This is a genomic window from Sphingomonas epibiotica, from assembly GCF_039615155.1.
Classification (GTDB): domain Bacteria; phylum Pseudomonadota; class Alphaproteobacteria; order Sphingomonadales; family Sphingomonadaceae; genus Sphingomonas.
Genome location: NZ_JBDGHY010000007.1, coordinates 1 through 57,671 on the forward strand (window position 1 = coordinate 1; position 57,671 = coordinate 57,671).

A 57,671-nucleotide genomic window follows, 5' to 3' on the forward strand; every position below is an offset into this window, starting at 1 on the left:
GCAGCAGCGCACAATGCCCAACCCAGACGATGTCGGAAAACGCCTTGCCGCTCCGCGCATCGGCCCACTCGTCCGGATCAGCACCGCAGCACAGGGGCAAAGCACAGCATCACGTCCGCACCCCACCACCCCATAGCGAACTCGTCGCAACGCGTCTCGAGCACAAACATCGCAACGCAGCGCAGCGTTTCGGCAGCCGAACAGCGACCGCATCAGGCCTCACCGCGATTGTCGATGCTCTCAGCGGGTAGGTTCACCCGGCCGAACGACGACATCGCCACCCTTCATGACGAACGCGACATGCTCAAGGGTCCGCACGTCGGTCAGGGGGTCGCCATCCACGGCAATCAGATCGCCATACCGGCCCACTGCGATAGCGCCGACGTCGGTGGTGCGATCTAGCGCTTGCGCAGCGCTACTGGTCGACGATTGGATCGCTTCCATCGGGGTCATACCCCATTCGACCATCTTGGCGAATTGCAGCGCGTTGTTGCCATTGGGGTAGACGCCCGCGTCGGTCCCGAACAGCATCTTCACGCCCGCAGCATGCGCAGCGCGGAAGGTTTCGCGTTGCTTGCGACCGATCTGGCGTTCCTTTTCGAGGCTTTCGGCAAAGACGCCGTTCTTGGCCCCTTCGGCGAGGATATAATCGTCGTCGTAAATATCCATGACGAACCACGCGCCATGGTCCTTGGCGAGCTTGAACGAGGTCGCATCGGCGAGGCTGGCATGCTCGACCGTGTCGACGCCAGCGCGCAGGCCGGTATTGATACCCTCGGTACCGTGTGCGTGGATCGCGACCCGCATGCCCAGCATATGCGCTTCGTCGACGATCGCCTTGATCTCGTCATAGCGGAGCTGCTGCGCGCCGACCGAGTCGGTCTTCGACAGCACGCCCCCGGTCATGCACACTTTGATGACCTCAGCGCCATATTTGCGGACGGTCCGCACGGCCGCGCGGAAGCCGTCGGGCGAATTGGCGATCTGCGGCTGCGGGACGCTGACGGATGGCGGGAACTCGGTCGCGTCGCAATGGCCACCAGTCACGCCGAGCGCGTAGGTTGCAGGTACGATGCGGGGTCCGGGTATCTCGCCGCGATCGATCCCCTGTTTCAACCCGACATCGGCATAGTCGCTCGATCCGACGTTGCGCACGGTGGTGAACCCGGCATTCAGGGTCCGGCGGGCGTTGGCAACCCCGACGACCGTCCAGTAGCTGTCGGTGAATTCCAGCACCTTGTACCCGCTGAGGGTCGGGTCGCTGGTCAGATGGACGTGCATGTCGATCAACCCGGGCAGCAAGGTGCGCGCACCGAGATCGATCCGCTCCGCCCCCGCCGGAACCGGATCGCCGCGGCGGCCGACGGTGCGGATGCGACCGTCGACGATCGTCACCTGCGGATCGTCGACGCGCTTTCCCGACAGGACGTCGACCATATGCGCCGCGGTGACCACCACCGTTTTCGCTTCCGCGGGCGCTGCAATCAGAGCGAAAACCAGCGAAAGACAGGCTAGGGTGCGCATCAACGTTCTTTCGAAAGCGGTCAGAAGCGAGCGCCGGCGCGGATGCCGATCGTCCGGGGGGTGTTCGTCACGATGTAAGGCCGCTGATAGCAACTGCCGCACTGCTGAAAGCGCGACAATTGCGCGCGTTCGTCGAAGGCGTTCTGAAGATAAATTTCGAACGTATAGGTCTTCAGATCGAGCCCGACCGAGAAATTGGCGGTCGTGAATGCGGCCAGCCGGCCGGTAAGCAACGCCGGATTGACGATATCGCCGGTCCCGGTTTCGACGACGGCGGTGCGGATGTCGGACGACGCCGAACTTTGATGCGTTACCAACGCTTGCACATAGCCTTTGGCACTACCGATCGGGACCGTGTAGCGCGCATTCCCGCTGATCTTGAAACGCGGTGTGATCGGCAACCGGGTGCCGGTCGGCGCGGCGATGAAATTACCCTCACCGGCGCAGGTGAAGGTCGGATCGTCGATCGCGCAGAGGTTCCGCTTCGTCTTCGCATCGGTGTACGACCCCGCGGCAGTCAGCGCCAGCCCGCCGAGATAGGCGCTGATATCGCTTTCGATGCCACGGATACGGGCGTCGGGACCATTATGGATTTCGGTAAAACTGTTGGCGCCGAGGAACGAGAATTGGAATGCGTCCCAATTCTGCTGATAGACCGCACCATTCCAGCGCAACCGACCGTCGAGCAACGTCGTCTTCCACCCCGCCTCGTAATTGGTCAAGAAATCGGGTGCGTAGGGTGCAACCGTCGCGCGACGATTGATACCGCCGGGTCGGAAGCCTTTGGACCAGGTACCGTAGAATAACAGCCCGTCAGCCGGCTTCCAGCTTAGATTCAGACGATAGGTGACGCCCTGCCCATCGACGCTTCGCGGCGACAGCGAACGCCCATCGAACTGGGCGAGGTTCGTACAGGGGCTGCCGCTGACGGCGGCGGGAAACAATGTTCCGCCGGGGTTGTCACGCAACAGCGCGCCGGTCGTCGTATAGCATCCGGCGACGCCCGTCCGCGAACTACCCGCCGCATTATAGGGCGGACCGTCGAGGTCGCGACCGAAGCCGAAGAAGCCGATCAGCGAATTGTCGAAGATATAGGCACGCGCACCGGCGGTCAGTGTCAGCTTCGGCAACAGGTCGTAGCTGGCTTCTCCGAAAACGGCATAATCCTTGTCGACGCGATATTGCTCGGTCAGCCACAGCGTGCCGGGACGACCATTCACCGACAGATTGTCGGCAAGGCCGGCGACGCGATAATCTTGCCCGATGCGGTTGCTCTGCCTTTGATAAAAGGCACCCGCCACCAGCCGGAGCCGTTCGTCCTGCGGCGAAGCGATGCGAAGCTCCTGGCTCATCTTCCTGAAGTGGTCGGTGCCGATGATCCGCTGACGCGAATCGATCTGTTGCCCGGCATTGTTGAGGAAGTAGAAATAGCCCGCGATGCCGCCTACCGACGCGTAGAGCGAATCATACGCTTCGGCATAATCGGTATAGTCCGACGACTGCAGCGCGCGCCGATCGAAATAGGCGCCGGCATAGGTTAGGTCCCAATTGCCCAGCTTGCCTTCGATCGTCAGTGCCGCCTGCGCAAAACGGTCGCGGCGATATTCCGGGAAGAAATGCTGGACCTGAAGATCGCCGACCTTCGGATCATAGCCGAAGCTGCCGTGATTGCGCTGTTCCTGATAGAGAATGGTCGGCGTTACCGTCCAGCTATCGTCGAGATCGATCTTCAGCGCCGCGCGACCGCCCCAGATGTCGGCGTCGTTATAGTTCTTCTCGACGAACTCGGCATTGTCGACGGTGATGTCGCCGGTGAAGCTGCGGGTGCCGGGGACGTTGTCGATGAAGCCCGCGTCATGCTGATAGAAACCGACCACGCGCAGGGCCGCACTCTGTGACAGGGGAATGTTGAGCATCCCCTCCAGCCGGCCGCCCTGACCGCCCGATTTCACGGTGTTCGCCTCGCCATCGATCCGGCCGTAGAAGCCGCTGGTATCGGGCTTGTTGGTGATGATGCGGATCGTACCGGCTTCGGACGATGCGCCGTACAACGTCCCCTGCGGTCCGGCGAGGCTCTCGATACGGGCGACGTCGTAGATATGGATGTCGGGGGTGCCGCCGATCGTCGTCACCGGCTGTTCGTCGAGATAGACGCCGACGGAAGGGAGCGAGCCCGAATGATTGCCGTCGCCGCCACTGGCGACACCGCGCATATAGACGGTGGTGACCCCCGGCTGCGAACTCTGGAACGCGACCGACGGTAGCAGTTGCGAATAATCGGCGAAGCTGGTGACGTTCAGCTGATCGAGCCGGCGCGTCCCGATCGCCTGGATGCTGAGCGGTACCGTCTGGATGCTTTCGTCGCGCTTCTGCGCGGTGACGATGATCTCATCCTGCTCTGGTTCGCCAGCTGCCGCGTCTGCGGTCGGTGTCGAGGCCGGGCTGTCGGTTGACTGGGCAAGGGCCGCTGCGGACGTCAGCGCCGACGAAACAAGCAAAGCCGTTGCAAGCGTTCCACGACAGATCGACCGCATCAAAGCCCCCGTTGTAACATAAAGTTACGCAACGCTAACAAGCGGCTTCCGGACGTCAATATCACGCCATTTCCCACCATCATTTCGCAGGTGCAGCGTGACAGTTTTACCACGCTCGCGCGTACCGCTCAGTCGAACGGCGGTATCGCCGGGTAGGTGGTCAGCACCGGGCCGAGGCTGTCGCGCAGCGGCTCCAGCCAACGATCGAAGGGTTTCCACGCCTCCGTCCCGTCGCGATAGATCGGTCGGCGCACCTGTTCGGAACTGGCCGTGCGCACGGCGCGGCGCGTTTCGTGAAAGGCGAGGCAGGCCGGGTCCCAGTCGAGCCCACAGGCCGCAAGCAGGCGCCGCACCTCCCCCTCGGTATCGTCCACCATCTGCTCGTAAAAAACGCGGTGGACGCGTCCGGGAGCGACCCGGTCAACATGCGCCATCAACCGCACATAGTCGCGGTAGTAACGCCCCATATCGACAAGGTCGTAGCTGAAGGCCTGACCACGCGCGAAATGCTGTTTGTAGTTGGAGAAGCAGCAGCCGAGCGGATGGCGACGGGCATCGATGACACGCGCATTGGGCAGCATCAGCAAGATCAGCGGCAGGTGCGCCCAGTTGTTGGGCAGTTTGTCGATGAAGAAGGGCCGGTCGGATCGACGTTGCACCGCAGCACGGCGGAGATAGTCGTCGCCCATCGCGCGCAATCGTTCGCCATCCAGCGCCGACAACCCTCGTGGATACTCGGTGACGCTCCGCGCAAGGGCGGGTACGTCGGGCAGTTCTGACGTACCCTCCACCAAAGGATGGCTCGACAATATCTGTTCGATCAGCGTCGATCCGGCACGAGGCATGCCGAGGATGAAGATCGGATCCGAGGCCATCGATCCCATCCCCGCGCGCGCCGCGATCAGGGCGGTGTCGAAGGTTGCGATGCTGTCGTCGACAAAGCGCTCCGTCTCGTCGGCGTCATAGACGATGCGGGTGCGCCGTAGCCGGTTGCCCGCTTCATAATGCGCGAACGCTGCCTCGGCCCGGCGGCGGTCCTCGAACGCCTTTCCGAGCGCGAAATCGAGGTGGAAGCGATCCTCCACGCTGACATCGTCGCGGGCCAGCGCATCGGTCATCGCGGTGATATCGGCGTCGTCGAACGCGACGGTTTTAAGGTTCGCGAGGCTCCACCATGCCTCCCCGAGCGACGGCGTGATCGCGACTGCGCGGCGATAGGCGGCGACGCCGTCTGCCTGCCGCCCGACGGTCTTGAGCATATGGCCATAGCTCATCCACACGCGCGGCTGCTGCGGCGCATCGCGCAGCACGGTTTCGTACAGCGAAATCGCCTCTTCGAACCCGCCGATCCGGCCGAGCGCCGCCGCCTTCAGATTGGCGTGGCCGACATGATCGGGTTCCTCCTCGAGCAGCAGATCGAGTTCGGCGATCGCGTCCATCGGGCGATTGAGGCGGTACAATACGATCGCGAGATTGGCCCGCGCCGCATGAAAGGTCGGCGACAATTCCAGCGCCCGCCGCAGCAGCGTCTCGGCATCCTTGTAGCGCCCGATCCGACCGGCGAGTTCGGCGAGCATCCGGATGGCGCGCGCGTCGAACGGGTTGGCCTTCAGATGCTGACGCAGCAGCGGCTCGGCTTCGTTCAGACGATTGTCGTGCAGTGCCAGCGCAGCATCGACCAGACGGGGATGCCATCGGGGGTAGGGGGGCAATGGCTGCTGCGGCGTCATGCGTCGTAGAAACCATCATGCAACCTCTAGATCAAGGCGAGCGGTTCGGCGGAACCATATCGGCAGCCCGCTTCCGGACAATGCGACGATCCGGTCGTGCGCGCGTTCAGCGGCTGACAGGTCGCCAAAGGATGCCATTTGCCCCAATATCTTATCGCGCAGAGCGAATTACCGGACGAGCGCGAGGCGCGTCGACGCAGGACGGGGAAAAGCGCAGGCGAAACCTATGCGGCCACGCTTCGGCAGATGGCGCCGGATGCCGATGTGACCATCGTCGCACCCGCCGATGACGACGCGCCGATATTCTCGGAAGACGACTTCCGGACATTCGAAGGCGTGTTCCTCACCGGCTCGCCGATGCATGTTTATGACGAGACGCCCGAGGTTGCGCGGCAATTGGCGTTCATGCGCGCGGTGTTCGGGGCGGGCGTGCCGTCGTTCGGGTCGTGCGCCGGGCTGCAGATCGCGGTGGCGGCGGCGGGCGGGAAGGTCCGTCGGATGCCGCGGCGCATGGAGGCAGGCGTCGCCCGTAGCATCCTCGCGACCGAGGCCGGGCGGCACCATCCGCTTCTGGCCGGACGGGGGAGGGTTTGGGAGGCTGGGGCGATTCATGGCGATGAGGTTGAAGTCCTGCCGCCGGATGCTGTTCTGTTAGCGGGAAATTCTGTCACCGGCGTGCAGGCGGCGGAGATACGCTTTGCCGGTGGCGTGTTCTGGGGCGTGCAATATCACCCCGAATTGTCGCTGGAAGAGATTGCGGTCGCGCTGCGGGCGCAGGCGGAGGAACTGGTCGCGCAAGGGCTGGCGGCGGACGCGGGCGACGTCGCCGATCAGGCGGATCTGCTCGAACGGCTGCATGCCGATCCGGACCATGGCCCGACGCGGTGGAAGCTGGGCGTCGGCGACGAACTGGCAGTCGAGGCCAACCGGCGGCGCGAGATCGCCAATTTCCTTGCCCATCTCCCCATGCTGCGGAACAAGGTGGGATGAGATGCTTCTTCGACGATCGCCAGCTCGCCCATGCGCCCGGGCGGGAGTTCCACAATGGCGGTTGGGCGGTCCATGCCGAGACGCCGGGGCGCGCGCGGTCGATAGCGGGTGCGCTGGGACGATGGGAAGCGCCGCGCGACCATGGAGCGGAGCCGATCGCGGCGGTGCATGATGCACGCTATCTGGCGTTCCTGCGGACCGCGTGGGACGACTGGGTTCGGGAAGGGCGCGAGGGCGAGGCGATCGGCTATGCCTTTCCGGTGCGGCATCGGCGGGCGCTGGACCTCACGCGTATCGAAGCGCGGCTGGGCGCGTTCAGCATGGATGCCTCGACGCCGATCACCGCTGGAAGCTGGGACGCAGCCTATTGGGGTGCGCAATGCGCAGTCAGCGCCGTCGATGCGCTGGCGGAGGGGGCACGCAGCAGTTTCGCGCTGTGCCGGCCGCCGGGACATCACGCGGGTGCCGATTATCTGGGGGGCTATTGCTTCCTGAACAACGCCGCGATCGCGGCGCGGCGGGCGACGGCCAAAGGGCTAGGGCCAGTCGCGGTGCTGGACGTCGATTATCATCACGGCAATGGCACGCAGGACATTTTCCTCGGCGACGGCAGCGTGTTCTTCGCGTCGATCCATGCCGATCCGCGCACCGACTATCCCTTTTACTGGGGGCATGGCGACGAGCGGGGCGAGGGGGCCGGGGCGGGCGCTACGCTTAACCTGCCCTTGTCGCGAGGGACCGACTGGTCGGCATATCGCCCGGCATTGGCGCAGGCGCTGACGGCGATTGCGGAGTGGGGTGCCAAAACGCTGGTCGTGTCGTTCGGCGCCGATACCTATGCCCATGATCCGATTGCCGGTTTTGCGCTGGAGACCGGGGACTTCGCCGAAATGGGGCGGATGATCGGCGCGGCGGGGCTGCCGGCGGCGATCGTCATGGAGGGCGGCTATGCCGTCGAGGCGCTGGGGGCGAATGTCGCGGCGTTCCTGTCGGGCTTCGAAGGTGACGAAGGTGCCACGTAACGCCATTTGTCGGCAGTTCCGCAATCGATTGTTGTCAGCGCCGGCAAAGCTGGTATAGCGGGTGGCCAGGCTCGCGAAGACGGGCGTCAGCCATGAGGATGTCCGATGCGCGTACCCGCTTCCAAACCCCATTTGTCGCTCCCCCGCATCCTAGAGATGAATCTGGGCTTTCTCGGCCTGCAATTCTCGTTCGGGTTGCAGCAGGGGAATATGGCGCCGATCTACAGTTACCTCGGCGCGTCGGAGGCGACGATCCCGATGCTGCAACTGGCCGGACCGATGACCGGCCTGCTGGTACAGCCGTTGATTGGCGCGCTGAGCGACCGGACCGACAGTCGCTGGGGGCGGCGAACCCCCTATTTCCTGCTCGGCGCGGTGCTGTGCGCGCTGGGGCTGTTCTTCATGCCGCTCAGTTCATCGCTGTTGATGGCGGTGTCGCTGCTGTGGATCCTCGACGCCGGCAACAACATCACGATGGAGCCGTATCGTGCCTATGTCAGCGACCGGCTGAACGAGAACCAGCATCAGGTCGGGTTCCTGACGCAGAGCGCGTTTACCGGCGCGGCGCAGATGCTGGCGTTCCTGACCCCGTCGCTGCTGGTGTGGGCGGGGATGAACCAGGACTGGGTCGACGCCCACAACATCCCCTATACCGCGCGGATCGCGTTCATGGTTGGGGCGGTGCTGAGCTTCTCGACGATCCTGTGGTCGATCTGGCGCGTGCCCGAATTGCCGCTGGCCCCGGAAGAGCGCGCCCGCATTGCTGCCGAGCCGAAGGGGCTGGGCGCGATGTTGAAGGAGATCGGATCGGCGATCCGCGACATGCCGCTGGCGATGCGCAAGCTGGCGCTGATGAGCCTGTTCCAATGGTATGCGATGGCCGCCTATTGGGCGTACGTCATCTATTCGATCGGCCGGTCGGTCTATGGCACGGCCGAGGCAACATCGACGGGTTTCCATTCGGCGGTGCTGACCAATGGCGAGATGGCGGCATTCTATAACGGCGTCGCGTTCCTTGCCGCGTTCGCGATGGTGCCGCTGGCCAAGCGGATGGGCGCGGCCGGGCTGCACGCCATCTGCCTGATTCTCGCCGGGATCGGCATGGTCTGGCTGCCGCATGTCACCCAAAAATGGATGTTGTTCCTGCCCGCGATCGGCATCGGCATCGGCTGGGCCAGCATCATGGGCAACCCTTACGTGATCCTCGCCGGATCGATCCCGCCCGAGCGGACCGGGGTCTATATGGGCATCTTCAACATGATGATCGTCATCCCGATGCTGATCTTCTCGGGGACGATGTGGCTGTTCTACGACAGCCTGCTGGGCAGCGATCCGCGCAACGTGCTGACGCTGTGCGGGGTGCTGATGTTCGCGGCGGCGGCGGCGGTGTGGACGGTGCGTGAACGCAATGCGCAAGGGCTGCCGGTCGGCGCGACGCACAAGGCGGCGGCGTGACCATCGCACTGCACGGCGACGCGTCGAGCCTGATCCTCGAAGCGCAGCCGGATGCCGCGCCGCTGTGGCGATGGTGGGGGCCGCGGGTCGATGCCGACACGCTGCCGCCGCTGGCTGACACGCGACCGCAGGCGTCCTTCTCGCTCGATCGCGACCAGCCGCTGACGCTGGTGCCGAGCTATGGCACCGACTGGTTCGGACCGGCGGCGCTGCGCGCACATCGCGGGGGGCAGGCGTTCGCGCAATGGTTCGACGATGTCGCCATCGCCGAGGAGTCGGACCGCGTCACCGTCACGCTGACCGACCGGACTGCGCGGGTGACCGTCGTGCAGCGCATCGTGCTGGCCGGCGACGTGCTGACCCTGTCGGCGAGCGTCACCAATGACGGTGACGAGGTGCTCGACATCGAATGGCTGGCGGCGGGGACGCTGCCGCTGCCCGGCGACAGCGCCACGATCCGCAGCTTCACCGGGCGACACAATGCCGAGTTCGTGTGCAACGACGAGGCGATGCCGGCGCATGGCTGGGTCCGTGAGAACCGGCGCGGGCTGACCGGCCATGCCGGGCCGCCGGGGCTGTTCGTAGTCGGGCCGAATGCGGGCTGGCACCATGGCCGGGTGCATGGCGCGCAACTGGCATGGTCGGGCAATCACCGGCTGTCGATCGAGCGCGACGATGACGGGTTCTGGGTATTGCAGATGGGCGAGGCGCTGGCCCCGGGCGAGATCCGGCTGGCGCCGGGCGAGACCTATGCGACGCCGGAGATGCTGGCGACCTGTTCGACCGCCGGGTTGAACGGGGCCGTGCAGGCATTCCACGCCGCCGTCCGTGCGCGCGCGCCATGGGGCGGGGCGATGCGCCCGCGCCCGGTGCATGTGAATAGCTGGGAAGGTTTCTATTTCGACCATGACGAGGCGGCGCTGATGGCGCTAGCCGATCGGTCGGCGGGGCTGGGGGTCGAGCGGTTCGTGCTCGACGACGGCTGGTTCACCGGGCGCGGCGACGATACGGCCGCGCTGGGCGACTGGGTCGCCGATCCGGTGAAATATCCGCGCGGGTTGAAGCCGCTGGCCAAGCATGTCGTGTCACTCGGCATGGAGTTCGGGCTGTGGGTCGAACCCGAAATGGTCAATCCCGACAGCGACCTCGCGCGCGCGCATCCCGATTGGGCGTTGCAACTGGACGGGGTGCCGAAACTGACGTCGCGCAACCAGCTCGTGCTCGATCTGGGACGGGCGGAGGTTCGCAACTTTCTGTTCGACGCGATCGACGCGCTGCTGCGCGACCTGCCGATCGCCTATCTGAAATGGGATCATAACCGCGATCTGGCGCCGGCGGGCGATGCGCGGGGGCGGGCGGGCTATCATGCCCAAGTCGTCGGTGCCTATGCGCTGATCGACCGGTTGCGCGCGGCGCATCCGGCGGTCGAGATCGAGGCATGCGCCGGGGGCGGCGGGCGCAGCGATGCCGGCATCGCCACGCGGACGCACCGGATGTGGACCAGCGACTGTATCGACGCGGTCAGCCGGGTCGCGATGCAGCGCGGTTTTCTGCATTTCCTGCCGCCCGAGATGATGGGGTCGCATGTCGGCGCCAGCCCGGCGCATTCGACCGGGCGCAGCCAGAGCATGGCGTTCCGCGCCGCCGTGGCGCTGCCGGGTCATTTCGGGGTCGAGCTGGACCCGGCGGCGATCGCGCCGGCCGATGCGGTGACGCTGGCGACCGCGATCGAGCGCTACAAGGCGTTGCGCGACCGGCTGCACCATGGCCGGCTGTGGATGGGCGAGGGCGGCGACGGGCTGCTCTGGCAGATGCACGGGGTGCCGGGCGACCTGTTGCTGAGCGTGACGCAGGTGCAGCCGATGACGGTGCGCCACCCGCTGCCGCTGCCCGTCCCGCCCTTGGCCGGCACGGCGCGGGTGCGGGTGCGTCTGCTCAATCTTGCCACCGTGCCCGGTCACCCGCTGCCCGATGCGCCCGTCTTTGCCGCGATGCGCGGCGAGGGCGTGGTGCTCGACGGCGACTGGCTTGCCGCTGCCGGCCTGCCGATCCCGGCGATGAAGGCGGAGAGCGTCGCGCTGTTCGCCATCACCGCCGTCTGAACCCCTTTCCTGTCGAGAGCACTACCCATGACCATGCCCGCCCGCCGTTCCGCCGCCGATCAGCCGCTGCCGACCCATTGGAGCATCGATGCCGCGCGACAGGCCGCCGATCAGCCGGAACTGGCGCTGCCGGTCTTCTCGCTGGACGATCTGGTCCCGGTGGTGCCGGGGCATGATGTGTGGGACATGTGGCAGATCGCCTATGCCGATGGGCGGACGGCGTTCGTCGACGCGCGCAGTTTCTGGTTCTTTCTGATCACGCCGCAATTCGCCGATCCTGACGACCGGCACGATGCGGCGCGCATCCGGCTGACCAGCCATGGCGCCGATGGCTGGCGCGACCATGGCGATGCGTTTCCCGACGGGTTCACGCCGGGCAGCCGCGAATGGTCGGGATCGGCGGTGCTGGGCGAGGATGGCGAGACGCTGACCATGTATTTCACCGCATCGGGGCGGCGGGGGCAGGCGCGGACGTTCGAACAGCGCCTGTTCGAAAGCGTCGGGCGCTTTGCCGATGGCCGGGTCGGCGACTGGTCGGTGCCGGTCGAATCGATCGCCGCCGATGGCGCGACCTATCTACGCGCCGATCAGGCGGAAGCGATCGAAGGCCGGATCAAGGGATTTCGCGATCCGGGCTATTTCCGCGATCCCGCCGATGGCGCCGAATATCTGCTGTTCGTCGGATCGGCGGGCTGGGTCGACGACGTGCATGACGGGGTGATCGGCGTCGCGCGGCGCGATGCGGCGGATCAGCCGTGGCGGCTGGCCGCGCCGCTGCTCGAATCGATCGGGGTCAATAGCGAGCTGGAACGGCCGCATATCGTGCTGGTCGACGGGCGCTATTATCTGTTCTGGTCGACGCAGGCGAAGCGGTTCGTCGACGGGGCCGGGGCGCCGACCGGGCTGTACGGCGCGGTCGCGGACAGCATGGCCGGGCCGTGGGTGCCTCTCAACGGGTCGGGGCTGGTCGCGGGCAATCCGGCGGCCGAACCCTATCAGGCCTATTGCTGGTGGGTGACCGGCGAGTTGGACGTGATTAGCTTTGCCGATTCGGTGGGGCTGAACGGCGTGGAGCCGGCTGATGGCGCGACGCGGCGCAAGCATTTCGGCGGGACGGCGGCGCCGTGGTTCCGGCTGGTGCTCGACGGGGACAGGGCGCGCTGGACGATGTGAGGTCGTCTTGCTTTGGATGGCGTGGGGCGTCGCCGGTTGGGTCCGGCGGCGCCCTTTTTGTGTCCGGTTATGGGCCTTTTGCCAAATGCGTCGCCCCAGCGCAGGCTGGGGCCTCGCGCGGCTCCTGCTCCGTGCTGTCATTGGGAGATCCCAGCCTGCGCTGGGATGACGTTTGCGGCGTGGAGGCCGCCACGCGCCGCGCACAAAAAAAGGGCGGCCCGGCCGAAGCCGTGCCGCCCGTCAGGCTTGGGAGGGGGTTAGAAACGGTAGCGGATCGAGCCGGTGACGGTCCGACCATAAAGCGCGGTGTTGTTGAACACGGCGCTGGTCGACGACAGGACCGGGTTCAGGTTGCCACCGCCACGGAAGCCGAGCTTGTCGAACAGGTTGTTGACGTTCAGCCCCAGTTCGATCCGGTCGACCGGGCGCACGGTGACGAAGCCGTTGACGAAGGTCGAGCCCTTGATCGTGTAGAGGTTGAAATCGTCCGAGGGCGTGCTGGTCTGTCCGTTCACGCTGACGCCGAACGCGACCACGCCGGCGTCATAGGACGGCGAGATGACGTAGAGGAATTCGGGCAGGCCGCCGGGGCGGTTGCCGACCAGCGCCGCGGTCGCGCTGCTGACGATCTTCGAATTCGAATAGGTCGCATCGGCGGCGAGGTGGAAGTTGCCGTAGTTGAGGCGGCTGGAGAACTCGACGCCGAACGAGCGATAGCCGTTCGAGATGTTCGGGTCGTTGTTCGGGGCCGGATTGTTGATGCGGGTGAAGTCGTAGTTGTTTTCGGTGAGCGTCGAGCGGAAGCCGGTGATCTCGACGGTGTAGGACGCATCGCCCATCACGCTGCCGCGCTGCTTTAGGCCGATTTCCTGCTGGTTGAGGAAGTTGACCGAGGTCTGTTCCCCTTGCGCGTTGAGCGAGCCGTCGGCGTTAAAATTGCCCGACAGGACGCGACGATCGGCGTTGAAGCGGCCGCCGCGGCTGACGCGGGCGAAGGCGCTGGTATTGCCGCTAAAGGCATAGAGCGCACCGACCGACCAGCTGACATAGCTGTCGCTGTAATCGATATTCTCGACCGTCGGGTTGAGGACCAGCGACGGGAGGAGCGCCGATCCCAGTGCGTCGCTGGCGCGGACGGTCGGGCCGGCGACGCCGCCCTGTGCCGTGCCCTTGCCGCTGACATTGTCGTAGCGGACCGAGGCGTCGAGGTTCAGCCCGCCGGTTTCATAGCCGACCTGCAGGAACGGGGCGACGTCGGTGTAGCTGAGATCAACGCGACGGGCGCAGCAGCTGCCCCAATTGTCGTTGAACCCGGCCTGACCGGCAGCGGTCAACTGCGTGCCGATCGTCGAGAACAGGTCGAGCGGCGCCGCATTCTCACCGTTGATCTCGGCGAAGTTGCGGTTGACGTGCCAGTCCTGCTCGATGTTCTGCTTCATGACGAACACGCCGGTCGAGAAGGTCGCCTTGCCGCCGCCCAGATCGAACTTGCCGTTCAACGCGAGGTTGTTGGCGAAGTTGTTCATGTTCTTCATCAACGTGTTGATGTTCGGATTATTGTTGATGTAGGTCCCGGTGTAGAGCTGACCCTGGTTCGGACCCGCGGCATAGCGGACCGAACCGACGACCTGTCCGTTGACGGTCGACCCGATCACGCCGCCCGCACCGGTGCGCGTTGCGACATTGATGAACTGGGTCGTGAAGTTGCCGCTGATCCACTGATAGCGGATGACGTTGTCGAGCGTCAGATTGTCGGTCAGGTCGTAGTGGAACTGTGCGCCCAGACCGGTGACGCGCGGATGGATGCCCTGGATCTCCGCGCTGCGCAGCCCGCCGCCGTCATAGTCGAGATACTGGAAACGGCGGTTGTAGATCGAATAGGACGACCCGTCGCGCCCGTCGAAGGTCGGCAGCGGGGCGAAGCCGGTGACCTTGTTCCCGTCCAGCGTCGCGATCGACGGAGTGGTGGTGTTGGTCGGGGCCTGTTCGTCGAGGCGCTTGAAATACAGGCGGACGAAGCCGCGGCCGTCGGGCAGGTCCTTGGTGATGTTCGCCTTGATCTGATAGCCGCGCAGGATGTTGAAGCGTTCGTTGGTCAGGCCGCCGCCGTTGCGGGCATAGCCGCCGACATGGAAGCGCAGCGTATCGTTGATCGGCGCACCATAGTCGAAATCGACGCGGTGTTCGCGGAAGCCGATGCCGTTCGAATAGGCGACCTGGCCGCCGGCCTTGTCGCCGGTCTTGCTCAGATAGTTGATGACCGCGCCCGGCGCCTGGCTGGAGAAGGTCGAGGCCGAACCGCCGCGCACCGCTTCGACGCGCTGCACATTCTGGTCGAAGCGCAGCCAGTAATCGTTGTTGCCGAAGTTGATGTCGCCGAACAGGACGGTGGGCAGGCCGTCTTCCTGCAACGCCACATATTCCGAACCACCGGTCGACACCGGAATGCCGCGCACGCCGATATTCGCGTTACCGCCGGGGCCGGCGGTGTCGCTGGGCTGCAGGCCGGGGATGTTGCGCAACACTTCGGCTTCGGAGCGCGGCGTGAAATTGGTGATCGCGTCGTTGCTGAGCTGCGTGACCGAGATCGAGCTGCGGAAGCGCGAGCGTTCGCCGCTGCTGGCGGTGACGACGATTTCGTCGGTCGCCTCGGCCGGATCGGGGATCGCGCCGGGGGCTTCGCTGGTCGTCTGCGCCTGAGGCGCGCCGACCTGGGCGATGGCCGGCGATGCGACCAACAGAGCAATCGGCGACGAGCACGCAAGCAGAACCGGCAGTTTCATGGCAACCCTCCTGAACGGCCTCCCTGACGGGGCCTATGGCTGCTACATATACCCGCCGCAATCGTTTGCAAGCGGTAATGCAAAGGATTGTATTAACGGTTTGGGACTAAAGCGTGGTTGCGCCGATCTGTTGCAGAAATGCCGCATGCATCGGCATCGATCGCGCCATCGACTCGATCGCACCGGCCAGCCGATCGACGAAGCCGGCACTGTTGGTGGTGTCGAGCAACGGGTCGAGCGACACGGGATCGTTCAGCTGGCCAATATGCACCGCCAGCCAACTGGGCGGGCCGAACAGGTCCATGTCGCGCGCGACGAGACGCCCGCCATGGCGGAAATGCGCGATCTTGAGCGCGACCGTATCGGGCACCGCCATGTCCGCGCAGTCACGCCACAACGGCGCATCGTCGCGCGCGGTCAGCTTGTAATGCAGGATCAGGAAGTCGCGGATGCGTTCATATTCGGTGATCGCGACGCGGTTATACTCGTCGATCAGCAGCGGGTCGAAATCGCGCGTCGGGAAATAGGCGAGCAGCTTGGCGATGCCGGTCTGGATCAGGTGGATGCTGGTCGATTCGAGCGGCTCCATGAACCCGCTCGACAGCCCGATCGCGACGACGTTGCGGTTCCAGAAACGCCGCCGCCGCCCGGTGGTGAAGCGCAGGAAGCGCGGGTCGGCCAGCGCCTTCCCATCGAGGTTGGCCAGCAAGGTGGTCGCCGCTTCGTCGTCGGACAGATGGCGGCTGCAATAGACATAGCCATTGCCGGTGCGATGTTGCAGCGGGATGCGCCATTGCCAGCCCGCCGCATGCGCGGTCGATCGGGTAAAGGGGGTCAGGCCGTCGCCGCCGGTGACGCAGGGGACCGCCACCGCCCGGTCGCAGGGCAGCCAGTGCGTCCAGTCGTCATAGCCGGTCGCCAGTGCTCCCTCGATCAGCAGCCCGCGAAATCCCGAACAGTCGACAAACAGATCGGCGGCGAGGGTGCGACCGTCGTGCAGCGTGACGGACGCGACGTTGCCGCTATCCCCCGCCAGCGCGGCGTCGGCGACCTTGCCCTCGACCCGGACGACGCCGCGTGCCTCGGCATAGCGGCGCAGGAACGCGGCGTAGAGGCCGGCATCGAAATGATAGGCATAGTCGAAGGTCGAGGCGACGCTGCGCGGATCGGCCATCGGTCGGGCAAAGCGTCCGTGCTTGGCCGCGCCCCATGCCATCGACAGGTCGTCGAGCGGGACGGGCGATCCGACGGCACGCGCCGCCAGCCAATGCTGATGCACCGCGACCAGGTCGAATGGTTTGCCGAAGGTGCCGAACGGGTGGAAATAGCGATGCCCCCGCCGTGCCCAGTCGACGAATTCGATGCCTAGTTTGAAGCTGCCCTTCGTCTCGCGCAGGAATTGAGCTTCATCGATGCCGAGCGTGTCGTTGAACAGCTTGATCGGCGGAATCGTCGCCTCACCCACGCCGACCGTGCCGATTTCGTCCGATTCGATCAGCGAGATCGCGCAGCGTTTGCCAAGGGCGTGCGAGAGGGCCGCCGCGGTCATCCACCCCGCCGTGCCGCCGCCGACGATCAGGATCGAGCGAATTGCCGATTGCGGTTGGTCCACGCTGCACTCTCCATCGGTCCGCGTTTGCCGCGGTTCGGGGGAAGTTTAGTGGGGGTTGAGGTGGACTGCAATCGAGTGCGGTTGGTTGAGGGCGTTTGTCTGGCGGATAACGTCGCCCCGTGTCCCGTCCTTCGTAAAGTAATATGACGTGACGTTAGCCAATTCGTCCGTTCGTCCTGAGTAGCCATTGCGCGAAGTCGAAAGGGCGTATCGAAGGACCGCTGGTGGCAGATGCTTCGATACGGGTCTTCGACAAGCTCAGCCCCTACTCAGCACGAACGGTTCGGAATATTCGTCGCGCGCTGGCGGCAGCAGTAGCGGGGCCCCGGGTCGAGCCCGGGGCGACGCAAGTGCAGAAGAACCGCCTACTTCCCCTTCGGCGCCAGCGCCTGCCGGATCGGTTCGACCCATTGGCCCTTGTCGATGTCGTACACCACGAAATCGCTGTCGAACTGCCAATAGGCCCAGGGGAAGGCATGCGCCTCCGCCTCGCGGCGGACGGCGGTGGTGTAGCGGACGCGGGCCTCCATCGGGATGCCGCTTTTGTCATAGGCGCCGAATTCGCCGAGCAGGATCGGGCGGTTATTCGCCTTCGACCATGCAGCGACCTTGTCGTAATCGGCCCTAATCCGGGCTTCGTCGGCAGCGGTGAAGGGGACGCCGCTGACCTTGGCCATATCCTCAGCCCATGGCGCGCCCTGATGGGTGAACCGGAAGGGTTCGTAGGAATGGAACGTCACGATGATGTTCCGGTCGTCCTTCGGCAGGTCGAGCGTCGGCAGTTCTTCCAGATTGTTCCAGCGCGTGGGGCCGATAACGAGCGTCCGGTTCGGATTGGTCGCGCGCACGACCGGAATCAGTCGGCCAAGCATTGCATTCCACCGCGCGGCGTCGAGGGGCGCGTGCGGTTCGTTGAGCAGTTCGAACAAGACGGTGGTCGGGGCACCCCGATAGCGCTCGCCGATCTGTTGCCAGAAGGCGATCAGTTTCGGTTCGCAGGCATCGGGCGCTGCCGAACAGCGATTAAAGTCATGTTCGTCGAGGATGACGGTCAGGCCGGCGGCAGTGGCCTCCTTCACCACCCGGTCGAGCGTTGCGAGCCATTGCGGATCCAGCCGGTTCTGCGCGTCCATATGCTCGAACGCCTGCAACACCACGCGGACGAAATCGAAGCCGCCCTGTTTGATGATCGTGAAATGCTTTGTCTGGAACCGCGCCTTGGCCGGGTCGCGCCAGAGCGGGTCGTAGCCGATGATGTTGACGCCGCGCTTCAGCTTCGCTGCCGCCTGCCATGCCGGTTCCGGGGTCTGGGCGGGGGCAGCCGACAACGGTGTCACGATCAGCGCGGCGGCGAAAAGGGCGAGCAATTTTAAGCGCATACGGGGTTCTTTCGGACGGAGCGGACGCGCGAGGCTATCGCGGTCTGCGCCGCCGTTCAATCGCGCTCAGCGCCGCCGCTTGGCTCCATCGAGCGCCGAGAGCACGCCGCGCATGGTGCGCACTTCCTGCGACGTCCAGCCGGGCTTGGTCAGCAGCGTGCGCAGCGTCCGGCGCGATGTGGCGGCGCGTTCGGGCGGGAAGAAGAAGCGTGCCGCCTCCAGCATGTCGTCCAACTGGCCGATCATGCCCTCCAACTCCTCGTGCGGGGCGGGTTCGCCGAGGTCGACGACCGGCGGGCTGGCGAGCTCCTGCCCCTTCGACCATTCATAGGCGACGAGGATCACCGCCTGCGCGAGGTTGAGCGAGCCGAATTCGGGGTTGATCGGCACGGTCAGGATCGTGCGGGCGAGGGCCACGTCGTCGGTTTCGAGGCCCGAGCGTTCGGGGCCGAACAAGATCGCCGAGCGACCGGCTTCGGCACGGATCGCCTGCGCGGCGGCTTCGGGGGTGACGACCGGCTTGGTGATGCCGCGCTTGCGGACGGTGGTGGCGTAAACATGCGCGCAGTCGGCGACGGCATCGGCAACGCTGTCGTAGACGGTGGCGTCGCGCAGGACGCTGTCGGCACCGCTGGCGGCGGGGCCGGCTTCGGGATTGGGCCAGCCGTCGCGCGGGGCGACGAGGCGCATTTCGGTGAGGCCGAAGTTCAGCATGGCGCGCGCGGCCTTGCCGATATTCTGGCCGAGTTGGGGGCGGACGAGGACGATGACGGGGGCGCCGCTCTCATTCCGTTCGGTTCGAGCAGGATCGAGCTTGTCGAGATCCGCCCGTCGAGAACTCGCCGCCGTGGACACGGTCGACCAGTCGCCGCGGAACAGTCCTTCCTTCTTCTTCTTCGACCAGTCCTTGACCTGCGCTTCACGATCCAGCGCTTCGGTGCGGCTTTGGAAGGTTTCGCTCCACATCAGTTCGATCGGCAGGCGATCGGCGGTGTAGCCGGGGATCGCACCCGATTGATGCTCGGCGATGCGGCGGTCGAGGTCGTCGGTGTGGCCGGTATAGTAGGTGCCGTCCGAGCATTTCAGGATGTAGACGTGGAACATGGGAGGCCTTCTCGGGCGGGTTTCAGCCACGTTCGATACTGGGCGAACCGGATCGGGGGAAGGGGGTGCCCCGAACGACTGCGTTCTCGACGGACGCTTCTCGACAGGCTCGAAGCTGCTCGAACCGAACGGGGTGGGGGGAAGGGGCCTTACCCCTTCGCCGCGTCCCCGACCGTGCCGGCAAATTCCTCGAAATCCTTCGCTTCGCGGAAGTCCTTGTAGACGCTGGCGAAGCGGATGTAGGCGACTGGATCAAGGCCCTGCAGCCCCTCCATCACCAGTTCGCCGATCCTGCCCGAGGGAATTTCGCTGTCGCCGGTGGTTTCCAGCTGGCGCTGAATGCCCGAGACGAGGCGTTCGACCTGCGCGGGCGTGATCGGGCGTTTGCGGCAGGCGGTGGCGACCGAGCGGAGCAGCTTGTCGCGGTCGAACGGCTGGCGACGGTCGCCGGACTTCACGACGGTCAGGTCGCGCAGCTGGATGCGCTCGAACGTCGTGAAGCGCGCGCCGCAGCCGGTGCATTGCCGCCGCCGACGGATCGCCGCACCGTCGTCGCTGGGGCGGCTGTCCTTTACCTGGCTGTCGTCATGGGCGCAGAACGGGCAGCGCATTTGTCATCCTGTCAAACCACCCGCGCCACCCGGTAGCGGCGCGGGCGGGGCGCGTCAGTAGCGCGGCTTCTTGTTCGCCTTGTACCAGGCATAGCCCGCACCGGCGGCGGCGCCGATCAGCGGGCCGACGAACGGCACCGGAATGGCGACGACCGCGCCCAGCGCGCCCCATTTCGCCATGCTCTTGCCGACCGATTTGTCCTTCACCATGCGACCTCCTTACAGACCCGGATAGATCAGGAACCGCTCACACAGCGCCCGAACACGAGCCTTAACGTCCGCCTCGACCTGCGGGTCCCCGGCCTCGCCCTTGGCGCGCAGGCCGTCGAGCACGTCGGCGACCATATGGCCGATCTCGGTGAACTCGGCCTTGCCGAAGCCGCGGGTGGTGCCGGCGGGCGACCCGACGCGGATGCCGCTGGTCTTGACCGGGGGGAGGGGATCGAACGGGATGCCGTTCTTGTTGCAGGTGATCGCGGCGCGCTCCAGCGCCTCGTCGGCGTCCTTGCCGGTAACGCCGAGCGGCGTGAGGTCGATCAGCGCCAGATGCGTGTCGGTGCCGCCGGCAACGACGTTCGCGCCGCGATCCTTCAGTGTGGCGGCCAGCGTCTGCGCGTTTTCGACGACGGCGCGGATATAGTCCTTGAACTCGGGGCGCAGCGCTTCGCCGAACGCGACCGCCTTGGCGGCGATGACGTGCATCAGCGGGCCGCCCTGAAGGCCGGGGAAGACCGCCGAGTTGATCTTCTTCGCGATGGCTTCGTCGTTGGTCAGCACCATGCCGCCACGGGGACCGCGCAGCGTCTTGTGCGTGGTGGTGGTGACGACATCGGCATGGCCGAACGGGGTGGGGTGCAGGCCGGCGGCGACGATGCCGGCGAAATGCGCCATGTCGACCATGAACTTCGCGCCGACTTCATCGGCGATCGCGCGGAACTTGGCGAAATCGATATGGCGCGGATAGGCCGAGCCGCCGGCGATGATCAGCGTTGGGCGGTGTTCACGCGCGAGGGCCGCGACCTGATCGTAATCGATCAGGTGCGTTTCGCGGTCGACGCCGTACTGGACCGCGTTGAACCACTTGCCCGACATTGCCGCCTTGGCACCGTGCGTCAGGTGACCGCCGGCGTCGAGGCTCATGCCCATGATCGTGTCGCCGGGCTTGGTCAGCGCCAGCATCACCGCACCGTTCGCCTGCGCGCCCGAATGCGGCTGGACGTTGACGAAGCCGCAGCCGAACAGCTGCTTGGCGCGGTCGATCGCCAGCTGCTCGACCTCGTCCGAGGGATGGCAGCCTTGATAGTAACGCTTGCCGGGATAGCCCTCGGCGTACTTGTTCGTGAAGACCGAGCCCTGTGCCTGCAACACCGCCTTCGACACGATGTTTTCCGATGCGATCAGCTCGATCTGGTAGCGTTCGCGCTCCAGTTCGTGGGTGACGCCCGCGAACACGGCGGGATCGGCATCGGCAAGGCTGGTTTCGAAGAAACCGTCGGGGCGGAACTGGTCGGTCATGGGGCGCGGCTCCCGCTGAGAAAGAGGTCGCGCGCGCTTTACTGCCCACGTCACATAATTGCCACCCGGGGAATCGGGTTTTCAGGCGGGCGGATTGCCGAGCTTGTCGACGCGGCGCTGGTGGCGGTCGCCGCCGAACGGGGTGGTGAGGAAGGCGGTCAGGCACGCCTTCGCCATTTCGCTGCCGATCATCCGCGCGCCCATCGCGATGACGTTGGCGTCATTATGTTCGCGAGCGAGCGAGGCCGACAACGGCTCCGATACCAGCGCGCAGCGGCATGACGCGACGCGATTGACCGCGATCGAGATGCCGATGCCCGATCCGCACAGCGCGACGCCAAAATCAGCGTTCTTGCCGCTAACTGCTTGTGCCAGCTTGTAACCATAGTCGGGATAGTCGACGCTTGCCGCTTCTGTGGGGCCGAGATCGGCGACTTCGTGCCCCTGGTCTTGCAACCAAGTGGCGAGTTCTGCCTTGAGCCCTAGGGCGGCGTGGTCGGATGCGATTGCGATACGGGCCATGCGTCGCTTCTAGCCGTCGGGATCGCCGGGCGCTAGGCTGAGGTCAACGATATAGGCGAAGGGGATGGCAAGGATGCGTGGAACGATCATCGTCGCGGCGCTTGCGTTGAGCGCATGCGGCGCATCCGAACGGCGCAGCGAAGGAGCCGCGACCCAGGCCGCGATCGAGAACAGTGCCGCCACGCCGCTGCCCGCGCCCAAGGCGCCGACCCCGCCGGTCACGCCCACCCCGACACCGACGCCCAGCGCCACGGCGACGCCGGGTGCGAACCATTATCTGGGGCGCTGGACGGGCGTCGAAGGGATGTATCTGGTCGTCAGCGATCCGGCGCAGGGCGATGTGAAGCTGGAGATGCAGTACGACCTCGACAACAAGGGCGCGTTCGTCGGGACGGTGACGCCCGAGGGTATCCGGTTCCAGCGGAACGGCGAGACGTTGACGCTGCGGCCGGGGGGCGGCGATGCGACCGGGCTGAAATGGCTGGCGGGCAAGCAGGACTGTCTGATCGTCAAGCAGGGCGAGGGATATTGCCGTGGCTGACGCAATCGATCCGGTACCCGTCGTCCGCCCGCCGATCGCGGCGCTGCTGCTGGGCTATGCCGGGTTGTTGCCGCCGATCGTCGCGGTCGCGGTCCGGCTGATCGATCCGGCCAAGGGCGGGATGATGCTGGCGCTCGCGCTGTTCTATGCGGCGCTGATCCTGAGCTTTCTGGGCGGCATGTGGTGGGGCGCGGTGTCGGCGCGGGTGACCGGCGCGGCGTTGACGCTGTGGCTGGCGATCGCCGTAGTGCCCAGCCTGGTCGCGCTGGCGGCGGGGGCGGTGCTGTTCGCGTCGGTGCTGTCGGCGGCGGCGATCGTCGCGGCCGGACTGCTGGGATCGCTGCTGGTCGACATGGCGCTCGTCCGGGCCGGGCATGTGCCGCCATGGTGGATGAAACTGCGGATGCCGTTGTCAGTGGGGCTGGCGGCATTGACGCTGCTCACCGGGTTGCTCGCCCAGCCGTGACGCGGGCAAAAGAACCATATTGCCGGTTTCTGAACTATCTCTGTCTTTCCCCGGTAAACTACTGATTGCAAAACGCAATCAACGCAGTATCTGCATGATTCATGCGGATAGGTTTCGATCATGCGCGCGAAGCGCTGGCGTTTTTAGAATATAACCAACTTGAGCCGAACGCGCTCAACTACGCAACGACACTCGCTCATCTGTCCGGGGCGTACGGAAACTTATCCGGGGACGTGAATACGTCGATCGACAATGGCGAATTGAGCGATACCCGCTTCGCGGAGATCGGCCGTCGGCATGCTGCCGAAATCACCGATCGCGGCGAAGGTTCGCAAGCTGCGGAAGCGCCGACGGACGAGGCGTCGATCGCCGGGCGACTAGCCGCGACCGAGCGCAACGTCGCAGAATTGCGCGAACAGGTCGCCGCATTGCTTGCCACGGTCGAACGCGGTCGCGGCGGTGCAGTCGACGCCGAGCATGATGAACTGACCCATGCGCTCAACCAGACCGGCGCACGCCGCGTGCTCGATCAGATTGCCGCGCAGGATCAACGTTATGTGCTGGTGATGTTCGGCATCGACAAATTGGTCGGGATCAACCGGCAATATGGCAATTCGGTCGGCGACAATATTCTCAACGCCTTCGCGAGCAAATTGGCGAATAGCTTTCCCGAGCATGAAGCGATCCGCTGGTCGGGCAACGAGTTCATCGTCGCCGTGCCGGGGCAGACCCGGGCCGCGGTCCTCGCCCAGGCCGAAGAGGCGCTGCTGCTACTCGAACGTCGCAAGTTCAAGCTGCGCGGATCGGGCGAGGCGATCGGCAAGGTGACGGCGTCGGCGGCGATCGTGGCCGATCAGAATAACGATGTTCAATGGGTGATCGAGGAAGCACGCGCCAAGTTGCAGGGCGCGATGCTGTCCGGCGGTAACCGGGTGGCAGTGTAGCGTTGCTTGCGTGCCCGGCACGGCGATGGCGGAGGGGGGGCATCGCGCCACGTTTCCGCGCCGCGTTCCGACAGTCCCCCTCCCGGTGCCCGGGAGGATCGGGTTACGCCGCCTTGCGGAGTTCCAGCCGGCCCCAAATTTCGACCAGGGCGGCGGTCAGTTCCTGCATCATCGCCGTGTCGTGCGCGGGGCCGGGGGTGAAGCGCAGCCGTTCGGTGCCGCGCGGCACGGTCGGATAATTGATCGGCTGCACGTACACGCCATATTCGCGCAGCAATATGTCGCTGATCCGCTTCGCCTTTACCGGATCGCCGACCATCAGCGGCACGATATGGGTAGTCGTGTCCATCACCGGCAGCCCGGCATCGGCGAACAGCGTCTTAAGCGTCGCGGCGGCGGCCTGCTGCCCCTCGCGCTCGGCGGTCGACGCCTTCAGGTGGCGGACGCTGGCGAGCGCGCCGGCGACCAGCACGGGCGATAGGCTGGTGGTGAAGATGAAGCCCGGCGCATAGGAGCGGATCACGTCGATCACGGTGCGATCGGCGGCGATGTAACCGCCCATCACCCCGAACGCCTTACCCAGCGTCCCTTCGACGATGGTCAGGCGCGATGCCGCGTCGTCGCGTTCGGAAATGCCGCCGCCGCGCAGGCCGTACATGCCGACCGCATGGACTTCGTCGAGATAGGTCAGCGCGTTATATTTGTCGGCGAGGTCGCAGATCGCGTGGATCGGCGCAACGTCGCCATCCATCGAATAGACGCTTTCGAACGCGATCAGCTTCGGCACCGACGGGTCCTCGGCGGCCAGCAATTCCTCGAGATGGGCGAGGTCGTTGTGGCGGAACACCCGCTTTTCGCATCCCGAATGGCGGATGCCCGCGATCATCGACGCGTGGTTCAGTTCGTCCGAGAAGATGATGCAGCCCGGCAGGATACGGGCGATGGTCGACAGCGTCGCCTCGTTCGAAACATAACCGCTGGTGAAGAGCAGCGCCGCTTCCTTGTCGTGCAGGTCGGCGAGTTCGGTCTCGAGGTCGATGTGATAATGCGTGTTGCCGCCGATGTTGCGGGTGCCGCCGGAGCCTGCGCCCACATCGTGCAGCGCTTCCTCCATCGCCGCGATGACGGCGGGATGCTGGCCCATCGCCAGATAGTCGTTCGAGCACCACACGGTGATCGGCTTCGGCCCGTTATGCCCGGCGAAGCAGCGCGCATTGGGGAACTGCCCCTTGTTGCGCAGGATGTCGATGAAGACGCGGTAGCGCCCTTCCTCGTGCAGGCGGTCGATCGCCTGTGCGAAGACACGGTTGTAATCGACCGAGCGGGCCGGAACTGCGTCGATGCTCATGGGGCGGGGGTGTACCTGTTGAAAGGCTGCGTTTCCAGCGAATAAAAACGGTTACGGTGATCGACCGGCTTGGACATTTTGTCTCAGGTGGTCGGGGAGGAGGTTCAGGCGAAGGCGCGAAAGGATTTTGGTTCGCGCAAAGGCGCAAAGGACGCAAAGGGGTTGCACTTGTTGCCATCGATCGCGGAGCGATCCGTCGTCCGGCGTTCGAAATGCGAGGCAAGGTTTTGTTTACGCGAAACGATGGACCCCGGTCGTAACCCCTTTGCGTCCTTTGCGCCTTTGCGCGCAAATAACCTGCTTCGCTTTCGCGTGAACCTACAGCGCCTCGACCGATCCGAATCCCTGCGACTCCAGCCCCGCCGCGACCCTGCGTTCGCGTTCGCCCAGGCGGGTGAAGACCAGTCGCCCGGGGGAGGGGGCGTCAGGGAAGGGTTGTCCTGCGGTCAGCGCGGCGATGCGGCGGGCGATGCCGGGGCCGCCGTCGACGAAGGCGACCTGCGGCGCGACGGCGCGCATCGCGTCCTCCAGCAGCGGGAAGTGGGTGCAGGCGTTGACGATCACATCAATGCGCTCGCCCCCCGGCTGGTCGAACAGCCCGGCAAGTTCGGCGGCGACGGTCGCGGGTGGGGGCGGGGTGCCGGCCAGCGCATTCTCGGCCAGTTCGACCAGTGCCGCCGATCCGTGGCGCAGCACGGTGCAGTCCCCGGCGAAGCGCGCGGCGAGATCGTCGACATAGGGTTGGCGGACGGTCGCCTCGGTCCCCAGCACGCCGATCACCCGGCTGCGCGAGCGTTCCGCCGCGACCTTGATCGCCGGCACCGTGCCGACCACCGCCACGTCGAGCGCGGCGCGGACCACCGGCAGGGCGATGGTCGAGGCGGTGTTGCAGGCGATGACGACGAGGCGCGGGCGATAGCGTTCGACCAGCCGCCCGAGCAGCGCCGGCACGCGCGCCGCGATCTCCGCCTCGCTCTTGGTCCCATAGGGGAAGCCGGCCGAGTCGGCGGCATAGACGATCGGCGCGGTCGGCAGCAGCGCGCGAGTCGGCGCGACCACCGACAGGCCGCCGACGCCCGAATCGAAGAACAGGATCGGTTGCGTCGTCTGGCCCATGACGGGCATACTCCCTTTGGCGTAGCCGGCCGCGTTGCATGCCGCCGCCGAACCCCTTACCCTCCGCGCGACAGACGGCAAGTTCAGGGGGCTATCCTGCCGAGCGAAATACTCTGGATCCCGCCGGCGGCGGCGTTGCTGATCGGTTATGTGCTGGGATCGATTCCGTGGGGCATATTGCTCACCCGCATCGCCGGGGCGGGCGATTTGCGTACGATCGGATCGGGCAATATCGGCGCGACCAACGTGCTGCGCACCGGGCGCAAGGGGCTGGCGGCGGCGACATTGCTGCTCGACCTGTTGAAAGGGGCGGCGGCGGTGTGGATCGTCGCGGCGCTGTTTCCGGGCGAGGAACTGATCGCCGGGGCGGCGGCGTTCATCGGCCATTGCTACCCGGTCTGGCTGCGGTTTCGCGGGGGCAAGGGCGTGGCGACGATGATGGGCGTGGTCGTGGCGCTCAGCCCGTTCGCCGGGCTGGTCTATGCGATCGTGTGGCTGGGGCTGCTGGCGGGCCTGCGGATCTCGTCGGTGGCGGGCATGGCGGCGGCGGTCGCGGCGCCGCTGGCGGCGGCATGGGCCGGGCGGTTCGATCTGGTGCTGTTGTTCCTCGGCCTCGCGCTGATCGTGCTGTGGAAGCATCGCGAGAATATCGAACGGCTGGTCGCCGGGACCGAGCCGAGGATCGGTCGCAAGCGTGACTGATCCGCAGGCGGCGCGGTTCGCGGCGCTGCGGCTGATCCGGTCGAGCAATATAGGGCCGGTCACGTTTCGCGCGCTGATCGAACGCTATGGCGATGCGGTGGCGGCGATCGAGGCGTTGCCGGTGCTGGCGGCGCGGGGCGGGGGACGCGCGCCGGTGCTGGCCGACGAAGGCGCAGTGCGGCGCGAAATCGCGTGCGTACGGGCGTCGGGCGGGCGGTATCTGTTGCTCGGCGATCCCGACTATCCGGCGTTGTTGGCGGAACTGGACAGCGCGCCGCCCGCATTGATCGTACGCGGCGACCTGTCGTTGCTGACGCGCCCGGCGGTGGCGATGGTCGGGGCGCGCAATGCGTCGGCGGCGGCCTGTCGCTTCGCGCGCGGGCTGGCCGAGGAACTGGGCGCGGCGGGATATTGTGTGGTGTCGGGCCTTGCCCGCGGTATCGACACGGCGGTGCATCAGGGGGCGATCGGCCATGCGACGATCGGTGTCATCGCCAGCGGCATCGACGTGGTCTTTCCGCCCGAAAATGCCGCGTTGCAGGAGGAGGTGGCGACGCGCGGGCTGCTGGTGGCCGAACAGCCGCCGGGTACGCAGCCGCTCGCCCGCCATTTCCCGTCGCGCAACCGGATCATCGCCGGGCTGGCGCTGGGCACGGTGGTGGTCGAGGCGGCCCCGCGATCGGGATCGCTCATCACCGCGCGGCTGGCGGGCGAGGCGGGGCGCGAGGTGATGGCGGTGCCGGGATCGCCGCTCGATCCGCGTGCGCAGGGATGCAATCTGCTGATTCGCGACGGCGCGACGCTCGTACAGAATGCCGCCGACGTCGCCCAAATGCTGCGCCCGATCGATGCGCGGGCGGTGCGGGCGCCGGGCGGACGCTATGCCGCCGAACCTGTGGCCACCGATGCGAGCGATGGCGACCGGACGCGGCTCACCGGGTTGCTCGGGCCGGTGCCGGTGGCGGTCGACGAACTGGTGCGGCAATCGGGCTGCCCGACGACGGTGGTGCAGACGGTGCTGCTCGAACTGGAACTGGCAGGGTGGCTCGACCGGCATGCCGGCGGGCGGGTCAGTCTGGGGTAGCGCCTGCCATCAAACCGTAACGGCGCTACTTCACCGCACCCACCGACTTGACGCCACCCCCCGGCGCTCCCCACTCTCGTACGCGTACGCACAAGGACCGACCGCCACATCATGCAGCTTGTCATCGTCGAATCGCCCGCCAAGGCGAAGACCATCGAAAAATATCTGGGGTCCGACTACCGCGTCCTCGCTTCCTATGGCCATGTCCGCGACCTGCCGCCCAAGGACGGGTCGGTGAATCCCGATGAGGGCTTTGCCATGGATTGGGAAACCTATGCCGACAAGACGAAGCAGCTGAAGGCGATCACCGACCTCGCCAAGACCGCCGACCGCCTGATCCTCGCCACCGACCCCGATCGCGAGGGGGAAGCGATCAGCTGGCATGTGCAGGAGGTGCTGAAGAAGCGCCGCGCGCTGCCCAAGGAGGTCGAGCGGGTCACGTTCAACGCGATCACCAAGCCCGCGATCCTCGCGGCGATGAAGGCACCGCGCGACCTCGATACCGATCTGATCGATGCGTACCGGGCGCGGCGTGCGCTCGACTATCTGGTCGGGTTCACCCTGTCGCCGGTGCTGTGGCGCAAGCTGCCGGGCGCCAAGTCGGCGGGGCGCGTCCAGTCGGTGGCGCTGCGCCTGCTGGTCCAGCGCGAGCGCGAGATCGAGACGTTCGTCGCGCAGGAATATTGGTCGGTCGTCGCGAAGATGGAGGCCGATGGCACGCCGTTCGACGCGCGCCTCATCAAGTTGAAGGGCAAGAAGCTCGACAAGCTGTCGCTGGGCTATGCCGGGTCGGCCGAGGTCGCCAAGGCGGCAGTGGTCGATGGCCGCTTCACGGTCGTGAATGTCGAGACGAAGCCCGCGACGCGCAATCCGCCGCCGCCCTTCACCACCTCGACGCTGCAACAGGAAGCGGCGCGCAAGCTCGGTTTCTCGGCCAGCCACACGATGCGGGTGGCGCAGTCGCTCTACGAAGACGGCGCGATCACCTATATGCGGACCGATGGCGTGCAAATGGACGGATCGGCGATCGATGCCGCGCGCGGTGCCATCGCCAACCGCTATGACGGCAGCTACGTCCCCGACAAGCCGCGGCAATACCAGACCAAGGCCAAGAATGCGCAGGAAGCGCACGAGGCGATCCGGCCTACCGACTTTTCGAAAGACCGTGCAGGCAGCGGCGATCATGCGCGCCTGTACGACCTGATCTGGAAGCGGGCGCTGGCCAGCCAGATGGCTTCCGCGAGAATGGAGCGGACGGCGGTCGAACTGGAAGACCAGACCGGGCAGACGGGGCTGCGTGCCACCGGGCAAGTCGTGCTCTTTCCCGGCTATCTCGCGCTGTACGAAGAGGGGCGCGACGACGCGGCGGACGAGGATTCGCGCCGGCTGCCGCTGCTGCGTTCGGGGGATAGCCCGGCCAAGAAGGACGTCGTTTCCGAACAGCATTTCACCCAGCCGCCGCCGCGTTTCTCCGAAGCGTCGCTGGTCAAGCGGCTGGAGGAACTGGGGATCGGTCGCCCGTCGACCTATGCCTCGATCATTCAGGTGCTGAAGGATCGCGGGTATGTCCGCGTCGAGAAGAACCGGTTCTTCGCCGAGGAGACCGGGCGGTTGCTGACCGCATTCCTCGAACGCTTCTTCGAGAAATATGTCGGCTACGACTTCACCGCCGGCCTTGAGGAAGAGCTGGACGACGTGTCGGGCGGGCGGGCCGAATGGCAGGCGGTGCTCGAGGCGTTCTGGCGCGATTTCAAACCGCGCACGTCGGAGGTGATGGAGCAGCAGCCTAGCGCGATCACCGCCGAGCTGGACCAGTTTCTGGGCAGCTATCTGTTTCCCGAGAAGGCGGACGGGACCGACCCGCGGCTGTGTCCGAATTGCGGTGAAGGGCGCCTTGCGTTGCGTGGCGGCAAGTTCGGCGCGTTCATCGCCTGCTCCAACTATCCGGAGTGCAAATATACTCGCCGCTTCGCGCAGCCGGGTGGCGAGGATGGCGGCGATGCCAGGCCGGAAGGGCTGGGCAAGGATCCGGCAACGGGGCTGGAGGTCGAGCGGAAGTCGGGCCGCTTCGGGCCGTATATCCAGCTGGGCGAGGGCAAGGATGCCAAGCGCGCCTCGATCCCCAAGGATATTGGCGAACTGAACCTCGAATGGGCGCTGAAGCTGCTGAGCCTGCCGCGCACGATCGGCAATCATCCGGAAACGGGCGAACCGATCGAGGCCGCGATCGGTCGCTATGGCCCGTATCTCAAGCATGCCGGCAAATATGCGCGGTTGCAGTCGACGGCTGACGTGTTCGAAACCGGCATGAACGCGGCAGTGGTGAAGCTGGCCGAAGCGGCGGCGGGCGGCGGGCGTCCGGCACGGGGCGCTGCCAAGGAGCCGCTGAAGGTGCTCGGCGCGCATCCGCGGACCGAGGCCGAGATCAAGCTGATGGAAGGGCGCTATGGCCCCTACGTCACCGACGGCACGACCAACGCGACCATCCCGAAGTCGATCGAGCCGGCGGCGCTGACGCTGGAGGAAGCGGCGCAACTGATCGACGATCGCGCGGCGGCGGCGCCGGCCAAGGGCAAGAAGAAGCCCGCGGCGAAGAAGGCGGCACCGAAGAAAGCGGCGGCGAAGGATGCCAAGCCGGCGGCGAAGAAGCCTGCGGCCAAGAAGGCTGCGCCGAAAAAGGCGGCGGACTAAACCTTGGCCCGATAGTATCAGGACCGTTCGTGCTGCGTAGGGGCTGAGCGAAGTCGAAGACCCGTATCGCAGCAATTAGCCACCGACGGTCCTTCGATACGCCATTTCGACAAGCTCAATGGCTACTCAGGACGAACGGATACGCTTCCTCTACCGATCCGCCTGCGGCCGGCATGTCCGGCCACAGCGGGTCAGTGGGCGCGGGCCTCGGTCCGCAGGAAGGCGCGCGCGGCCTTTTGCGCGTCGGCGATCTGACGCGGCGTCATGTCGCAGGCGATCTCGGCGCGCCAGTGCTGCGCGTCCTCCAGCCCCGACATCGCGGCGAGGTTGAACCACTTATGCGCTTCGACCAGGTCGATGACCGTGCCGCCGGTGCCGCTGGAATAGCAGATACCGAGTTCGAACCACGCGGCGCCGGTATCGCGTTGCGCTTCTTCTGCCCGGCTTTCCTGGAGAAAGCGGGCGCCTTCCAAACCAATGCCCATATCCACAATCCCTGTTGGTACGGGCAGAGAAATGGGGCACTGGCCCTTGCAATTTAGTTAATGCGAAGAACCACTTAGGTTACGTACGTTAAGGTACGCAGCCCTTAACCATCTAAGTCCCGGAAAGTGCGTCGAGCGTCGGGCGGATGCCGGACAGATCATACCCCGCCGCCTGACCTGCCGCGACCAGTTCGGCCGAGTCGCGACCACCCTTCGCACTGGCGAGTGCCCACAGGTTGCACGACCGCGTGCCCGAGCGGCAATAAGCGAGGATGGGGCCATCGGCCTCGGCGAGCACATGGGCCATCGCGTCGAGCTGTGGGTGGCTGAACCCGGCATGGGTGATCGGGATGGCGTGATAGGCCAGGCCGGCGGCCGCTGCGGCTTCGGCAATTTGGTCGCCGCCCGGCTGGCCGGCTTCCTCGCCATCGGGGCGGTTGTTGACGATGGTGGTGAAGCCCTGTGCCTTCAGCGTCGCGACATCGTCGGCGGTGATCTGCGGGCTGACCGAGATGCGGTCGTCGATACGGCGAATTTGCATGGGGGGAGGATAGCGAGCCTCGGTGGGCCAGGCAAATCCTCCCGGTACGGGGAGGGGGGACCAGCGAAGCTGGTGGAGGGGGGCGTCCGCATACGCAGCCGTTCCGTTCGCCGCGCTCCCCCTCCACCAGCTTCGCTGGTCCCCCTCCCCGCAGTGCGGTGAGGATTTAGTGTTGTTTGATTACCGCGAGGAACGCGTCGCCATAGGCTTGCAGTTTCTTTTCGCCGACGCCGGTGATCCGGCGCATGCCGCCGATCGTCTGCGGGCGGTCGGTGGCCATGTCGCGCAGCACGGAGTCGTGGAAGATGACATAGGGCGGTACGCCCGCCTCCTGCGCTAGTTCGCGGCGTTTGGCGCGCAGTGCCTCGAACAGCGGATCGCCGGTCGGGTTGGGCGTCGTGCCGCTGCCGCGCCGCCGCCGCTCGCGCTTGGGCGGGACGATCAGCGACAGCGTGTCGCCGCCCTTCAGCAACCCGCGCGCGGCAGGGCCGAATTCCAGCCCGCCATGGTCGTTGGCGCGGAGCGCATCGCGCAGTTGCAGTGCGCGGCCGACGGGTTTGAGCAACGCGATCTCGTCGCCATCGACGATGTTCCACACCGACAGGTTTTCGTGGCCGTTCGTCAGGCTGCGCTCGGTCGACTGGCCGGTCAGCACCTGTTCGATATAGGTCGCGCCGAACATCATGCCGGTGCGGAATACCGCCGACAGATATTTCTGCGCGACCTGTGTCGCGTCGACCGCGTTGGGCGGGGTCAGGCAATTGTCGCAATTGCCGCAGAACTCGGGTGGCGACTCGCCGAAATGGCGCAGCAGCATCGCGCGGCGGCAGCCGGCGGTCTCGACCAGCGCGCCGAGCGCGTTCAGCCGCTGTCGCTCGCCGGGTTGGCGGGCGGGTTCGACCTCGCCGATCCGCTGGCGTGCGCGGGCGAAATCGTCGGCACCCCAGAACAGGTGCGCGACCGCCGGATCGCCGTCGCGGCCGGCGCGGCCGGTTTCCTGATAATAGGCCTCGATCGATTTCGGCAGCCCGGCATGGGCGACGAAGCGGACGTCGGGCTTGTCGATGCCCATGCCGAAGGCGATGGTCGCGACCATCACCATGTCCTCGGACGCGACGAAGTCGTGCTGGTTGCGCTGGCGCACGGCAGGGTCGAGGCCGGCATGATAGACGCGGGTCGGCCGCCCCGTCTTCGCCAGTGCCTCGGCCAGTCGCTCGGTCCCGGCGCGCGACTGGACATAGACGATGCCGGGGCCGGGGGTGGCGGCGATCACGTCGGCGATCTGGCGCGTCCCCTGATCGCGCGGGGTGATGTGGTAGCGGATGTTGGGCCGGTCGAAGCCCGCGACGATCAGCCCGTCGTGCGGGATGCCGAGCTGTTCGAGGATGTCGGCACGGGTATGCGCGTCGGCAGTGGCGGTCAGCGCCAAGCGCGGCACTTCGGGAAACTGGTCGAACAGCGGACGCAGCAGGCGGTAATCGGGGCGGAAATCATGGCCCCATTCGCTGACGCAGTGCGCCTCGTCGATCGCGAACAGCGCGAGGTTGCCGCGGGAGAGCAATTCGCGGAAATCGCTGCCCGAGGCGCGTTCGGGCGCGACATAGAGCAGGTCGAGTTCGCCATCGAGGAACCGGCCGCGCGTCTCGGCGCGATTGTCGTCGGCGCTGGTCAGCGTGGCGGCCCGGATGCCGACCGCAGTGGCGGCGCGCAACTGGTCGTGCATCAGCGCGATCAAAGGCGAGACGACGACGCAGGTGCCGTTCAGCATCGTCGCGGGCAGCTGATAGGTCAGCGACTTGCCGGCACCGGTCGGCATCACCGCAAGCGTGCGTTCCCCGGCGAGCACGCGATCGACCACCTGCCGCTGGACACCGCGGAAGTCGGGAAAGCCGAAGGTCGATTGCAATACGGGGATCGGGTCGAGCGCCATTGCCCTCCACCTAGGGATGCGGGGTGGCAGCGTCGAGGGCTAAGGCAGGCGGACGGCGCGCCAGTTGTCCCCCGTTATCGCCGCTTCGCCGACGGTGCCGGTGTAGGCGCGGCCGGCGGCGGTGAAGCGGATCGCGCTGCCGCGCAGCGTGCCGGTGATTGCGGCAGCACCCAGCGTGCCGGTCACGTCCTGAAACCGCTGGTCGAAATGCAACGCGACTTCGCGCCCGTCGGCTAGGGTGGCGCGCCAGTCGCCACCGGCGACGGCGGGGACGATCCACAGATACACCCGGCGATCGGCGACCAGTCGCTCTTCGTCGGCGCGCCATTCGCCCATGTCGAAGGCGTGGGTGACGATGCGCGTGCCGGGGCGCAGTTCGGTGAGCAGGCGTGGGCGCAGCGCGAGATTGATCCGCGGCAACAGATACATCGTCACGACGCTGGCGTCGCGCAGCGGCACGTCGAACAAATTGGCGCGAGTGAAGCGGGCGCGGTCGGCGACCTCGTACAGCGCGGCGTTGCGCCGGGCACGCTCGACCAGCGTCGCGTCGATCTCGACCCCGCTGGCGTGCGCGCCGAGGCGGGCAGCGGCGATAGCTATGCGGCCGTCGCCAGAGCCGAGGTCGATCAGCGTGTCGTTCGCGCCGACCCCAGCCATCGCCAGCATCGCGTCGACGACCGGTTCGGGGGTCGGGACATAGGGAACGTCGTAATCGGGTTCGCGCGCGGCGATGCCCTGTCCACGCAGGATATCGCCCATGCCGTCGCCGTAAGCGGTGGTGCAACCGCCGAGCAGCAGTACCGCCGGCAGCAGCGCCCTCACGCGGTCGCCGCCGTCCGCAGCCAGGCGGCGGTTTCGGCCGGGTGGGTAACGGGAATCATGTGACCGCCGGCAATCTTGGTCAGCGTGGCGCCCGGGATCATGGCGGCGGTGCGGTCGCCCTGTTGCTGCGGGTCGAGCAGATGGTCGTCGCGGCCGTACAAGATCGCGACGGGCAGGGCGATCGACCCGTAGCGCGTGGCCATGCCGGATACCGCGCGGTTGGCGTCGTCGATCTCGAACGCGCCCGCCTGATAGCTGGACGGGCGCAGCGCGACGAGGCCGCCGCCGCGGGTGCCGAAGTCCATCGGCACCGCATCGGGGGCGAAGACATGTTTCGCGACGACGGGACCGGTCAGGGTGGTGAGCGGGACGCCGTACGTCCACGCGGCCAGCCCGCGTACCGGGGCGGGCGGCGCCTTGCCGCGGAAGATCGGCGGGATATGGTCCATCGGCTGGGTCAGCGGCGCGATCAGCGCGAGGCCACGAACCTTGCCCGGATGGTCGAGCGCCAGCGCGAGCGCGACCGCGCCGCCCATCGAATGGCCGACCAGAAACGGGCGGTCGAGCCCCAGCGCGTCGATCAGGTCGGCGACCATGCGCGCCTGTTCCTCGATCGGCGGCTGGGTGCCATCGACGCTGCTATGCCCCCAGCCGGGCCGGTCGACGAGGATCAGCCGGTGATCGGCGAGTTCGGCGGTTAGCGCATAGGAGAAGTTGCGAAGCTGTCCGTACAGGCCGTGCAGCATCACCATCACCGACCCGTCGCCGCCGGTGTCGACGTAATGCAGCCGCCCGCCGGGCACATCGACGAAATCTCCGTCGGCCGGCACCATCGCTTCCGAGGCGCTGGCGGCGAGCGCCGTCCAGAGCGCGAGGCCGCCGCCGACCAGCGCCGTGGTCGTTACCGCCTTTTTCAGCCTGTCGTTCACCGGTCGCTCTCCCGCTTCTCCCTGGCCGATACGCTTGGGCGCGGTGGAGTGTCCATCGGATACGGTTTTGGGGTTCAAGCCGAAACCGTTCGTGCTGAGTAGGGGCTGAGCGAAGCCGAAGACCCGTATCGAAGCACCTTGCCACGAACGGTCCTTCGATACGCCCCTTCGACAAGCTTAGTGGCTACTCAGGACGAACGGCAGTTGGGAGTAATGGGTCACGCCTCGGCCAGTGCCGCCTCCCGCTCGGCGGCCTGTCGCGCCCACATTTCGGCATAGGTGCCGCCCAGCCGCAGCAGTTCGCCATGCGATCCGCTTTCGACGACGCGGCCGTGCTCCAGCACGACGATGCGGTCGGCATGGACTACGGTCGACAGGCGGTGGGCGATGACGATGGTCGTGCGACCGCGCTCGATCGCTTCCAGCGTCGCGAGGATGTCGGCCTCGGTCCGGCTATCGAGCGCGCTGGTCGCTTCGTCGAGGATCAGAACCGGCGGGTTCTTGAGCAAGGTGCGGGCGATCGCGACGCGCTGTTTCTCGCCGCCCGACAATTTCAGCCCGCGCTCGCCGACGCGGGTGTCGAAGCCCTGCGGCAGGCTGGCGATGAACGGTGCGATCGACGCGCCCTGCGCCGCGCGCGCAATGTCGTCGGCGGTCGCATCGGCACGGCCATAGGCGATGTTGTAGCCGATCGTGTCGTTGAACAGCACCGTATCCTGCGGCACGATGCCGATCGCGCTACGCAGCGACGCCTGCGCGACGGTCGCAATATCCTGTCCGTCGATGGTGATGCGGCCGACAGTCGGATCGTAGAAGCGGAACAGCAATCGCGCGAGCGTGGATTTGCCCGCGCCCGACGGCCCGACCACCGCCAGCGTCGTGCCCGGCGGAATGTCGAGGTCGATGCCGTTCAGAATCGTGCGGCCGTCGCCATAGCCGAAGCCGACCCCTTCGAACCGGACATGGCCGCGGGTGACGGCGAGTGCGGGTGCGCCGGGGGCATCGACGACTTCGGCGGGGGTGTCGATCAGGTCGAACATCGCGCCCATATCGACCACGCCCTGCCGCACGGTGCGATAGACCATGCCGAGCAGGTCGAGCGGGCGGAACAACTGGGTGAGCAGCGTCGACACCAAGACGACGTCTCCGGCCGAAAACGCTCCGCGTGCCCAGCCGAACACGACCAACGCCATGCCGCCGCCCAGCATCAGCGCGGTAATCAGCGCCTGCCCGATGTTAAGCAGCGCCAGCGAGTTTTCGGACTTCACCGCCGCATCGGCATAGCTGGCGACGGCACGGTCGTAGCGGGCCGCCTCGCGTTCTTCGGCCCCGAAATATTTGACCGTTTCGAAATTCAGCAGCGAATCGACCGCATGCGCGACCGCACCGGTGTCGAGGTCGTTCATCCGTTCGCGCAAGCTCGATCGCCAGTCGGTGACCCAGCGGGTGAAGGCGATGTAGAACACGACCATCGCCACCGTGCCGACGACCAGCCAACTGCCGAACCGCGAGCCGAAAATCCACAGCACCAGCCCCAGTTCGAGGATGGTCGGCGCGATGTTGAACAGCAGAAAATACAGCATCGTATCGATGCTCTTCGTGCCCCGCTCGACGACCTTGGTCACCGCACCGGTGCGCCGTTCGAGGTGGAAGCGCAGCGAGAGCGCATGAAGGTGACGGAACACCGACGCCGCCAGCCGCCGGGTAGCATCCTGCCCGACGCGTTCGAACACGACGTTGCGCAGATTGTCGAACAGCGTGCCGGCAAAGCGCGCGGCGGCATAGCCCGCGACCAGTGCCACCACCAGCCACAGTGCATCGCGCGACCCCGCCGCCATGGTGTCGATCGCACCCTGCAACGCGAAGGGCGCGCCGCGCACCTGCACGACCTTCGACGCGACGACCAGCGCCAGCGCGGCGACGATGCGTATCTTCAGTCCCGTGGCGCCGGCGGGCCAGAGATAGGGGAGGAAGCGGCGGAGAGTCGCCAGCATCGGCCGGGTCGGACCGGAGGCGGTTGCGGTATCGGGAGGCATTGCAAGCGCCATTTGGGGAACCCGGCGCGCCCGCGCAACGCTTCGTCGGAACAAGCCGCTGTCGAATGTATTGAATCGCACGGTAGGAGACGATCAATGGCACCACTGGTCTATGTGATGGCGATCCTCGGTTGCGGTGACGATGGCGCCGCGTGCAGTCGCGAACGTACCGTCCCGATCAGCTATGCGAGCGTGGCGGAATGCCAGGCGGCCGTGCCGACGATGCTCGCCCGTAACACGGACTTGTCTTATCCGGTCATCAGCGCGTCGTGTGAGCGCGGCGATTCGCAGATCGCGAGCAACCCGCAACGGGCGAAGCGCAACGCCGGCTGACGCTTGACGCCGAACCGGCGTACGAATACTTACAGCGATGTAAGTAACGGAGGCGGTGATGGCGACGCAGGGGATCGAAACGGTGCAGCCGATGCGCCGCGATTGGGGCACGGCATGGGGTGCGTTGCGGCGGCTGCTGGCCGATGGCAACGATACCGTGCAGGTATTCCGCATCATGCGGGCGCTGAACGCCGATACCAGCCATCGCAATTATGCACGGCTGCTGGCCGAACCGGGCGGTGGCCGGATCGCATACGACCATGTCGAACTGACCCGGCGTTTTTCCGACCGCGCGTGGATCGATGCGCTGCCCGACGGTAGCGTCGGTGCGCATTACCGCGCCTTTCTTGATCGCACGGGCTTCTCGGCACAGGGGCTGGCGGAGATCAGCTATGCCGATGGCGAGGGCTGGCAGGACGCGCCGCATCCGGTCGCGTGGTTCGGTCGGCGGGAGCGCGACGTCCATGATATCTGGCACATACTGACCGGCTATACTGCCGAGGAGCATTTGGGCGAGGCGTGTCTGGTCGCCTTTTCCTATGCGCAGACCGGCGGGCTGGGCTGGGCGGCGATCGGGCTGGGCGCGGCGCTCAAGTCGTTGCGCGTAACCGGCGAGCGGGCGTTCGCGAAGGCGGTGTGGGAAGGATATCGCCATGGCCGCCGCGCGCGCTGGTTGCACGCCGAGGATTATGAGGCGCTGCTGGCCGAACCGCTGGATGCGGTGCGGCGGCGGCTGAACATTGCCGAACCGGTGGCATACCATTCCGCGCAGAAGCGGCTGCGCGAGCAGGGGTTGCAGGGGATTTAGGGTATGGCGGGGGCCGCACGCTAACGTCACGCCGGCCTAGAGCCCGGGGGCCCGCTTTCTTACTGCAGCTTGAGAAGCGGGATTCCGGGTCGAGTCTGGGGTGTCGCCCGTAGTCAATGTTTCCTTACTTCGCGAGCGCTGCGCTGGCCTTTGCCTCGCCAGCGTCGCGGACCGCCTTGGCGCGGGCTTCGGCCTGTTGTTCGACCAGCTTGGCCTCGTCGCGCATGGCGTCGGCACGGACCTTCAGCCGTTCGGCGTCATAGCCGGGCGCCTGCTGCGCCTGGTTGAGCAGCCCTTCCGCCTCGACCTTCATCTGCGCGGTCTGGTTCTCGGCGGCGGCTTCGATCGCGTCGGCTTCGGCATCGGCCTGATCGCGCAGCTGTTCGGCCTGCTGCTGCTGCGGAGTCTGCGATCCGCAGGCGGTGAGGGCGAAGGCGGCAGCGGCCGCAAGAGCGAAGCGGGTCATGGCATATCCCTGTTGTATTTCGACAACCCCAATTCCCGGCAGCGCGGAAAGTTGCGTTCGTATAACATGGACCTGTCCGTGGCGGGTTCCGTCGGGCGGGGCGGGGCGGTAACGGTCGGTCGCAGATGCTGACCCGCCTGACCCTGACCGACTTTCGCAATCATGCGGCAGCGACTCTCGAACCGGGGCCGGGTTTCGTGGTGCTGAGCGGCCCGAACGGCGCGGGCAAGACCAATGTGCTGGAGGCGGTGTCGCTGTTGGCGCCCGGCCGCGGGCTGCGCCGCGCCGCGCTGTCGGACATGGCACGCGAGGGCGGGGCGGGCGGGTTCGGGGTCGCCGCCGAGTTGGCCGGCGACGTTCTGCTGGGAACGGGCACGCAGGCCAATGCGCCCGAACGGCGGATCGTAAGGGTGAACGGGGCCGGCGCGTCTGCAACGGTGCTGGCCGAATGGCTGTCGGTCCTGTGGCTGACCCCTGCAATGGACCGGCTGTTCGTCGAGCCGGCGGGCGAGCGGCGGCGGTTCCTCGACCGGATGACGCTGGCGCTGTTGCCCGGCCATGCCGCGCAGGCGACACGCTATGACGCGGCAATGCGCCAGCGCAACCGGCTGTTGGCGGAAGAGGGCGCACCCGACCCCGACTGGCTGTCGGCGCTGGAGGCGCGGATGGTCGAACATGGCGTGGCGCTCGGCGCGGCGCGGGCGGATTGCGTGGCGATGCTCGACGCGCGGATCGCCGATACGCCGTCCACCGACTTTCCGCGCGCGGCGCTGGCGTTGGAGGGGTGGCATGGCGATGCCGCGCTGTTCGCGCGCGAACTGGCGGCCGGGCGCGCGCGCGACGCGGCGGCGGGGCGGGCGCTCAGCGGACCGCATCGCGCCGACCTGATCGTCACCGACCGCGACCGGGGGCAGGCGGCGGCGCGCTGTTCGACCGGCGAGCAGAAGGCGTTGCTGCTGGGACTGGTGCTGGCCCATGCCGAACTGGTCGCCGAGCGCGCCGGCCGTCCGCCGCTACTGTTGCTCGATGAGGTCGCGGCGCATCTCGACCCGGCGCGGCGCGCGGCACTGTTCGCGCGGGCGGCGGGGGTGGGACAGGTATGGCTGACCGGGACCGAAGCGGGCCTGTTCGCGGACATCCCGGCCGATGCAACGCGGTTCCACGTCGCGCAGGGAATGGTTCAGTCGACCGGCGCGTAGAAGCGCAATTCGTTCGGTATCTTTTCCGGCGCCTCGCCATGTACCCGCGCCATCGCCGCCGCGATGGCATAGCCGAGGCCGGCGGTATAGAATGGCTTGGCGACGCAGCCGAGGATCAGCGGATGGTCGGCGACGTCGGGGCAATTGCCGCTGAGGAACAGGCAGGGGATGCCGCGCGCGGCGAGCGCCACCGCGACGGTCCGCCCCGAATCACCCTGTGCCAGCCGCACGTCGCACAGCGCTAGGTCGGGGCGATCGGCGTCGGCCAGCGCCAGCGCACTCGCCTGCGTATCGGCGACGCCGGTGACGATATGGCCGTGCAGCGTCAACGCATCCTCGACCAGCATGGCAACGAGCGCTTCGTCCTCGACCAGCATGATCCGCAGCTTATCGGCCATGGGCACGTCCCGGGATCGAGACGGTCAGGCGGTCGGTACCGTTGCGCGTCAGTGTCGCGCGCAACTGGCGCGACAGGCCGCGGACCAGCCGGCCTTCGTCGATCGACGGACGAGTCACGCCCATGGCGGGGCCGATCAGCGCGATCTCCATCGCTTCGCCCCCGGCATCGATCGCGACCCGGGTCAGCGCGTCGGGATCGGGGTCGAGCATCGCATGGACCAGCATGGCAACGGCGGCGGCCTGTTCGATCGGCAGGCAGGCGGTGCCGTGCGCGGTGACCGCGATCGGCTCGCCATCGCCGCGTTCGGTGATCGTGTCGAGCAGCGCGGCGATGTCGATCGAGGTGGGAGTATCGGTGGCGTAAAGTGGGCGGTGGGCGGTAGCGAGTACCTCCAGCCGTGCGGCGGCGGCGGCCAACGCTGCTTTCGCCGCGTCGTCGGCGGTATCGGCGGCCCCGAGCCGGACGACCGCGACCGCGGTCTGCAACGCGTTGCGGACACGGTGATTGAGTTCGCCGAGCAGCCGTTCGCGGGTCGCGATCCCCTCACGCAGTTCCGCCTCGATCTTCAGCCGGTATTTGGCGAGCGCGACATAGTGGCAGACGGTGTGGAGGAAGGCGAGTTCGTCGGCGTCGAACCGGTCGGTCCAGCGCCGCCCGAAACCGAGCGTGCCGAGCAGCGTCGATCCATGGACCAGCGGCGTACAGGCATAGGCATCGATGCCGAGGTCGCGGACGAAGCCGGTCAGCGGATCGTCAGATGCCTGCACCGCGAACGCCTGGATCGGGCGACGCTCCTTGGCGGCAAAGCCGCAAACCGCCTGCCCCACCGCCAGCCGTGCGCCGGCGGACGCCTCTGCCTCGGTCAGTCCGGCATGGGCGACCAAAGTCAGGCCATCGCTGTCGAACCGATAGTTGAAGAAGACGTCAAGTCGCAATTCGTCGGAAATGAGCGCAAACAGATCCTCGACCATCGCTGCCGGATCGTCGGCGGCCAGCATCTTGTCGGCCGCTTCGCCCAGCAGGCGCAACTGGCGGCGCGGCAGGTTGTCGACCGGGTCGGCAGGACGCGGACTGCCGGGAGTCGCGCCGAACGGGGCGAGATCGTTCATGTTCCGGCATGTACGGCCTTCACCGGTCGGATTCCATAGCGAAAACAGGCAAAACGGACCATGACTTGACCATCGCGGCGGCCTCGCCTATTTGCCGCGGTGCAGCGACGCTTCTTTAGGCAGCGTGATCGGACCTTGATGGTCTCGGCTCCGCGTCGATGCTGAACCGGCTTCCCTAGTCACGCGGGTCGCAATTTTTTGCCCCGCCATCCGTGCGCCCATCGTGTGCGCCGCACGGATGCCGGACCTGTTTATAGGAACTACCATGTCCTTCCAGTCGCTTGGCCTGTCGAAGTCGATCCTCGACGCGCTTGCCGCCAAGAATTACGAAACCCCCACCCCGATCCAGCGCGACGCGATCCCGCTCGTCCTCGAAGGGCGCGACCTGCTGGGCATCGCCCAGACCGGCACCGGCAAGACCGCCGCCTTCGTGCTCCCGTCGATCGACCTGCTGGTGAAGGCGAATGTCCGCCGCCGCCCGATGCGCTGCCGGATGCTGGTGCTGGCGCCGACGCGCGAACTGGTCAGCCAGATCGCCGACAATGCCCGCGCCTATGCCAAGCACAGCAAGCTGACCGTCGCCACCGTGTTCGGCGGCGTGCCGGTCGCGCGCAACATCCGCGACGTGGCGTCGGGTGTCGACATCCTCGTGGCAACGCCGGGCCGGCTGCTCGACCTGATCGACCAGAAGTGCCTGGGGCTCGGCGAGCTCGAGATCCTCGTGCTCGACGAAGCCGACCAGATGCTCGACCTCGGCTTTATCCATGCGCTGCGCCGCATCGTGTCGATGGTGCCCAAGTCGCGCCAGACGCTGTTCTTCTCGGCGACGATGCCGAAGGACATTCGTGAACTCGCCGACAAGTATCTGACCGATCCTGCGACCGTGCAGGTGACGCCGGTGTCGTCGACCGCCGAGCGCGTCGAACAATTCGTCACCTTCGTCCAGCAGACCGAGAAGCAGACGCTGCTGACGTTGTTCTTCCGCAATACCAAGATCGACCGGGCGCTGGTGTTCACCCGCACCAAGCATGGCGCGGATCGCGTCGTGAAGCTGCTGGCGGCGAACGGCATTGCATCGAACGCAATCCATGGCAACAAGTCGCAGCCGCAGCGTGAGAAGGCGCTGGCGGCGTTCCGTGACGGCACGGTGCCGATCCTGGTCGCGACCGACATCGCCGCGCGCGGCATCGACGTGTCGGGGGTCAGCCATGTCGTGAACTTCGAACTGCCCAACGTGTCGGAACAATATGTCCACCGCATCGGCCGCACCGCGCGTGCGGGTGCTTCGGGCGTGGCGTTCAGCTTCTGCGCGGACGATGAGCGGCCGTTCCTGAAAGGAATCGAGCGGCTGACCAAGCAGAAGGTCGAGGTCGTGCCGCTGCCTGACGATTTCCTGCAGCAGAGCGCGCAGATCAAGGCGAGCCGTGCGCCCTACGCCCCCGACCGGCCAGAGCGTAGCCCGAGCGAGCGCGGTCCGGCGCGTCCGCGTGCGACTCATGCTCATGGCGCTAAGCCCGCGCAGGGTCGTGGCGGTCCGGCGCGGGGCGGTCAGTCGCAGCGCGGCGAAGGGCAGGGCGGTGGCCGTCCGCCGCAGCGTGAAGCCGGTGCCGGTGGCGGCGGTCGTCCGGGTGGCGGCGGTCGTGGTCGCGGCGGTCGTGGCCGTGGCGGCGGCGGCGCTCCCCGCGCTACGGCGTAAGCAGGCAAGAAGGGCCCGGCAGTTCGAAACTGCCGGGCCTTTTTTATAAATCCTCCTTGTGCCGGGGAGGATTTTTACAGTTCGCGCAATGCTCTGGCCGGTCTTGCGCTCAGGATAGGCAAGGCGCCGAGCAGGCCGATGCCGACGGTGACCCCAACCCCGGTCGCGAGCGTCAGGCCGATCGCGCGATAGTCGGGCAGCCAGTCGAACGCGAAGAGTTCGACCACGACATACCAGCCGCCGGCGATGCCGATCGCCGCCGCCAGCGCGGCGAGGATCGCGGCGAGCAGCAGATATTCGAGCGCCTGTGCCGCCAGAATCTGGCCGCGTGTGGCGCCGAGCGTCTTCAGAATGACCGAATCATAGGTCCGCGTCTCGCGCGCAGCGGCGATCGCGCCGATCAGCACGGCGATGCCGGCAAGGATCGCGATGCCCGCTGCCGCCGCGATGGCGGTGGCCATTTGCGACACGATGTCACGGACTTGCCCGATCACCTCGCGCACCTCGACGACCGAGGTCGAGGGAAAGCGCGCCGACAGTGCGCGCAGGACGGCGCGTTCGCGGCCGGGGGGCATGGTGATGGTGGCGGCAAGGTTGTGCGGCACGTCGGACAGGGCGTTGGGGCTGAACACCATCACGAAATTAAAGCCCATATTGTCCCATTCGATCTTGCGGAACGAGGCGATCGTCGCGGTGCGTTCCTGTCCGGCGACGCTGATCGTCAGCGGGTCGCCGAGCTTGAGGTTCAGCGCCTGCGCCATTCGTTCGTCGACCGATACCAGCGGTTTGCCGGCATAGTCCGCAGGCCACCATCGACCCGCGACCAGTTCGCTGCCGGGCGGCAGGATGGAGGCGAAGGTCAGGCCGCGTTCGCCGCGCAGCGCCCATGCGCCTTCGGGGATCGTCTTCAGATCGGCGACGCGGGTGGTGCCATAGGCGGTGATCGTGCCGCGCATCAGCGGCACGGTCTGGATATCGGCGTCGGGCTGGAAGTTGGCGATAGTTGCACGGAACGAGGATTCCTGCGCCGGGGGCACGTCGAGCGCGAAGAGCGCGGGGGCGCGGGCCGGGACGGTCTTCGCGATGTTGGCATCGAGGCTGGTGCGGATCGTTGCCAGCAGCACGAACAGGGTCAGGCCGAGCCCCAACGCCACGACCAGTGCGCCGGTGCGGGCGCCGGGGCGGTGGAGCGCGCTGACCGCGAGGCGCAACAGGGGCCGGCGGGGGCGGGGCAGGCGCGCGGCCGCCCAGCGGATAGACCAGCCAAGTATCGATAAAACAAGGAGAAGTCCGGCCGCTGCCGCCAGAAAGGCCGCGCCGAACCATGGGCGTTCGCTGGTGATCAGGACCAGCGTGATGATGCCCGCGAACGCCGCGCCCATCCATGCCGCCGCCTTCCAGCGCGGAGGTCTGCGGCCGTCATGGACACCGCGCAATAGTCCGGCGGCGGGGACTGCGCCTGCCGCCAACAACGGCGGGGCGGCGAAGGCGAGCGCGATCAGCAGGCCGTAGGCGGCGGCCTGTAGCAGCGGCAGGGGCTGGATGGCGAAGCGGGGTGCAACCGGCAGGACATCGCCCGCGACCGCAACGATCAGTGGCACGGCAGCGACGCCGATCGCGAGGCCGATGGCGATACCGATCGCAGAAACAGTCGTGATCTGAAGCAGATAGACGCGCGCGATCAGGGCAGAGGTGGCCCCCAATACCTTGAGCGTGGCGATGCTCGACCGGCGGGTGGCGAGGTAGGACGACACGCCGTTGCCGACGCCGATGCCGGCAATAACCAAGGCGGTCAGGCCGACCAGCACCAGAAACTCGCCCATCCGCGTCAAGAAGCGTTCGGCGCCGGGCGAAGCGCGGTCGCGGGTGCGGCTGTCCCAGCCCTGTGCCGGATAGCGGTCGGTGAACGCCGTGATCGCCTGTGCCGGATCATGGCGGCTGGCGACGCGGTATTTGCTTTCGTAGAGGCTGCCGGGCGCGATAAGCCCGGTGCGCTGTAACCCGTCCAGCGAGACCAAAGCCACTGCACCTAAAGTAAAACCTTCGCTCAGCCGGTCGGGTTCGTCGGCGATGATCCCGGCGACCGTGAAGCGCGCGGTGCCGAAGCGGACCGGACCGCCGACACGCAGTTTCAGCCGTTCGACCAGCGCGGGGCCGACATAGGTTTCGGCGGGCGATAGCGGGCGGGCGCCGCCGGTTTGCAGGGTCAGCGTGCCGTAGAGCGGATAGACGCGGTCGACCGCTTTCAGTTCGATCGGGGCCGTTTCCCCGTCGAAGTTGACACCCATCGACTGCATCCGCAGCGTTTCCGACACCCGGCCCAGTTTTTCCATCGACCGGCGCTCGGCATCGCTGGCGGTCCGCTGCGACACCGAAAGTTCGAGATCGCCGCCTAAAAGGCTGCGGCCACGGGCAGATAGCTCGGCGGTGATCGACTGGGTGAGACTGCCGATCGCGGCCAGCGCGCCGACGCCGAGGATCAGACAGACCAGCAGCAGCCGGAGACCGCGGAAGCGGGCATCGAGTTCGCGGCGTGCGAACTTCCACGCGAGGCGCCAGTCGGTCATGCGATGGCTCCGCGATCGTCGTGCCGCCGGCCAAGCTCGTGCCGTACCCCGGCGGAGGCCGGGGTCCAGTTGCGAAGGCTTGCCGGTAGGTTGCTGCCGTCCCCCAACTGGGCCCCGGCCTTCGCCGGGGTACGGGAGGGCGGTCGTCTCATCGTCCCGTATCCCGTGCGATGCGACCGTCAGCGAGTTCGACCACCCGGTCGCAGCGTTCGGCGAGTGCGGGATCGTGGGTGATGACCAGCAATGTCGCCTGCGTGGCGACGCGGCGTTCGAACAGCAGGTCCATGATCGCATGGCCGGTTGCGCGGTCGAGATTGCCGGTCGGTTCGTCGGCAAAGACCAAGGCCGGGCGTCCGGCCAGCGCGCGGGCGATGGCGACGCGCTGTTGCTCGCCGCCCGACAACTGCGTCGGATAATGGTGAAGGCGATGGCCGAGGCCGACCGATGCCAGTTCGGCCTCGGCCCGCGCAAAGGCGTCGGCGACCCCGGCCAGTTCCATCGGCACCGCGACATTTTCGAGCGCGGTCATGGTCGGCAGCAGGTGGAAAGCCTGTAGCACGATACCGATCCGGCCGCGCCGCGCGCGGGCCAGATCGTCCTCACCCATCGCGCCGAAGTCGGCCCCGGCGACATGGACCTGTCCGCCGCTGGCGCGCTCCAGCCCGGACAGCACCGCCATCAACGACGACTTGCCCGATCCCGATGCGCCCAAGAGCGCAACGCTGGTCCCGGCGGGGACGGCGAGGTCGATGCCGTGCAGGATGCGGGTCGCGGCGTCGCCTTCGCCGAGCGTCAGGGTGACACCGCGCGCGTCGATGACCATATCGTTCGAAACGGATTGCATGGAGTGTTTTCGCCAGTGACGAAGCAGGGACCCACATATGCGGGCGCGTTCGCCATTCTCCAAGGCGCGTTGCTGCTGTCGGGATGCAACCAGCCCGATTTGTCGGAAGCCAATGACGCGACCCCGGTGAACGTCGCCGCCGACGCGACGCCGGCGCCGGTCGGTAGCCAGGCGCCGGTGGCGGGGCCGGAACGGCTGGTGCTGGCGTTCGGGGACAGCCTGTATGCCGGCTATGGCCTCGCGCGCGGCGACAGCCTGCCCGACGATCTGCAGGATGCGTTGCGCGCGGACGGGATCAATGCGCGGGTCGTGAATGCCGGCATTTCGGGCGATACCAGCGCGGCGGGGCGGCAGCGGCTGGTCTATACGCTCGACAATCTTGATCGGAAGCCGGACCTCGTGCTGCTGGGACTGGGCGGCAACGACGTGCTGCGGCAGATTCCGCCGGCCGAAACGCGGGCCAACTTCGTCGCGATGCTAGACGAGTTGCAGAAGCGCGGCATTCCGGTGGTGCTGACCGGCATGATGGTGCCGCCCAATCTGGGGCCGGACTATGCTGCGGCGTTCAACCGGATCTGGCCCGACATGGCCAAGCGCTATGATGCGACGCTCGATCCGTTCATCCTGGCCGGAGTGATCGGCAATCGGGCGTTGATGTTGCCCGATGGCATCCACCCGAACGCGCAGGGGGTCGACCGGATCGTGGCCCGGCTGGGGCCGGTGGTGGCCGGGCGGCTGCGGGCGATCGAGCCGGCGGGGTGAGGGGAGCGGACGTCTCCACGGTCGATAGAGATTGATCACATAAGCCTGGCCCGTTCGTCCTGAGTAGTCATTGAGCTTGTCGAAATGGCGTATCGAAGGACCCGCGCCGAAGGTGCTTCGATACGGGTCTTCGGCAAGCTCAGCCCCTACGCAGCACGAACGGTTCTAGCTGTGGTCATCACAATCCGAGAGTGGTGGGCATGAGCGTTCAGACGTCCGATCGTCCCTGCAAACCACCCTCCCGATTTCAGTTGGCAGTCCCCTCCTAATATCGTATACGATGCGTCGCGATCATGGAGGAAGATGTGGTTTCTGGTTCGAGCATGTGGACGGGCGTCTATCCCGCAGCGACGACGCAGTTCGCGGCGGATGGTTCGGTCGATATCGACGCGACGCAGCGTGGATTGGTAGCGCTGGTCGAGGACGGTGTCGACGGGCTGATCCTGCTCGGCACCTGTGGCGAGAATAATTCGCTCGACGTCGAGGAAAAGCACGCCGTGCTGCGCGCCGGTGTCGAGGCGGTCGGCGGGCGCGTGCCGCTGGTATGCGGCGTGTCGGAATTCACGACGCGGCGGGCGGCGGCGTTCGCGAAGGAAGTCGAGGCGATCGGCGTCGACGCGCTGATGCTGTTGCCGGCGATGGTCTATGTGCCCACGCCCAACGAACTGGCGACGCATTTCCGCACCGTTGCGGAAGCGACCGGGCTGCCGATCATGCTCTACAACAACCCGCCCGCGTATCGCGTGTCGGTCGACTTCAACACGCTGGAACTGCTGGAGCCGGTGAAGAACATCGTGGCGGTAAAGGAAAGCGCGCCCGATCCGCGCCGCTTCACCGACGTCATCAACCGCTTCGGCGACCGCTATATCGTGATGGCCGGGCTGGACGATGTCGCGCTGGAGGGCATGTTGTTGGGTGCCAGCGGCTGGGTGTCGGGGTTGACCAGCGCCTTTCCGCAGGAATCGGTTGCGCTGATCGCGGCGGTCGACCGCGGCGACTGGGAAGAGGCGCGGCGCATCTATCGCTGGTTCATGCCGCTGCTCCACCTCGACGCCGAGCATGATCTGGTCCAGTCGATCAAGCTGGCCGAAGAGATCATGGGGCGCGGGTCCGAGCGCGTCCGCCTGCCGCGCCTGCCGCTGGAAGGCGCGCGCCGGGCAGAGGTGATCGCGATGGTCGAGAAGTGCGCGGCGACGCGGCCGGTGCTCAAGGAGGCTCTCGCCGCCTGATGCGCCACACCTTCTTCTGCATCGACGGCCACACGGCGGGCAATCCCGTCCGTCTGGTGGCCGGGGGCGCGCCGCTGTTGCGGGGTGCCAGCATGGCGGAGCGGCGGCAGGATTTCCTGGCACGCTTTGACTGGATCCGTACCGGGCTGTGCTTCGAGCCGCGCGGGCACGACATGATGTCGGGCGGGTTCCTGTACCCGCCATGCGGCAATGCGGATGCAGCGATCCTGTTCATCGAGACGTCCGGGTGCCTGCCGATGTGCGGCCATGGCACGATCGGCATGATAACCTTCGGGCTGGAACACGGTTTGATTACCCCGCGCGAGCCGGGGCGGCTGCGTGTCGAGGTGCCCGCCGGGGTGATCGACATCGACTATGTCGCGGAAGCGGACCGTGTTCGTTCGGTGAAGATTCGCAACGTGCCCGCCTATTTGGCGAAGCAGGGGCTGGAGATCGACGTGCCGGGCTTCGGGCCGCTGTCGATCGACGTCGCCTATGGCGGCAATTACTACGCGATCATCGAGCCGCAGGGCGCCTATACCGGTCTCGACGATCTGGGCGCGGCGCGCATCGTCGAATTGAGCCGGACGATCCGTGAAATGGTGCGCGCGGTCTATGAACCGGTCCATCCGACCGAGCCGACGATCCGCGGCGTCAGCCATGTGCTGTGGGCCGACAAGCCGAAGGGCGAGGGCGCGGACGGACGCAACGCGGTATTTTATGGCGAGCGCGCGATCGACCGCAGCCCGTGCGGGACCGGCACCTCGGCGCGGCTGGCGCATCTCGCGGCGACCGGACGGTTGCGGGTCGGCGACCGCTTCGTGCATGAAAGCTATATCGGCAGCCGCTTCGTCGGACGGGTCGAGGCGGAGACGATGATCGGCGACCAGCCGGCGATCGTGCCGTCGATCGAGGGGTCGGCGATCGCGACGGGTTTCAACACGATCTGGATCGATCGCGAGGACCCGTTCTTCGCCGGCTTCACGGTGGTGTGACGCAGAACAGATAACAAAGGGGAGCGGGGCTTGGCACGAGGGATATGGGGGCCGCTGAAGCCCCTCGACGCAGGCGATGCGGAACCGGATCGCAAATTGCGCAAGACGCTCAGCTGGCCGCATCTGATTGCGCTGGGCATCGGCGCGATCGTCGGGACCGGCATCTATACGCTGACCGGGGTCGGTGCGGACCGCGCCGGGCCGGCGGTGATCCTGTCCTTCGCGATCGCGGGTGCGGTGTGCGCCTGCGCGGCGCTGGCCTATGCCGAGATGGCGACGCTGATCCCGACCGCGGGCAGCGCGTACACCTATAGCTATTCGGTGATCGGCGAAGGCATTGCGTGGATCGTCGGGTGGAGCCTGATCCTCGAATATTCGCTCGCCTGTTCGACGGTCGCGGTCGGCTGGTCGGCCTATCTGGTCGGGTGGCTGCAGAGCGCGGGCGTGCAGCTGCCGGCGATGCTGTTGTCGGGGCCGCATGGTGGCGGGATCGTGAACCTGCCGGCGGTGCTGGTGGCGCTGGGCATTGCCGGCATGCTGGTCGCGGGGACGCGGGAGAGTGCGACGTTCAACATCGTGCTGGTCGCGATCAAGATGGTCGCGCTGGCGGTGTTCGTCGCCTTTGCGCTGCCGGCGTTCAACGGCGGCAATTTCGAACCGTTCATGCCGTACGGCTTTGGCAGCCAGGTGCAGGGCGGGGCGACTCGCGGGGTGATGGCGGCGGCGGCGATCGTGTTCTTCGCCTTTTATGGCTTCGATGCGGTCGCGACCTCGGCAGAGGAAGCGCGCAACCCGGGGCGTGACCTGACGATCGGGATCGTCGGATCGATGGCGGCGTGTACCGCCATCTATATGGGCGTCGCGGTCGCCGCGATCGGCGCGGTCAGCTATATCGATCTCGGCCGCTCGGCCGAGCCGCTGGCCTATGTGCTGCGCACGCTCCAGCATCCCTTTGCCGCATGGGCGATCGGGCTGGCGGCGCTGATTGCGCTGCCTTCGGTCATCCTCGTGATGATGTATGGGCAAAGCCGCATCTTCTTCGTGATGTCGCGCGACGGGTTGCTGCCGCGCGGCCTAAGCCGGGTGTCGGCGCGCACCGGTTCGCCCGCGCTGGTGACGATGGTGACCGGCGTATTCGTGGCGGCGGTGGCCGGCTTCTTTCGGCTCGATGAGATCGCCGAACTGGCCAATGCCGGCACGCTGTTGGCGTTCATCGCGGTGGCGACGTGCATGATGGTGCTGCGCAAGCGGGCGCCAGAGCTGAAGCGCGTATTCCGTTGCCCGGCGCCGTTCGTCGTCGGGACGCTGGCGATCCTTGGCTGCCTGTACCTGATGGTCAGCCTGCCGACGCAGACGCTGGTGCGCTTCGGGCTGTGGAACGTGGTCGGCGTGCTGTTCTACCTTGCCTACGGTCGCACGCGCAGCCTGGTGCGAACGCGCGGATGATCGAGCGCGCGATCGTTATCGGCGATGGCGTGGTCGGGCTGAACGTCGCGCTGGCGTTGCAGCGGCGCGGCACGCAGGTGACGATCGTCGCCCCCGATGCGCCGTGGCGCGGCGCGTCATGGGGCAATGCCGGGCATATCGCGGTCGAGCAGGTCGAGCCGCTCGCCTCGCTGGCGACGATCCGCAGCGTGCCGCAACGGCTGTTTTCGCGGGGCGGTGCGCTGGCGTTGCCGCCGGGCGCAATCGGGGCATGGCTGCCCTTCGCGCTCCGGATGCTGGCGGCGGCGCGGCCGGCACGGTTCCGGCGGGGCAAGGCGGCGCTGTCGGCCTTGCTCGCCACGGCGATTCCGGCATGGCGACGGGTACTGGCGGAAGCGGACGCGTCCGACCTGCTGCGCGTCGACGGACATTTCGTGGTGTGGGAGACGCCCGCGACCGCCGCACGCGGGCGGGCGGTTTGGCTGGCGGCCGACACCGGCACCGCCACCGTGCGCGACGCGACCGACGCGGAACTTGCCCAGCTGGCGACGCTGACCCGCGTACCGATCGCCGGTGCGGTGCGGTTCGAGGGCAGCGGGCAGATCACCGATCCGACCGCGCTGGGTGCGGCGCTGACCGCCCGGTTCCTCGATCGGGGCGGGCGGTTCGTCCATGGCCGGGTGCGCGTAGTGGGGCGCGACGGACAAGTGACGCTGGATGACGGGACGATCCACGCTGCCGATGCTGCGGTGATCGCCGCCGGCGCCGCCTCGGCCGCGCTGGTCGCGCCGCTGGGTCTGAAGGCGCCGCTGATCGCCGAGCGCGGCTATCATGTCGAGGGCGATCCGGGCGATTGGCCCGCCGACCTGCCACCGGTGGTGTTCGAGGATCGCTCGATGATCGTCACGCGCTTCGCCGACCGGCTGCGCGCGGCGAGCATCGTCGAATTCGCCCGCATCGACACCCCGCCCGACGGGCGGAAATGGTCGCGGTTGCGCGAGCATGTCGCCGGCCTCGGCCTGCCGCTTGGCGAACCGGTCGAACCATGGATGGGCGCGCGCCCGACGCTGCCCGACTATCTACCCGCGATCGGGCGGCAGGGGGCGGTCGCCTACGCCTTTGGCCACCAGCATTTAGGCTTGACGCTATCGGCGACGACCGGCGAGGCGCTGGCGGCGCTGTTGCAGGGCGAGAAACCGGCGGTCGACCTGACCCCGTTCGATCTGCGACGTTTCGCATGAGGCGCGATTGCGTGGCCCGCTGCCCCCAAGCTAAAGGTCCGCACCCAGCATCTTCCGACCGGGAAAGGCGCATTGCATGACCGGCATCATCATCCGCAACCTGTCCGACCAGCTCGTCGATCTGGTCCGCGACCGCATCCTTGCCGGTACCGTCGAGCAGGACCGCGCGATCCGCCAAGATGCGCTGGCCGCCGAACTGGGGGTCAGCAAGATTCCGCTGCGCGAGGCGCTGACCCGGCTGGAGCAGGAAGGGCTGCTGCGCTCGCGCGCCAATCACGGCTATTTCGTGCGCGAGTTGACGATCGCCGAGGCGGAGGAAGTTTATGCCTTACGCCTGCGGCTGGAGCCCGACGTAGCCGCGGCGGCGGCGACGCGCGCGACCGACGCCGAGCGCGAGACGGCGACGCGGACGCTGGCCCGGCTCGACGCGGCGACCAACGCGCATGGCGACGGTGTCGGCGCGTTCAATCGCGCCTTTCACCTCGCGCTGCTGCGCCCGTCGCGCCAGCCGATCACGACGACGATGCTGGAGCGGCTGCACGTTCTGGGCGAGCGTTACGTGCGCAAGCATCTCGAACCGCTGGGCCGTGACCAGCGCGCGAACGACGAACATGCCCATCTGCTCGACCGCTGGTTGGCGCGCGATGCCGCCGCGGTGCGCAATGCGATGTATGCACATATCGAGCAGACGGTGCTCGACCTGCGCGGCCAGTTCGAAGCGGACGTGCCGACGATCTGAAGCGTCGCTGGCGGCCTGCATAAGGCACCTACCCGCGGCACAACCAAACCATACCGAAACAGGCAATTTCTGCATCGAAAGCATAGCCGCCGACGCGTCACCGCAATTATCATACGTGTACATCGTATAATATATTTGATGAATCGTTCTGGGTGTGTATGTTCCCACCGATAACAACGGGGGGTGACGATGCGACAGATGACGAAATTGCTGGCATCCGGTGCGATGACTGCGCTGGTGCTAGGTTGTGCCGTTCCGGCGGTGGCGCAGGGGACGACCGATGGACCGGTGGTCAGCGACGCGAGCGCGGATGAAGGGGAAACCATCACCGTCACCGGCACGCGCCTTGCCCAGCCGGGCGTGGCCAGCAACAGCCCGATCACGACGGTAGGTGCCGAGGAAATCCGCCTGCAGGGCGCGACCAATATCGAAAGCGTGCTCAATCGCCTGCCGCAGATCACGCCCGACGCGAATGAGAACGTGTCGAACGGATCGGACGGCACCGCCCGCGTCAACCTCCGCAACCTCGGCAGCAACCGCAACCTCGTGCTGGTCAACGGGCAGCGTCTGCTGCCGATCCAGGCGACCGACCTGAACTTCATCCCGTCGTTCATGGTGCAGCGGGTCGACGTCGTAACCGGCGGCGCGTCCGCGGTCTACGGGTCGGACGCGGTGTCGGGCGTCATCAACTTCGTGCTGCGCGACAATCTGAACGGCGTGAAGACCGACGTGCAATACGGGTTTTCGGCGCACCATAACGACAATGCCGTCAATCGCGCGCGCGTGGTCGGGGCCGGATTCAGCCCGGCGCTGCGCACCCCGATCGACGGCCAGCGCTTCGATGCGAACATCGCGCTGGGCGCTAATTTCGCCGAGGATCGTGGCAACGTCACCGCCTATTTCGGCTATCGCGACGTGAAACCGATCCTGCAATATAATCGCGACGTGTCGGCCTGCGCGCTCGACCCCGTGTTCTCGGGCACGCCATCGGCCGCGACCTCGCTGACCTGCGGCGGATCGTCGAACAACCAATATGGCCGGTTCGTGCCGCTGCGCTCGGGCATTGCCGCCGGCGGGTACAACAACACCAAGGATGGCGAGAAGACGTGGGTCCAGTACAACCCCAGCTTCCGCTACAATTACGCGCCGCTCAACTATTTCCAGCGCAACGATACCCGCTTCACCGCCGGTGCGTTCGCGAAATATGAGGTCAATCCGGCAGTCGAAATCTATGGCAGCTTCATGTTCATGGACGATCGCACCAATTCGCAGATCGCGCCATCGGCACTGTTCCAGGGCTATCCCTATTCGATCAACTGCAACAACCCGTTGATGAGCGCGCAGCAGGCGACCTTGCTGTGCGGTGCGGCGGCGGCAGGCACCAACGTCAATCAGGACGTCTATATCGGCTATCGCCCGGTCGCCGCGCCGGCCCAGCCGCGCCGCGACGACCTGCGCCATACCGACTATCGCGTCACCGGCGGCTTCCGCGGCGAACTGGCGCCCGGTATCCGCTACGACGCCAACGCCCTGTTCTCGACGGTCATCTTCAACGAAACCTATCAGAACGATATCGACCCGCAACGCGCCAACCGCGCGCTGAAGGTCGATCTGGTCAATGGCGTGCCGACCTGCCGGTCGGTGATCGACGGGTCGGACCCGACCTGTGTTCCGCTCAACGTCTTCCAGTTCGGCGGGCCGACCGCAGCGGCGCTGAACTATGTCTATGCTCCGACCAGCACCGAGGGGCTGGACAAGGAAACGGTCCTGTCGGGCACGCTGACCGTCGATGGCGCCGAATATGGCGTGAAGCTACCCTGGGCAGACAGCGGAATCGGCGCGGTCTTCGGTGTCGAGCATCGTCGGGAGAGCCTGGAATTCCGGGCCGATGCGCTGGCGATCGCCAAGGGGACGAAGGAGATCGAAGGCGGGTTCAACGTGACCGAAGGGTTCACCGAAATCCGCGTCCCGATCGTCGAGGAACGGCCTTTCTTCAAGGAATTGTCGCTGACCGGCGGCTATCGTTTCTCGAAGTACAGCACCAACAGCGACGGGATCTCGACCTACAAGGGCGAAATCGCGTGGGCCCCGACGCGCGATATGCGCCTGCGCGGCGGATACAACCGCGCTATCCGTGCGCCCAACATTTCCGAACTGTTCGGCGCGCAGAGCCCGGGCAACGTGACGACGCAGGACCCCTGCTCCGGCGCCAGCCCGGCGGCGACGTTGCAGCAGTGCCAGAATACCGGCGTCACCGCCGCGCAATATGGCAACATCATCGAATGCCCGAGCGAGCAGTGCACCGGCTTCTTCGGCGGCAATCCGGCGCTGCGCCCGGAAGAGGCGGACACCTATACCGCCGGGCTGGTGCTGACCCCGCGCTTCGCCAAGCGGCTGATGCTGTCGATCGATTACTTCAACATCAAGGTGAAGAACTATATCGGCGTGATCCCGGTCACGCTGACGATCAGCCACTGCATTTCGACCGGCGATCCGTTCTTCTGTTCGCTGTTCAACCGCAATCCGCGTAACGGCGTGTTGTTCGGCGGCGATGCGACGACCGCGGGCTTCGTGACGTCGACGACGCAGAACACCGGGTCGCTCGCCACCAGCGGCCTCGATCTGGGCGTCAGCTACGGCGTGGATACGGCCATTGGCGGATTCAGCGTCGACATGGTCGGCACATGGCTGCGCGATCTGACCACCGAACCGCTGCCGGGTCTGGGTTCCTATGACTGCAAGGGGCTGTTCGGCGGCACCTGCGGCCAGCCCAGCCCCGAATGGCGACACCAGGCTCGCTTCACCTGGACGTCGAGCGACGACAAGGGCTCGATCTCGCTGAACTGGCGCTACATCGGCCCGGCCAGCCTGTCGTTCAACACCAGCGATCCGTTCCTGCAAGGGTCGACCTATGTCGTGAATTCGCGCCTCCCGGTCGCCAATTATTTCGACCTTGCGGCAAGCGCTTCGGTGATGAAGGACGTGTCACTGCGCATCGGCGTCAACAACCTGCTCGACCGCGATCCGCCGGCGATCGCGCAGGGCGTGCTGGCGTCGTTCGGCAACGGCAACACCTATCCGGGCGTGTACGACGCCAATGGGCGGACCTTCTTCGTCGGACTGTCGGCAGAATTCTGACGAAGGATAGCGGCGGCCGGCATCCGATGGGTGTCGGCCGTCCGGCAACGGAGAAGAGGCAATGATCGGTCGCGTGGCACTTGCCGTGTTGGTGTCCACGCTGGCGATCGCGACGGCGACGGCACAGACCCCTGCGGCCGGGACGGCGGTGCCCGCCGAATGGGAGCGGCCGGAAGTGATCCGCATCGGCGCCGAGCCGATGCATGCGACCTTCGACGGGTATGAGACGCGGGCGCTGGCGCTGCGCGACGATCCGGCGCGGTCGCGCTATCATCTGTCGCTTGATGGTCAGTGGCGCTTTCACCGGTCGCCGACCCCGGAGGCGCGGCCGGTCGGGTTCGAGCGGCCCGATTATGACGTCAGCGGCTGGGGCAGCGTCGCGGTGCCGGGCATCCTGCAGGCCGAGGGGCAGGGGACACCGGTGTTCGTCGGTTCGGGATATCCCTTCCCGATGAACCAGCCGTGGATCGACCATCGGCTGAACGAGGTCGGGTCGTATCGTCGCGAGGTGACGGTGCCCGCGCATTTCGCCGGGCGGCGGATGCTGCTGACGATCGGTGCGGCGGGGGCGGCCTATTATCTGTGGGTGAACGGGCAGCGCATCGGCTATTCCGAGGATTCGAAGCTGCCCGCCGAGTTCGACGTGACGGCGGCGATGCGCCCGGGGCGCAACACGGTCGCGATCGAGCTATATCGCTATGCCGATGGCAGCTATCTGGAAGATCAGGATTTCTGGCGGGTCAACGGGATCGAGCGCAGCGTCACGCTCTATGCCGCGCCGCCGACGCATCTGCGCGATATCGATGTGCGCGCCGGCCTGTCGAACGGGTATCGCGACGGGACGCTGGCGCTGAACGTCGCGGTGGCGGGGGCGGCGAACGGCATGCGGGTGCGCGCCAGCCTGCTCGACGGCGCGCGGGTGTTGTTGACGCGCGAAGGGGGGCCGGATGCCGCGCGCACCGTCCGCCTGACGGGCGACATCCCGGCAGTGCGCGCGTGGAGCGCGGAGACTCCCGAGCTCTATACGCT

General features: G+C 66.7%; 47 protein-coding genes (1 of these 47 running past the window's edge). 23 read left to right on the top strand and 24 right to left on the bottom strand.

Going from position 1 to position 57,671, the window contains the following annotated elements:
• Positions 1-240 precede the first annotated feature (240 nt).
• The 3 genes from AAIO73_RS14280 to AAIO73_RS14290 all read right to left on the bottom strand — a co-directional run bounded on the left by AAIO73_RS14280 (position 241) and on the right by AAIO73_RS14290 (position 5,788).
• Positions 241-1,524, bottom strand: coding sequence for a Xaa-Pro dipeptidase (locus AAIO73_RS14280; protein WP_345878876.1), 1,284 nt, complete (start codon positions 1,522-1,524; stop codon positions 241-243).
• 20 nt (positions 1,525-1,544) lie between these two features.
• Positions 1,545-4,058, bottom strand: a complete 2,514-nt coding sequence (locus AAIO73_RS14285) for a TonB-dependent receptor (RefSeq protein ID WP_345878877.1) — start codon at positions 4,056-4,058, stop codon at positions 1,545-1,547.
• A gap of 128 nt (positions 4,059-4,186) precedes the next feature.
• Positions 4,187-5,788, bottom strand: coding sequence for a tetratricopeptide repeat-containing sulfotransferase family protein (locus tag AAIO73_RS14290; RefSeq protein ID WP_345878878.1), 1,602 nt, complete (start codon positions 5,786-5,788; stop codon positions 4,187-4,189).
• A gap of 138 nt (positions 5,789-5,926) precedes the next feature.
• On the opposite strand from AAIO73_RS14290, the gene AAIO73_RS14295 reads away from it, so the two are divergent.
• From AAIO73_RS14295 to AAIO73_RS14315, 5 genes are all read left to right on the top strand, one after another.
• Positions 5,927-6,778, top strand: coding sequence for a type 1 glutamine amidotransferase (locus AAIO73_RS14295; protein ID WP_345878879.1), 852 nt, complete (start codon positions 5,927-5,929; stop codon positions 6,776-6,778).
• Positions 6,775-7,800: a histone deacetylase family protein gene (locus tag AAIO73_RS14300; protein ID WP_345878880.1), complete on the top strand. Its 1,026-nt coding sequence runs from the start codon at positions 6,775-6,777 to the stop codon at positions 7,798-7,800. Before AAIO73_RS14295 ends, AAIO73_RS14300 begins: the two co-directional genes overlap by 4 nt.
• Before the next feature lie 105 nt (positions 7,801-7,905).
• Complete coding sequence (locus tag AAIO73_RS14305; protein ID WP_345878881.1) at positions 7,906-9,255, top strand: MFS transporter; 1,350 nt, start codon at positions 7,906-7,908, stop codon at positions 9,253-9,255.
• On the top strand, positions 9,252-11,357 hold the full coding sequence (locus tag AAIO73_RS14310) for an alpha-galactosidase (protein WP_345878882.1): 2,106 nt from the start codon (positions 9,252-9,254) through the stop codon (positions 11,355-11,357). The genes AAIO73_RS14305 and AAIO73_RS14310 overlap by 4 nt, the downstream gene beginning before the upstream one ends.
• Positions 11,358-11,384: 27 nt before the next feature.
• Positions 11,385-12,530 carry a glycoside hydrolase family 68 protein gene (locus AAIO73_RS14315; RefSeq protein WP_345878883.1) on the top strand — a complete coding sequence of 382 codons (1,146 nt, stop codon included), beginning with the start codon at positions 11,385-11,387 and terminating at the stop codon, positions 12,528-12,530.
• A gap of 257 nt (positions 12,531-12,787) precedes the next feature.
• Here the strand turns inward: AAIO73_RS14315 and AAIO73_RS14320 are convergent, their stop codons facing one another.
• The 8 genes from AAIO73_RS14320 to rpiB form a co-directional block, all read right to left on the bottom strand.
• Complete coding sequence (locus AAIO73_RS14320; RefSeq protein ID WP_345878884.1) at positions 12,788-15,313, bottom strand: TonB-dependent receptor domain-containing protein; 2,526 nt, start codon at positions 15,311-15,313, stop codon at positions 12,788-12,790.
• 106 nt (positions 15,314-15,419) lie between these two features.
• The gene (locus AAIO73_RS14325; RefSeq protein WP_526023814.1) at positions 15,420-16,862 is read right to left on the bottom strand and encodes an NAD(P)/FAD-dependent oxidoreductase; all 1,443 of its coding nucleotides are present in this window, start codon (positions 16,860-16,862) and stop codon (positions 15,420-15,422) included.
• Between the two features lie 428 nt (positions 16,863-17,290).
• Positions 17,291-18,304 carry a glycoside hydrolase family 5 protein gene (locus AAIO73_RS14330; protein WP_345878886.1) on the bottom strand — a complete coding sequence of 338 codons (1,014 nt, stop codon included), beginning with the start codon at positions 18,302-18,304 and terminating at the stop codon, positions 17,291-17,293.
• Positions 18,305-18,370: 66 nt separating this feature from the next.
• Positions 18,371-19,408 (bottom strand): TrmH family RNA methyltransferase, encoded by a 1,038-nt coding sequence (locus AAIO73_RS14335; protein WP_345878887.1) that lies wholly within the window; start codon positions 19,406-19,408, stop codon positions 18,371-18,373.
• Between the two features lie 149 nt (positions 19,409-19,557).
• On the bottom strand, positions 19,558-20,019 hold the full coding sequence (nrdR, locus tag AAIO73_RS14340) for a transcriptional regulator NrdR (RefSeq protein ID WP_345878888.1): 462 nt from the start codon (positions 20,017-20,019) through the stop codon (positions 19,558-19,560).
• Positions 20,020-20,073: 54 nt separating this feature from the next.
• Positions 20,074-20,229 carry a hypothetical protein gene (locus tag AAIO73_RS14345; RefSeq protein WP_345878889.1) on the bottom strand — a complete coding sequence of 52 codons (156 nt, stop codon included), beginning with the start codon at positions 20,227-20,229 and terminating at the stop codon, positions 20,074-20,076.
• Between the two features lie 9 nt (positions 20,230-20,238).
• On the bottom strand, positions 20,239-21,534 hold the full coding sequence (glyA, locus tag AAIO73_RS14350; RefSeq protein WP_345878890.1) for a serine hydroxymethyltransferase: 1,296 nt from the start codon (positions 21,532-21,534) through the stop codon (positions 20,239-20,241).
• 81 nt (positions 21,535-21,615) lie between these two features.
• Positions 21,616-22,056: a ribose 5-phosphate isomerase B gene (rpiB, locus tag AAIO73_RS14355; protein WP_345878891.1), complete on the bottom strand. Its 441-nt coding sequence runs from the start codon at positions 22,054-22,056 to the stop codon at positions 21,616-21,618.
• A gap of 73 nt (positions 22,057-22,129) precedes the next feature.
• Here rpiB and AAIO73_RS14360 point away from each other — a divergent pair, with 73 nt between their 5' ends.
• The 3 genes from AAIO73_RS14360 to AAIO73_RS14370 all read left to right on the top strand — a co-directional run bounded on the left by AAIO73_RS14360 (position 22,130) and on the right by AAIO73_RS14370 (position 24,007).
• Positions 22,130-22,597, top strand: a complete 468-nt coding sequence (locus AAIO73_RS14360; RefSeq protein ID WP_345878892.1) for a hypothetical protein — start codon at positions 22,130-22,132, stop codon at positions 22,595-22,597.
• Positions 22,590-23,063 (top strand): DUF3429 domain-containing protein, encoded by a 474-nt coding sequence (locus AAIO73_RS14365; protein ID WP_345878893.1) that lies wholly within the window; start codon positions 22,590-22,592, stop codon positions 23,061-23,063. The genes AAIO73_RS14360 and AAIO73_RS14365 overlap by 8 nt, the downstream gene beginning before the upstream one ends.
• A gap of 233 nt (positions 23,064-23,296) precedes the next feature.
• Entirely contained in the window at positions 23,297-24,007 is a 711-nt protein-coding gene (locus AAIO73_RS14370; RefSeq protein WP_345878894.1) for a GGDEF domain-containing protein, read from the top strand.
• Positions 24,008-24,110: 103 nt separating this feature from the next.
• Here the strand turns inward: AAIO73_RS14370 and hemA are convergent, their stop codons facing one another.
• Both hemA and murI read right to left on the bottom strand, forming a co-directional pair.
• On the bottom strand, positions 24,111-25,355 hold the full coding sequence (gene hemA, locus AAIO73_RS14375) for a 5-aminolevulinate synthase (RefSeq protein WP_345878895.1): 1,245 nt from the start codon (positions 25,353-25,355) through the stop codon (positions 24,111-24,113).
• A 318-nt stretch (positions 25,356-25,673) separates the two neighbouring features.
• A complete protein-coding gene (gene murI, locus AAIO73_RS14380) occupies positions 25,674-26,471 on the bottom strand; it encodes a glutamate racemase (RefSeq protein ID WP_345878896.1) in 798 nt (265 codons plus the stop codon).
• A gap of 96 nt (positions 26,472-26,567) precedes the next feature.
• Here murI and plsY point away from each other — a divergent pair, with 96 nt between their 5' ends.
• From plsY to topA, 3 genes are all read left to right on the top strand, one after another.
• Positions 26,568-27,173, top strand: coding sequence for a glycerol-3-phosphate 1-O-acyltransferase PlsY (gene plsY, locus AAIO73_RS14385; protein WP_526023815.1), 606 nt, complete (start codon positions 26,568-26,570; stop codon positions 27,171-27,173).
• Complete coding sequence (dprA, locus tag AAIO73_RS14390; RefSeq protein ID WP_345878898.1) at positions 27,166-28,257, top strand: DNA-processing protein DprA; 1,092 nt, start codon at positions 27,166-27,168, stop codon at positions 28,255-28,257. Before plsY ends, dprA begins: the two co-directional genes overlap by 8 nt.
• Before the next feature lie 111 nt (positions 28,258-28,368).
• Complete coding sequence (topA, locus tag AAIO73_RS14395) at positions 28,369-30,948, top strand: type I DNA topoisomerase (RefSeq protein ID WP_345878899.1); 2,580 nt, start codon at positions 28,369-28,371, stop codon at positions 30,946-30,948.
• Between the two features lie 191 nt (positions 30,949-31,139).
• On the opposite strand, the gene AAIO73_RS14400 is transcribed toward topA, so the two are convergent.
• The 6 genes from AAIO73_RS14400 to AAIO73_RS14425 all read right to left on the bottom strand — a co-directional run bounded on the left by AAIO73_RS14400 (position 31,140) and on the right by AAIO73_RS14425 (position 37,691).
• Positions 31,140-31,433: an SEL1-like repeat protein gene (locus tag AAIO73_RS14400; protein WP_345879147.1), complete on the bottom strand. Its 294-nt coding sequence runs from the start codon at positions 31,431-31,433 to the stop codon at positions 31,140-31,142.
• Between the two features lie 112 nt (positions 31,434-31,545).
• Positions 31,546-31,974: a protein tyrosine phosphatase family protein gene (locus AAIO73_RS14405; protein ID WP_345878900.1), complete on the bottom strand. Its 429-nt coding sequence runs from the start codon at positions 31,972-31,974 to the stop codon at positions 31,546-31,548.
• Positions 31,975-32,140: 166 nt separating this feature from the next.
• The gene (gene recQ, locus AAIO73_RS14410) at positions 32,141-33,904 is read right to left on the bottom strand and encodes a DNA helicase RecQ (RefSeq protein ID WP_345878901.1); all 1,764 of its coding nucleotides are present in this window, start codon (positions 33,902-33,904) and stop codon (positions 32,141-32,143) included.
• 39 nt (positions 33,905-33,943) lie between these two features.
• Positions 33,944-34,726, bottom strand: coding sequence for a class I SAM-dependent methyltransferase (locus AAIO73_RS14415; protein WP_345878902.1), 783 nt, complete (start codon positions 34,724-34,726; stop codon positions 33,944-33,946).
• Positions 34,723-35,655 (bottom strand): alpha/beta fold hydrolase, encoded by a 933-nt coding sequence (locus AAIO73_RS14420; RefSeq protein ID WP_345878903.1) that lies wholly within the window; start codon positions 35,653-35,655, stop codon positions 34,723-34,725. The genes AAIO73_RS14415 and AAIO73_RS14420 overlap by 4 nt, the downstream gene beginning before the upstream one ends.
• 218 nt (positions 35,656-35,873) lie before the next feature.
• Positions 35,874-37,691 carry an ABCB family ABC transporter ATP-binding protein/permease gene (locus tag AAIO73_RS14425; RefSeq protein WP_345878904.1) on the bottom strand — a complete coding sequence of 606 codons (1,818 nt, stop codon included), beginning with the start codon at positions 37,689-37,691 and terminating at the stop codon, positions 35,874-35,876.
• A gap of 96 nt (positions 37,692-37,787) precedes the next feature.
• On the opposite strand from AAIO73_RS14425, the gene AAIO73_RS14430 reads away from it, so the two are divergent.
• Both AAIO73_RS14430 and AAIO73_RS14435 read left to right on the top strand, forming a co-directional pair.
• Positions 37,788-38,024, top strand: coding sequence for a hypothetical protein (locus AAIO73_RS14430; protein ID WP_345878905.1), 237 nt, complete (start codon positions 37,788-37,790; stop codon positions 38,022-38,024).
• 58 nt (positions 38,025-38,082) lie between these two features.
• The gene (locus tag AAIO73_RS14435; protein WP_345878906.1) at positions 38,083-38,832 is read left to right on the top strand and encodes a Coq4 family protein; all 750 of its coding nucleotides are present in this window, start codon (positions 38,083-38,085) and stop codon (positions 38,830-38,832) included.
• A 124-nt stretch (positions 38,833-38,956) separates the two neighbouring features.
• Here AAIO73_RS14435 and AAIO73_RS14440 read toward each other — a convergent pair whose 3' ends face one another.
• The gene (locus tag AAIO73_RS14440) at positions 38,957-39,298 is read right to left on the bottom strand and encodes a hypothetical protein (protein WP_242118406.1); all 342 of its coding nucleotides are present in this window, start codon (positions 39,296-39,298) and stop codon (positions 38,957-38,959) included.
• A 125-nt stretch (positions 39,299-39,423) separates the two neighbouring features.
• On the opposite strand from AAIO73_RS14440, the gene recF reads away from it, so the two are divergent.
• Entirely contained in the window at positions 39,424-40,497 is a 1,074-nt protein-coding gene (recF, locus tag AAIO73_RS14445) for a DNA replication/repair protein RecF (RefSeq protein ID WP_345878907.1), read from the top strand.
• Here the strand turns inward: recF and AAIO73_RS14450 are convergent.
• Both AAIO73_RS14450 and AAIO73_RS14455 read right to left on the bottom strand, forming a co-directional pair.
• Positions 40,479-40,895 carry a response regulator gene (locus AAIO73_RS14450; protein ID WP_345878908.1) on the bottom strand — a complete coding sequence of 139 codons (417 nt, stop codon included), beginning with the start codon at positions 40,893-40,895 and terminating at the stop codon, positions 40,479-40,481. The two genes, recF and AAIO73_RS14450, sit on opposite strands and share 19 nt — an antisense overlap.
• Positions 40,885-42,006, bottom strand: coding sequence for a histidine kinase dimerization/phosphoacceptor domain -containing protein (locus tag AAIO73_RS14455; RefSeq protein WP_345878909.1), 1,122 nt, complete (start codon positions 42,004-42,006; stop codon positions 40,885-40,887). Before AAIO73_RS14455 ends, AAIO73_RS14450 begins: the two co-directional genes overlap by 11 nt.
• Positions 42,007-42,271: 265 nt before the next feature.
• Between AAIO73_RS14455 and AAIO73_RS14460 the strand changes: the two genes are divergently transcribed.
• Positions 42,272-43,702 carry a DEAD/DEAH box helicase gene (locus AAIO73_RS14460; RefSeq protein ID WP_345878910.1) on the top strand — a complete coding sequence of 477 codons (1,431 nt, stop codon included), beginning with the start codon at positions 42,272-42,274 and terminating at the stop codon, positions 43,700-43,702.
• A 74-nt stretch (positions 43,703-43,776) separates the two neighbouring features.
• Here the strand turns inward: AAIO73_RS14460 and AAIO73_RS14465 are convergent, their stop codons facing one another.
• Complete coding sequence (locus AAIO73_RS14465; RefSeq protein WP_345878911.1) at positions 43,777-46,269, bottom strand: ABC transporter permease; 2,493 nt, start codon at positions 46,267-46,269, stop codon at positions 43,777-43,779.
• Positions 46,270-46,417: 148 nt separating this feature from the next.
• Positions 46,418-47,113 carry an ABC transporter ATP-binding protein gene (locus tag AAIO73_RS14470; RefSeq protein WP_345878912.1) on the bottom strand — a complete coding sequence of 232 codons (696 nt, stop codon included), beginning with the start codon at positions 47,111-47,113 and terminating at the stop codon, positions 46,418-46,420.
• 15 nt (positions 47,114-47,128) lie between these two features.
• Here AAIO73_RS14470 and AAIO73_RS14475 point away from each other — a divergent pair, with 15 nt between their 5' ends.
• The 8 genes from AAIO73_RS14475 to AAIO73_RS14510 form a co-directional block, all read left to right on the top strand.
• The gene (locus AAIO73_RS14475; protein ID WP_526023810.1) at positions 47,129-47,875 is read left to right on the top strand and encodes an arylesterase; all 747 of its coding nucleotides are present in this window, start codon (positions 47,129-47,131) and stop codon (positions 47,873-47,875) included.
• A 293-nt stretch (positions 47,876-48,168) separates the two neighbouring features.
• Complete coding sequence (locus AAIO73_RS14480) at positions 48,169-49,104, top strand: dihydrodipicolinate synthase family protein (RefSeq protein WP_345878913.1); 936 nt, start codon at positions 48,169-48,171, stop codon at positions 49,102-49,104.
• Entirely contained in the window at positions 49,104-50,099 is a 996-nt protein-coding gene (locus AAIO73_RS14485; protein WP_345878914.1) for a 4-hydroxyproline epimerase, read from the top strand. The genes AAIO73_RS14480 and AAIO73_RS14485 overlap by 1 nt, the downstream gene beginning before the upstream one ends.
• A gap of 30 nt (positions 50,100-50,129) precedes the next feature.
• The gene (locus AAIO73_RS14490) at positions 50,130-51,545 is read left to right on the top strand and encodes an amino acid permease (protein ID WP_345878915.1); all 1,416 of its coding nucleotides are present in this window, start codon (positions 50,130-50,132) and stop codon (positions 51,543-51,545) included.
• A complete protein-coding gene (locus tag AAIO73_RS14495; protein WP_345878916.1) occupies positions 51,542-52,765 on the top strand; it encodes an NAD(P)/FAD-dependent oxidoreductase in 1,224 nt (407 codons plus the stop codon). The genes AAIO73_RS14490 and AAIO73_RS14495 overlap by 4 nt, the downstream gene beginning before the upstream one ends.
• A gap of 76 nt (positions 52,766-52,841) precedes the next feature.
• Positions 52,842-53,504, top strand: coding sequence for a GntR family transcriptional regulator (locus AAIO73_RS14500; RefSeq protein ID WP_345878917.1), 663 nt, complete (start codon positions 52,842-52,844; stop codon positions 53,502-53,504).
• Positions 53,505-53,693: 189 nt separating this feature from the next.
• Positions 53,694-56,642 carry a TonB-dependent receptor domain-containing protein gene (locus tag AAIO73_RS14505; protein ID WP_345878918.1) on the top strand — a complete coding sequence of 983 codons (2,949 nt, stop codon included), beginning with the start codon at positions 53,694-53,696 and terminating at the stop codon, positions 56,640-56,642.
• 61 nt (positions 56,643-56,703) lie between these two features.
• A protein-coding gene (locus AAIO73_RS14510) for a glycoside hydrolase family 2 TIM barrel-domain containing protein (protein ID WP_345878919.1) crosses the window boundary here: on the top strand, positions 56,704-57,671 show its 5' end (the start). The gene runs 2,146 nt beyond the window's last position; only the first 968 of its 3,114 coding nucleotides appear in the window; its start codon is at positions 56,704-56,706; its stop codon lies beyond the right edge, outside the window.

Excerpts from the sequence above, each read along its gene's own strand:
- AAIO73_RS14460 (WP_345878910.1), top strand. The coding sequence starts at position 42,272 with ATGTCCTTCCAGTCGCTTGGCCTGTCGAAGTCGATCCTCGACGCGCTT.
- AAIO73_RS14435 (WP_345878906.1), top strand. The coding sequence starts at position 38,083 with ATGGCGACGCAGGGGATCGAAACGGTGCAGCCGATGCGCCGCGATTGG.
- rpiB (WP_345878891.1), bottom strand. The coding sequence starts at position 22,056 with ATGGCCCGTATCGCAATCGCATCCGACCACGCCGCCCTAGGGCTCAAG.
- AAIO73_RS14440 (WP_242118406.1), bottom strand. The coding sequence starts at position 39,298 with ATGACCCGCTTCGCTCTTGCGGCCGCTGCCGCCTTCGCCCTCACCGCC.
- recF (WP_345878907.1), top strand. The coding sequence starts at position 39,424 with ATGCTGACCCGCCTGACCCTGACCGACTTTCGCAATCATGCGGCAGCG.
- AAIO73_RS14345 (WP_345878889.1), bottom strand. The coding sequence starts at position 20,229 with ATGGTGAAGGACAAATCGGTCGGCAAGAGCATGGCGAAATGGGGCGCG.
- topA (WP_345878899.1), top strand. The coding sequence starts at position 28,369 with ATGCAGCTTGTCATCGTCGAATCGCCCGCCAAGGCGAAGACCATCGAA.
- AAIO73_RS14400 (WP_345879147.1), bottom strand. The coding sequence starts at position 31,433 with ATGGGCATTGGTTTGGAAGGCGCCCGCTTTCTCCAGGAAAGCCGGGCA.
- AAIO73_RS14300 (WP_345878880.1), top strand. The coding sequence starts at position 6,775 with ATGAGATGCTTCTTCGACGATCGCCAGCTCGCCCATGCGCCCGGGCGG.
- AAIO73_RS14500 (WP_345878917.1), top strand. The coding sequence starts at position 52,842 with ATGACCGGCATCATCATCCGCAACCTGTCCGACCAGCTCGTCGATCTG.
- AAIO73_RS14280 (WP_345878876.1), bottom strand. The coding sequence starts at position 1,524 with ATGCGCACCCTAGCCTGTCTTTCGCTGGTTTTCGCTCTGATTGCAGCG.
- AAIO73_RS14290 (WP_345878878.1), bottom strand. The coding sequence starts at position 5,788 with ATGACGCCGCAGCAGCCATTGCCCCCCTACCCCCGATGGCATCCCCGT.
- AAIO73_RS14495 (WP_345878916.1), top strand. The coding sequence starts at position 51,542 with ATGATCGAGCGCGCGATCGTTATCGGCGATGGCGTGGTCGGGCTGAAC.
- AAIO73_RS14305 (WP_345878881.1), top strand. The coding sequence starts at position 7,906 with ATGCGCGTACCCGCTTCCAAACCCCATTTGTCGCTCCCCCGCATCCTA.
- AAIO73_RS14455 (WP_345878909.1), bottom strand. The coding sequence starts at position 42,006 with ATGAACGATCTCGCCCCGTTCGGCGCGACTCCCGGCAGTCCGCGTCCT.
- nrdR (WP_345878888.1), bottom strand. The coding sequence starts at position 20,019 with ATGCGCTGCCCGTTCTGCGCCCATGACGACAGCCAGGTAAAGGACAGC.
- AAIO73_RS14505 (WP_345878918.1), top strand. The coding sequence starts at position 53,694 with ATGCGACAGATGACGAAATTGCTGGCATCCGGTGCGATGACTGCGCTG.
- AAIO73_RS14405 (WP_345878900.1), bottom strand. The coding sequence starts at position 31,974 with ATGCAAATTCGCCGTATCGACGACCGCATCTCGGTCAGCCCGCAGATC.
- glyA (WP_345878890.1), bottom strand. The coding sequence starts at position 21,534 with ATGACCGACCAGTTCCGCCCCGACGGTTTCTTCGAAACCAGCCTTGCC.
- AAIO73_RS14320 (WP_345878884.1), bottom strand. The coding sequence starts at position 15,313 with ATGAAACTGCCGGTTCTGCTTGCGTGCTCGTCGCCGATTGCTCTGTTG.
- AAIO73_RS14425 (WP_345878904.1), bottom strand. The coding sequence starts at position 37,691 with ATGCCTCCCGATACCGCAACCGCCTCCGGTCCGACCCGGCCGATGCTG.
- AAIO73_RS14430 (WP_345878905.1), top strand. The coding sequence starts at position 37,788 with ATGGCACCACTGGTCTATGTGATGGCGATCCTCGGTTGCGGTGACGAT.
- AAIO73_RS14485 (WP_345878914.1), top strand. The coding sequence starts at position 49,104 with ATGCGCCACACCTTCTTCTGCATCGACGGCCACACGGCGGGCAATCCC.
- recQ (WP_345878901.1), bottom strand. The coding sequence starts at position 33,904 with ATGGCGCTCGACCCGATCCCCGTATTGCAATCGACCTTCGGCTTTCCC.
- AAIO73_RS14450 (WP_345878908.1), bottom strand. The coding sequence starts at position 40,895 with ATGGCCGATAAGCTGCGGATCATGCTGGTCGAGGACGAAGCGCTCGTT.
- AAIO73_RS14325 (WP_526023814.1), bottom strand. The coding sequence starts at position 16,862 with ATGACCGCGGCGGCCCTCTCGCACGCCCTTGGCAAACGCTGCGCGATC.
- AAIO73_RS14335 (WP_345878887.1), bottom strand. The coding sequence starts at position 19,408 with ATGTTCCACGTCTACATCCTGAAATGCTCGGACGGCACCTACTATACC.
- AAIO73_RS14360 (WP_345878892.1), top strand. The coding sequence starts at position 22,130 with ATGCGTGGAACGATCATCGTCGCGGCGCTTGCGTTGAGCGCATGCGGC.
- AAIO73_RS14470 (WP_345878912.1), bottom strand. The coding sequence starts at position 47,113 with ATGCAATCCGTTTCGAACGATATGGTCATCGACGCGCGCGGTGTCACC.
- hemA (WP_345878895.1), bottom strand. The coding sequence starts at position 25,355 with ATGAGCATCGACGCAGTTCCGGCCCGCTCGGTCGATTACAACCGTGTC.
- murI (WP_345878896.1), bottom strand. The coding sequence starts at position 26,471 with ATGGGCCAGACGACGCAACCGATCCTGTTCTTCGATTCGGGCGTCGGC.
- AAIO73_RS14285 (WP_345878877.1), bottom strand. The coding sequence starts at position 4,058 with ATGCGGTCGATCTGTCGTGGAACGCTTGCAACGGCTTTGCTTGTTTCG.
- AAIO73_RS14465 (WP_345878911.1), bottom strand. The coding sequence starts at position 46,269 with ATGACCGACTGGCGCCTCGCGTGGAAGTTCGCACGCCGCGAACTCGAT.
- AAIO73_RS14480 (WP_345878913.1), top strand. The coding sequence starts at position 48,169 with ATGGAGGAAGATGTGGTTTCTGGTTCGAGCATGTGGACGGGCGTCTAT.
- AAIO73_RS14330 (WP_345878886.1), bottom strand. The coding sequence starts at position 18,304 with ATGCGCTTAAAATTGCTCGCCCTTTTCGCCGCCGCGCTGATCGTGACA.
- AAIO73_RS14315 (WP_345878883.1), top strand. The coding sequence starts at position 11,385 with ATGACCATGCCCGCCCGCCGTTCCGCCGCCGATCAGCCGCTGCCGACC.